A 57,671-nucleotide genomic window follows, 5' to 3' on the forward strand; every position below is an offset into this window, starting at 1 on the left:
ACGGGTCGTGTTGAGCGTGGTGTTATTAAAGTTGGAGAGGAAATCGAGATTATCGGTATTCGTCCAACGTCTAAGACGACGGTTACAGGCGTTGAAATGTTCCGCAAGCTTTTGGATCAAGGTCAAGCGGGTGATAATATAGGGGCTCTGCTACGTGGTGTTGATCGTGAAGGGATTGAGCGTGGTCAAGTATTGGCAAAGCCAGGATCCGTTACACCTCATACACGTTTTAAAGCAGAAGCTTACATTTTGACAAAAGATGAAGGTGGGCGTCATACACCATTTTTCACGAATTATCGCCCTCAGTTTTACTTCCGTACGACGGATGTTACAGGTATTGTTACGCTTCCAGAAGGAACGGAAATGGTTATGCCAGGTGACAATGTTGCGATGGATGTTTCGTTGATCGTTCCGATAGCGATGGAAGAGAAACTTCGTTTTGCTATTCGTGAAGGTGGTCGTACTGTTGGTGCCGGTATCGTCTCTAAGATCATTGAATAAATAATGCTTGTTGAGTGCTTTGATTATTGAAGGCACTTTGTATAACAGGGAAATAAAGAGCATGAACAGTCAGAATATTCGCATTCGCTTGAAAGCGTTTGATCATAGAATTCTTGATACGTCGACGCGTGAGATCGTATCGACTGCTAAACGTACCGGTGCAAATGTCCGTGGTCCCATTCCGCTTCCGACGCGGATTGAGAAGTTTACGGTCAATCGTGGACCGCATATCGATAAGAAAAGTCGTGAGCAGTTTGAGATGCGAACACATAAGCGTCTTCTTGACATTGTTGATCCAACGCCGCAAACAGTGGATGCGCTTATGAAGCTCGATCTTTCTGCTGGTGTGGATGTAGAAATTAAGCTCTGAGGTTTGAGGACAGAAGGAACAGACCCGATGCGTTCAGGTGTAATAGCACAGAAGCTGGGCATGACCCGTATTTATAATGATGCTGGTGAGCATGTGCCGGTGACGGTACTTCGTTTGGAGAATTGTCAAGTCGTTGCTCAGCGTACAGTTGAAAAGAATGGTTATACTGCTGTTCAATTAGGTGTAGGCTTTGCTAAGGTTAAGAATACTTCACAAGCTCTTCGTGGACATTTTGCTAAGGCTTCTGTTGAGCCTAAAGCCAAAATAGCAGAGTTTCGTGTGAGTCCCGACAATCTTCTTGATGTTGGTACTGAGATTACAGTGGAACATTTTGTTCCAGGACAAAGAGTTGATGTGACTGGTACCAGTATTGGTAAGGGGTTTGCTGGTGTTATGAAACGACATAACTTTGGTGGACATCGTGCTTCTCATGGTAATTCGATTACACATCGTGCTCATGGTTCTACAGGGCAGTGCCAAGATCCTGGTAAAGTTTTTAAAGGTAAAAAAATGGCTGGCCATATGGGGCAAGTGCGTGTAACAACACAGAATATTGAAGTTATTTCCACTGATAGTGAGCGTGGTTTAATTTTAGTGCGTGGTGCTGTTTCTGGTTCTAAAGGTTCTTGGATTTTGATACGGGATGCTGTGAAGAAGCGTCTTCCTGATAATGCTCCAAAGCCTGCTGGTATTCGCCGTCTTGTGAAGGAGAAAGCGGAAATGGTTACTCCGGTGACGGAAACCTCTGAGGTTGAGGGAGCCTAATAATGGATCTTGTAATTAAAACTCTTGATGGTAATGAAGCTGGCAAATTAAAGGTTTCTGAAGCTATTTTTGATCTTGTTCCGCGTGAGGATATTTTGCAACGTGTTGTTCGTTGGCAGCTTGCACGTCGTCAGCAGGGAAGTCATCAATCCCAAGGTCGTTCTGATGTGTCGCGAACAGGGGCAAAAATGTTTAAACAGAAAGGAACTGGGCGTGCTCGACATTCATCTGCACGTGCACCGCAGTTTAGGGGTGGGGGTAAGGCACATGGACCGGTGGTTCGTAGCCATGCGCATGATCTTCCTAAAAAGATTCGTGCTCTTGGGTTACGTCTTGCTTTATCTGCAAAATTAAAAGCAAAAGATTTAATTATTGTGGATGAGTTGACTGTTAAGGATGCTAAAACGAAAATGCTTGTTTCTCATTTTTCTAAGCTTGGATTTAATAACGCTCTCTTGATTGATGGTAAAGAGATTGATATTAACTTTTTTCGTGCAGCCTCTAATATCCCTAATATTGACATTTTGCCTATTCAGGGAATTAATGTTTATGATATTTTGCGTCGCAGCAAACTTGTTTTATCAAAAGCAGCTGTTGAGGCTCTTGAGGAGCGTTTTAAATGACAGATCTTCGCCATTATGATATAATTATTAGTCCAGTTATTACTGAAAAGGCGACAATGATTTCTGAATATAATCAAGTTGCTTTTAATGTCGCGCCGAAAGCGACGAAGCCTGAAATTAAGGCTGCTATTGAAGCGCTTTTTAGCGTAAAAGTTAAAGCAGTTAACACGATAGTCCGTAAGGGTAAAGTGAAGCGTTTCAAAGGTATAGTTGGTCGGCAGAGTGATGTCAAAAAAGCGATCGTGACTCTGGCCAGTGGTCAGACTATCGACGTTTCGACAGGTCTTTAAGAGGCTCGGAGATAGGAATAATGGCACTTAAGCAATTTAATCCAACGACACCTGGGCAACGTCAGCTTGTTATTGTGGAACGTTCTTGTCTTTATAAGGGAAAACCTGTAAAGATGTTAACTGAAGGTTTATCTTCAAAGGGTGGACGTAATAATCGCGGTCGTGTTACTGCTCGTTTTCAGGGTGGTGGACATAAACGTAGTTATCGGTTTGTCGACTTTAAGCGTCTTAAACGTGATGTTTCAGCAAAGGTTGAGCGTTTAGAATACGATCCTAATCGTACCGCTTTTATTGCTTTAATCCGCTATGAGGATGGGCAATTGAGTTATATTCTTGCACCACAGCGTCTTGGTGTTGGTGATTCTGTTATGGCTGGTTTAAATGTGGATGTTAAACCAGGTAATGCTATGCCTCTTGCTAATATGCCTGTAGGTACAATTATTCATAATGTTGAGATGAAGCCAGGGAAAGGCGGACAGATTGCACGTTCAGCAGGTGCTTATGCGCAGTTGGTTGGACGAGATCATGGTATGGCTATTCTTCGTTTAAATTCTGGTGAGCAGCGTTTGGTTCCGAGTAGCTGTTTTGCAACTGTTGGCGCTGTTTCAAATCCTGATCATGGGAATATTAATGATGGTAAGGCGGGGCGGTCACGTTGGCGTGGTAAACGTCCACATGTTCGTGGTGTTGCTATGAACCCCGTTGATCATCCACACGGTGGTGGTGAAGGTCGTACATCGGGGGGGCGCCATCCAGTTTCTCCCTGGGGTAAACCTACGAAAGGTAAGCGTACGCGCTCCAATAAAGCCACTGATAAATTTATTATGCGTACGCGTCATCAACGCAAGAAATGAGAAAGGTAGTCTGAGGTGGTTCGTTCAGTGTGGAAAGGTCCGTTTGTTGACGGCTATCTTCTTGGTAAAGCAGAGAAGGTACGTGCAAGTGGGCGCAACGAAGTTATAAAAATATGGAGTCGTCGCTCTACTATTTTACCGCAATTTGTTGGTTTAACTTTTGGTGTTTACAACGGTAATAAGCATATTCCTGTTTCTGTTTCTGAAGAGATGGTTGGGCATAAGTTTGGTGAGTTCGCTCCTACCCGGACTTATTATGGTCATGGTGCCGATAAAAAAGCGAAGAGGAAGTAGGAATGGGAAAAGCTAAAGTTTCGCGCCAGCTTAAAGATAATGAAGCAAGAGCTGTCACACGGACAATTCGTGTTAGTCCGCAGAAGCTTAATTTAGTTGCTGCAATGATTCGTGGTAAAAGAGTTAATGTCGCTCTGGCTGATTTGATGTTTTCACGCAAGCGTATTGCTGGTACTGTGAAAAAAACGCTTGAATCAGCAATTGCAAATGCAGAAAATAACCACGATCTTGATATTGATTCGCTTGTTGTGGCGGAAGCTTATGTTGGTAAGTCGATAGTGATGAAGCGCTTTCATGTTCGTGGTCGAGGGCGTGCGAGTAGAATTGAACGTCCGTTTTCGCATCTTACTGTTATTGTTCGTGAAATTACCGAAAAAGTGGAGGCCGCGTAATGGGTCAGAAGATCAATCCAATAGGACTTCGTCTTGGTGTTAATCGGACTTGGGATTCTCGTTGGTATGCTGATAGTGGTGAATATGGGCGCCTTCTTCATGAAGACTTGAAAATTCGTTCATATGTGCTTGAGGAGCTTAAGCAGGCGGCTATTTCTAAGGTCGTTATTGAGCGTCCTCATAAAAAGTGTCGTATTACGATTCATTCTGCACGTCCTGGTTTGATTATTGGTAAAAAAGGTGCTGATATCGAAAAGCTTCGTCGTAAACTCTCAGAAATGACGGATGCTGAAACTTCATTGAATATTGTGGAGATTCGTAAACCGGAGATTGATGCGACAATTATTGCGCAATCAATTGCTCAACAGTTAGAGCGTCGTGTTGCTTTTCGTCGTGCAATGAAGCGTGCTGTTCAGTCTGCTATGCGTCTTGGTGCGGAAGGTATTCGTATCAATTGTTCTGGCCGTCTTGGTGGTGCTGAAATTGCTCGTATGGAATGGTATCGTGAAGGTCGTGTTCCACTTCATACCTTGCGTTCTGATGTTGATTACGGTACAGCAGAAGCTAAGACCGCTTATGGTATTTGTGGTATTAAAGTTTGGGTCTTTAAGGGTGAGATTCTTGAGCATGATCCGATGGCTTCAGAACGTCGTGCTACGGAAGCTGATCAATCTGGTTCTTCATCGAATCGTCGCCGCGAAAATGCTTAGTTTTGAGATTGAACTAAAATTTGGAGTAGAGAACAATGTTGCAGCCAAAGCGCACAAAGTTCCGTAAACAGTTCAAAGGCCGTATTCACGGTTTTTCGAAGGGTGGTACGGATTTGAATTTCGGTGCCTACGGTTTGAAGGCTGTTGAGCCGGAGCGGGTTACGGCTCGTCAAATTGAAGCGGCGCGTCGTGCGATTACACGTTATATGAAGCGTTCTGGTCGTGTGTGGATTCGCATTTTTCCAGATCTTCCGGTTACATCTAAACCGACTGAAGTTCGCATGGGTAAAGGTAAGGGAAGTGTTGATTATTGGGCTGCGCGTGTTGCTCCTGGGCGCGTCATGTTTGAGCTTGATGGAGTTCCGGAGGATGTTGCACGTGAAGCACTAAGATTGGGTGCTGCAAAGTTGCCTATAAAAACGCGTTTCATCCAGCGTATTGCTGAATAATGAGGTTAAGCGATGAGAGCCACAGAATTACGGGCGCAAACGCTCGACCAAATGAAAGATGAATTGGCTAAGTTAAAGAAAGAGCAATTTAATTTGCGTTTTCAAAAAGCAACAGGTCAATTAGAAAAGACTGCGCGCGTTAGACAAGTTCGTCGTGATATTGCGCGTATTAAAACTTTTCTTCGTCAAAAGATAAGTGAAAGTAAGGTTTAAGGAAATAAGAGATGCCTAAACGCGTTTTGCAGGGTGTTGTTATTAGCGACAAAAGTGATAAGACTGTTGTTGTCAAAGTTGAACGCCGTTATTCTCATCCGCTTCTTAAGAAGACTGTTCGGCAGTCTAAAAATTACAAAGCGCATGACGAAAACAACCAATTCAAGATTGGGGATCAAGTTTCTATTCAAGAATCTAGACCAATTTCGAAAGATAAATGTTGGATTGTTGTAAAAGACAATGTAGCGTAATGAGTTGAGTTTATTGTTTTAGAATTTAACAGTGTTTTTATCATTGATAAATTTGAAAGCGATGACTTTATCGTTATTTGGCAGGCAAATCCGAGTGTGTAAAAGGTACAGTCGGATATATGTGTTAAGAGAAGGTGGCCAGTCATGATTCAGATGCAAACAAACCTCGATGTTGCTGATAATTCTGGAGCGCGTCGTGTCATGTGCATCAAAGTGTTAGGCGGTTCAAAGCGAAAATATGCTTCGGTCGGTGACATTATTGTTGTTTCGGTTAAGGATGCAATTCCTCGTGGCCGTGTTAAAAAAGGTGATGTTATGAAAGCTGTTGTGGTTCGTACTGCTAAGGATATTCGTCGCGCAGATGGTAGTGTCATTCGTTTTGATGGTAATGCTGCGGTTTTAGTGGATAATAAAAAAGAGCCGATCGGCACTCGTATCTTTGGACCTGTTCCTCGCGAATTGCGTGGTAGGAATCATATGAAGATCATCTCGCTTGCTCCTGAAGTTCTGTAAGGAGTGAATGTTATGCAGAAGATTCGAAAAGGTGATAAAGTTGTCGTTTTGTCCGGTAAGGATAAAGGATGTAGTGGTGAAGTAATTAGGGTTAGTCCAAAAGAGAACAAGGCTTTTGTTCGTGGGGTTAATATGATTAAACGTCATCAACGTCAAACGCAGAAGCAAGAAGCTGGAATTATTTCTAAAGAAGCTCCGATTCATCTGTCTAATTTGGCGATTGCTGATCCTAAAGATGGTAAGCCTACACGTGTAGGCTTTCGTATGAATGCAGATGGTAATAAGGTGCGTTTTGCCAAGCGTTCGGGAGAGTTGATTAATGGCTGAGGAAAGACAAATACCGCGTATGAAAGCGCATTATTTTGAAGTAATTCGTAAAGTGCTTCAAGAGAAGTTTAATTACAGAAATGCGATGCAAATTCCGAGGATTGATAAAGTTGTAATAAATATGGGGATAGGTGAAGCAACTGCTGATTCGAAGAAGCCTTCCCTTGCTGCTGAGGATTTGGGGCTAATAACGGGTCAGAAGGCTGTTGTTACGCGTGCACGTAATTCTATTGCAACCTTTAAGGTTCGTGAAGGAATGCCTCTTGGAGCTAAAGTTACATTGCGTAAAGATCGTATGTTTGAGTTTTTAGATCGTCTTGTTACGATTGCTCTTCCGCGGGTTCGTGACTTTCGTGGTTTAAATCCAAAGAGTTTTGATGGTCGTGGCAATTTTGCTATGGGTATTAAAGAACACATTGTGTTTCCAGAAATCAACTATGATAAAGTTGATCAAATTTGGGGCATGGATATTATTGTTTGTACGACAGCAAAAACGGATGATGAAGCTCGTGAGTTATTGCGTGCTTTTAATTTTCCTTTTCGTTCGTAACGGCAAACGTAGTGAGGTGAAATTATGGCCAAAGTAAGTGCCGTTGAAAAAAATAAGCGTCGTGAGGTGATGGTAAAACGTTATGCTGCCCGTCGTGCACGTTTGAAAGCAATAGTTATGGATCAGAAGGTTTCTCTTGAAGAACGTTTTAAAGCTTCTGTTCAGTTGGCAGAGTTGCCGCGTAATTCTTCGAAAGTTCGTATTCGTAATCGCTGTGAGGTTTCAGGTCGTCCGCGAGCTTATTATCGCAAATTAAAAATGTCGCGAATTGCGTTGCGTGAGCTTGGCTCTATTGGCCATATTCCTGGTATTGTAAAGTCTAGTTGGTAAGAGGAGATTATTTAATGTCTATGTCAGATCCTCTTGGTGATATGTTAACACGTATTCGTAATGCACTTGGTCGTAAAAAAGGTAAAGTAGTTACTCCAGCTTCGAAGCTTCGTGCGCACGTTCTTGATGTTCTTCAGTCGGAAGGTTATATTCGCGGATATAATCAAATTGATTTAGGTGATGGAAAAGCGGAGATTGAAATCGAATTGAAGTATTTTGAAGGGCTGGCTGCTATTCGTGAGATTTCACGTGTATCAAAGCCAGGGCGTCGTGTGTATGTTTCTGCTAAGTCACTTCCTCAGGTGGCAAATGGCCTTGGTATTTCGATTTTATCGACTCCTAAAGGCGTTATGGCAGATCATGAGGCGCGTGAACAGAATGTTGGTGGAGAACTCCTTTGTCGTGTTTTCTAAGTTATGTCAAGAAAACGGAAGAAAAAGTAGGTTAGAACAATGTCTCGTATTGGAAAGAAACCCATTTCAATTCCTTCTGGAGTTACTGCTACTGTTGAAGGTCAGCTGGTTAAGGCAAAAGGTCCAAAAGGTGAGCTGAGTTACGTCGTCAATGATGAAGTCTTAGTCAAACTTGAGGAAAATATCATATCAGTTATGCCGCGGGATCAGTCAAAAGATGCGCGTTCTAAATGGGGTATGTCGCGCTCAATGATTGAGAACATTTTTTGTGGTGTGAAAGATGGCTTTGAAAAGAGGTTGGAGATTAATGGGGTTGGTTATCGTGCTGCTTTGCAGGGTAAGGATGTTCAACTATCTCTAGGCTTTTCGCATGATGTGGTTTATAAAGTTCCTTCGGGTGTTACTGTGACTGTTCCTAAGCCAACGGAAATTGTTGTTTCTGGAATTGATAAACAGCAAGTTGGACAGGTTGCAGCGGAAATTCGTGAGTATCGTAGGCCTGAGCCTTATAAAGGTAAAGGTGTTAAGCATGCAGATGAGCGTATCTTCCGTAAAGAAGGTAAAAAGAAATAAGGATTTTGTATTATGGTTTCATCTAAGGACATTATCCAACGTCGTGCAAGGCGTGTTCGTCGTAGAATTAAAATGGTTTCTCATGATCGTCCTCGGCTTAGTGTTTATCGTTCAAATCAGAACATTTATGCTCAAGTTATTGATGATTCGCGGGGATGTACACTTGTTTCAGCCTCTACTCTTGAAAGTGATTTAAAAAAGTCGTTAAAGAGTGGTGCGGATAAAAAAGCTGCTTTTGCTGTTGGTAAGTTAATTGCTGAGCGTGCGAAGAAAGCGGGTGTTAATGAGGTGGTTTTTGATCGTGGAGCGTATGTGTACCATGGTCGAGTCAAAGCTTTAGCTGAAGCTGCTCGTGAAGGTGGTTTGAATTTCTAAAATTTCTTATTTATGAATGAGTAAGGAGTGTTTAGAGTATTTCGTTTGAGTTCTTTCAGTTTGATGAGGGACTTTGTTATCGTGCTTCCGGAAAAGAAAAAGGAATGAGGAATGGCACAAAAAGAACGTGGTGATAGAGAAGAACGCGATAGTGAATTTGTCGATAGGCTCGTGCATATCAATCGTGTTGCTAAAGTTGTAAAGGGTGGTCGGCGTTTTGGTTTTGCTGCTCTTGTTGTCGTTGGAGATCAAAAAGGGCGTGTGGGTTTTGGACATGGTAAAGCCCGCGAAGTTCCAGAAGCCGTTCGTAAAGCAACGGAATCTGCAAAACGTGGGATGATTTATGTTCCGCTTCGGTCTGGGCGTACATTGCATCATGATCTTGAGGGTCGTCACGGAGCTGGGCGTGTTTTGCTACGTTCGGCTTCTGCTGGTACTGGTATTATTGCTGGGGGACCGATGCGTGCTATTTTTGAAGCTCTTGGTATGCAGGATGTCGTTGCAAAATCGCTAGGATCGTCGAATCCTTATAACATGGTTCGTGCAACATTTGATGCATTGAAACATCAAATGCATCCTAGAGATATTGCTGCTCAACGTGGTATAAAATATTCGACTTTGCAGGCGCGTCGTCGCCATTTAGTCGACCTAGAAGGGTAGTTTCTGAGATTATCAGAAAAGGAATTAGAAAATGGTTCAGAAAAAATCTCAGAGTGGTAAAACTGTGACGGTGGAGCAAATTGGAAGCCCTATTCGAAACTCACAGATTCAGCGTGCAACCTTAAAGGGGCTTGGACTAAATAAAATGCGTCGTCGGCGCGTTTTAGATGATACACTTTGTGTGCGGGGTATGATTGCTCGGGTTCGGCATCTTGTTCGCGTTATAGATGAAGGTTAAGGGTTGCGGGAGTATTAGATATGAAACTCAATGAACTGCGTGACTGCGAAGGCGCAATAAAAAATCGTAAGCGTGTTGGGCGTGGTATTGGTTCCGGTACGGGTAAGACTGGTGGTCGTGGTGTAAAAGGGCAAAAATCACGTTCTGGTGTTTCCCTTAATGGTTTTGAGGGTGGGCAGATGCCTATCTATCGTCGTTTGCCAAAACGTGGGTTTAGAAATTTCTTTGCCAAAATCTACAATGAAGTTTCACTAGGACGTATTCAGTTGGCAGTTGATGCAGGTAAGTTGAATATTGAAAAGCCTGTTGATATGATTGCTTTGAAAGAGGCTGGTATTATTCGTCGTGAAAAAGATGGGGTTCGTCTTCTTTCTGATGGTGATTTGACGGCTAAGATTACCTTTCATGTTTCTGGTGCTTCACAAGCTGCTCGTGTTAAGATTGAAAAAGTGGGTGGTCAAGTTATTCTTCCTGATATTGCTCGATAATTTTTTAATATGAATCGAGACCTAAAGAAGAATTACATCTGCTTTGTGGAATCTTTTGTGGAGAATTGTTTAATTTCTGCATTTATTTGTGTATGCATATATGAATTTTAGGATTATACTTCTGTGATTTAAAGAACTGGAGTGTGAAGTGGAGACGTTTTATGGCATCAGCAGCAGAGCAATTTGCTTCCAATATAAACTTCGGTACCTTTTCGCGTGCAACTGAATTAAAAAAACGCATCTGGTTTACTCTGGCGGCACTTCTTGTATATCGTTTTGGCACTTATATCTCTCTTCCAGGTATTAATATTGATGCTTTACGGCAAACATTTGAGCATCATGCATCGGGTGTATTAGGACTCTTTAATATGTTTGCTGGGGGTGCTGTTGGGCGTATGGCAATTTTTGCTCTAGGCATAATGCCTTATATTTCAGCGTCTATTATTGTACAATTATTAACATCTATTATTCCTTCTTTGGAAACTCTTAAAAAAGAAGGGGATTTAGGTCGTAAGATTATTAATCAATATACGCGTTATGTAACAGTCGTATTGGCAATTCTACAAGCTTTTGGTATCGCGGTTGCGCTTGAAAGTGGTATAGGGACAGGGCTTCAAATTGTTTTAGAACCAGGTCTTATGTTTCGTGTCTCTTCTGTTATTACACTTGTTGGTGGGACAATGTTTCTCATGTGGCTTGGCGAGCAAATTACGTCACGCGGTGTTGGTAATGGAGTTTCTCTTATCATTTTTACAGGGATTGTAGCTAACTTTCCTTCTACTTTTGCTCAGCTTTTGACAGCTCATAGCCAGGCTGATTTATCAACTTTTCTTTTAATAGCAATCGTTCTTATTGCGGTTTTGGTTATTGGGCTTATTGTTTTTATAGAGCGCGCCCAACGGCGAATTCTTATCCAGTATCCGAAACGTCAGGTCGGTAATCAAATGTTTCAAGGAGATATGTCGCATCTTCCTTTAAAGTTGAATACTGCTGGTGTTATTCCACCTATTTTTGCTTCATCTTTATTATTATTACCTGCCACTATTAATAATTTTTCTGATAAAATGCCACAATGGGTTCAGGCAATTTCTTATTCTCTTGGTCATGGACAGCCACTTTATATGATTATTTATGCATCTTTAATGGCGTTTTTTTGCTTTTTTTATACAGCTATTGTGTTTAATCCAAGTGATACTGCAGATCAGTTGAAAAAGCATTCTGGCTTTATTCCAGGGATTCGTCCAGGTGAGCGTACAGCCGAATATATTGATTATGTTTTGACGCGTATTACTGTTGTGGGCGCTGTTTATATTATCTTGGTTTGTTTGTTACCTGAATTTATGATATCTGCATTACAGGTTCCTTTTTATCTTGGGGGAACATCCTTGTTGATTGTTGTTACTGTTACACTTGATACGGTTTCTCAAATTCAGGGGCATCTTGTTGCTCACCAATATGAAGGGTTGATAAAAAAATCAAAACTTCGTGGAGGTAGAAGGAATCGATGAGAGTTATTCTTTTAGGTCCTCCTGGAGCGGGAAAAGGTACGCAAGCAAAAATGTTGACTGAGGAATATAACATTCCTCATTTATCAACAGGAGATATGTTGCGTGAGGTGATTGCCAAAGAAACGGAGATTGGTAAAAAAGCTAAAGCTATTATAAGTTCTGGTGCTTTGGTTCCTGATAGTATTGTTAACCAAATCGTATCAGATCGGATTGATGAAGCTGATTGTGTCAATGGTTTTGTTTTGGATGGGTATCCGCGAACTGTGGGGCAGGCGGAAGCGTTGCAACAGATACTAGATTCAAAAAATATGCGGCTTGATGCTGTTATTGAGTTGTGTGTTGATGAAGACATGTTGATTGAACGTATGAAGAAGCGTGTTGAGGAAACAATAGCGGCTGGTGAACAGGCTCGTTTAGATGACAATCCTGTTGCTTTTGCAAAAAGATTAGTAGAATATCGTGAAAAAACAGCTCCCTTATCAAAATTTTATTCAGAGAGGGGAATGTTGAAGGTTATTGATGGAATGATTGGTATTGCTGAAGTGACACGTATGATTAGAGGTTTTCTTTCATGAGATTTTTTTTAGAAATAAATGAAAAGAGTTGACTTTTGAGATGAAATCTATCAGAAGTAAATTTAATTTATTTTAGTGAAATAAGAGGATTCGGAAGAATTTTTTCTGAGTCTATTTTTTTTCTGTAAGGTATATCAGGTATTTTATAACAATTTTTCAAAATAACTAAGGAGAGTAGGCGTGGCTCGTATTGCTGGCGTCAATATCCCGACAAATAAGCGTGTAATTATTGCGCTTCAATATATCCACGGGATTGGACCAAAATTTGCTCAAGAAATTATTGAAAGAGTTGGTATTCCTTTGGGGCGTCGTGTGCATGAGCTTTCAGATGCTGAGGTGCTGCAGATTCGTGAGGCGATAGATCAAGGTTATCAAGTTGAAGGTGATCTTCGTCGTGACGTTGCTATGAATGTTAAGCGTTTGATGGACCTTGGTTGTTATCGGGGATTGCGTCATCGTCGGTCTTTGCCTGTTCGAGGGCAGCGTACGCATACGAATGCTCGTACGCGTAAAGGTCCGGCTAAGGCAATTGCTGGTAAGAAGAAATAAGGGCCTTTGTGGAAGGTTTTTATATATTCTTTTTCTTGTTTGATTTGTTTGACAAGGAAAAAAGGTGGAGCTGCTGATGTTACGGCAGTGATGAGATCGTTGAAAGGGAAATTATGGCCAAGGAAGCCACACGTGTTCGTCGTCGCGAACGTAAAAATATTTCATCGGGTGTTGTGCATATTAATTCAACATTTAATAACACAATGATTACGATTACTGATGCTCAGGGTAATGCAATTGCTTGGTCATCTGCGGGGGCTCAGGGGTTTAAAGGTGCACGTAAATCGACACCTTTTGCCGCTCAAGTTGCTGCGGAGGATTGTGCAAGAAAAGCGCAAGAGCATGGTATGCGTTCTTTGGAAGTTGAAGTTTGTGGACCTGGATCAGGGCGTGAATCTGCTCTACGTGCATTGCAATCTGTTGGTTTTGTCATTACTTCTATTCGCGATGTAACACCAATTCCTCATAATGGATGTCGTCCGCGGAAAAGGCGGCGTGTTTAATTGGGTGTTGTTTTTTGTTGTCGGAGATTTCTCTGATGTTCACATTGGTCGTTACGATTGAATGGTAACGGAACTAAAGAACGGGAATAAAAATATGATCCAGAAAAACTGGCAGGAACTTATTAAACCCAATAAGGTTGAATCATGTGCGCATGATAATCCAAATATTATAAGTGTGATTGCTGAACCTCTTGAGCGTGGTTTTGGTTTAACGTTAGGAAATGCGCTTCGTCGCGTGTTGTTATCTTCGCTTCGTGGTGCTGCTATTACTGCTGTGCAGATTGACGGTGTCTTACATGAATTTTCATCGATTCCAGGTGTGCGTGAGGATGTTACGGATATTATTCTGAATATAAAAGAAATTGCGCTTCGTATGGAAGAAGAAGGGCCTAAGCGTGTCGTCGTTTATAAAGAGGGGCCTGGTGTCGTGAAAGCGGGAGATATCAGTACAGTTGGGGATATGGAAATTCTAAATCCAGATCATGTTATTTGTACTCTTGATGAAGAAGCTGAAATTCGCATGGAATTTATTGTCAACACAGGAAAGGGGTATGTTCCATCTGATCGTAATTGTGTTGATGATGCACGTATAGGGCTTATTCCAATTGATAGTCTTTATTCACCAATCCGTAAGGTATCTTATAAAGTAGAAAATACACGCGAAGGTCAAGTTCTCGATTATGATAAATTAACGCTCACGATTGAAACAAACGGTGCTGTTAATGGTGAGGATGCTGTTGCTTTTGCAGCGCGCATTCTTCAAGATCAATTATCGTTATTTATTAACTTTGAAGAGCCACAGAAGGAGCCTGTTGAAGAGGCTGACTCTGAGCTTTCTTTTAATCCTGCACTTCTCAAAAAAGTGGATGAATTAGAACTTTCAGTTCGTTCGGCAAATTGTCTTAAGAATGATAATATTGTCTATATTGGTGATCTGATTCAAAAAACAGAAGCTGAAATGCTTCGGACACCGAACTTTGGTCGCAAATCGTTGAATGAGATTAAAGAAGTTTTGGCGTGTATGGGTTTACATCTTGGGATGGAAATTCCGGCGTGGCCGCCTGAAAACATTGATGATCTTGCAAAACGTTATGAAGATCAATATTAGAATTAGAATTTAAGGAGAGGGCTTATGCGCCATAGTAAGTCAGGACGTAAGTTAAATCGTACTGCCAGTCACCGTAAAGCGATGTTTGCAAATATGGCAACTTCGTTGATCGAGCATGAGCAGATTGTGACAACGCTTCCAAAGGCTAAAGAAATTCGTCCTATTGTTGAAAAACTCGTTACTCTTGGTAAGCGTGGTGGTTTGCATGCGCGTCGGCAAGCGATTGCAGCACTTCGTGATGCAGGAAAGGTTGCAAAATTATTTGATACGCTTGCGCCACGTTATGCGTCACGCAACGGTGGGTATTTGCGTATTATGAAAGCGGGGTTTCGTACCGGAGATAATGCACCAATGGCTGTTATAGAATTTGTTGATCGTGATGTTGAAGCGAAGGGTGCTGGGGATCGTGCTCGTATAGAAACTTCTGAGAATGAAAAGGGGACATCTTCATAAAGTTTTTTTATCTGTTGGATTTTTAAAGGCCGCCTTGTCTTGGGCGGTTTTTTTGTGAGCATTTTTAAGTTTGTTTTAGTTGAGAAATAGGTGGAGAGAGAAAATTATAGAATATTGAATTATCTTATTTTTATAATATTTATTGTTCAAATAGGTTGTTTTTATTCTCTATTATGAAATATTAATAGAAGTCCTTAGTTTGCGGGGATGCGTTTTTTATTCTATTAATCTTCAACAGAATGTGCTGATTTTATAAGGAGTGGATTATGAGGTATTCTTTTTGGGTGCGGATTTTTTTTGCAATTATGATGCAGATATCATTTGATCATGTATATGCTCATGTTCCTCAAACACAAACAGAAATCACTCTTTCATTTGCTCCTTTAGTTAAAAAGACAGTTCCATCTGTTGTAAATATTTATGCAGCTCGACAAATTAGAGCACGATCACCTTTTGAAGGTGATCCATTTTTTGAGCAATTTTTTGGTCGTTTTCAAAATAATTTTCCTGTCCGTAAGCAATCGTCATTAGGATCAGGGGTGATTGTTGATGCACGTGGTTTGATTGTTACAAATTACCACGTCATTAAAGATGCAAGCGAAATTAAAGTGGCTTTTTCTGATGGGCGAGAGTTTGAGAGTAAGGTCGTGCTCAAAGATGAAGCGACTGATATTGCAATTCTTGAAGTTAAGGAAAAAGATGCTCAATTTCCCGTTTTGCCTTTGGGAAACTCTGATACTGTTGAAGTTGGTGATCTTGTTCTTGCTATTGGTAATCCTTTTGGTGTTGGTCAAACAGTTACAAGTGGTATTGTTTCAGCGCAAGCGCGTACACGTGTTGGGATTTCTGATTTTGACTTTTTTATTCAAACAGATGCTGCCATTAATCCAGGGAATTCGGGTGGCGCTTTGATTGATATGAAAGGTGAGTTAATCGGGATTAATACGGCTATTTATTCGCGTTCCGGTGGTTCTGTAGGGATTGGTTTTGCTATTCCGGTTAATCTTGTAAAAGTGATGCTTGATACTGTTAAACGCGGTGGAAAATATTTTGTACCGCCTTATATTGGGGCTTCTTTTCAAAATGTTACAGCTGATATTGCTGGTGGTTTAGGTTTAGAACGTCCCTATGGTGCTTTGATTATTGAGGTTATCAAAGATAGTCCTGCTGAAAAAGCTGGATTGAAAGTAGGTGATGTTATTTTAAGTGTGCAGGGGGTACGCGTTGACAGTCCAGATAGTCTTGGGTATCGTTTGATGACAGCTGACGTTGATCATAGTCTTGCTTTGGAATATTTACGGAGTGGAAAAACTTTAAAAACACAAATAACAGTTTCATCGATATCAGAAACTGCATTTTTAAAATCTGAAAAAATTACGGGTGACAGTCCTCTTGCTGGTGCTGAAGTGTTAGATTTAACACCGCAAAATAGTCAACGTTTTCATCTTCCTATATCGGCAAAAGGGGTTGTGATTACCAATCTTGATGAAATGAGCAATGCTGCTGGAATTTTTCAGTCAGGAGACATCCTACGTGTTGTAAATGGCCATAAAATTCAAACAGTTCATCAGTTGAAAAAGATTCTTATGCAAGCGCGTTCGCGTACTTGGCAATTGGAATATGAACGTGATGGGATGTATATTCGCCAATTTATTCGTTGAGGTTTTTTTTGAAGAAAGATTTTTTTACTTCGTCGTTTGATCTTCAAGTTAATAAAAGTCAGCCACTTGCAGAAAGAATGCGCCCTTGTTCTCTCAATGATGTTGTAGGACAAAAGCATTTGATTGGAGAGGATGGTTTGCTTTCACGTATGGTGGCTGCTGGCTCAATTGGATCGATGATTTTTTGGGGACCTCCAGGGACGGGAAAAACAACCGTTGCACGTTTGTTGGCCCTTGAAACAAATTTCGCGTTTGAACAAGTTTCTGCTATTTTTACAGGAGTTTCTGAACTTAAAAAGATTTTTGAAGTTGCGCAAAGACGTTTTATGTCTGGGGATAAAACACTTCTTTTTGTTGATGAAATTCATCGGTTTAATCGTGCACAGCAGGATAGTTTTCTTCCTGTTATGGAAGATGGTACTGTGGTCCTTATAGGTGCAACAACCGAAAATCCTTCTTTTGAACTTAATGCTGCCCTTCTTTCGCGTGCACGTGTTTTAACATTTCTTTCTCATGATCATGAAAGTTTGGATATGCTTTTGAGGCGTGTTGAAGAAGTGGAGGGAAAATTTCTTCCCTTGGATAATGATGCCAGAGACGTTTTGATAGAGATGTCTGATGGTGATGCACGGGTAGCGTTGACATTGGCAGAGGAAGTTTGGTCTATTGCGCCATTAGGAGAGATTCTTGATGTTGTTGCTTTGCAAAAGGTTATTCAGCGTCGTGCACCCATTTATGATAAAGGACGAGAAGGGCATTATAATCTCATTTCAGCTTTGCATAAATCTGTTCGTGGATCTGATCCTGATGCGGCGCTTTATTATTTGGCACGTATGTTGGATGCTGGTGAAGATCCTCTCTATATTGGGCGAAGATTGGTTCGTATGGCTGTTGAAGATGTTGGTTTGGCAGATCCTCAAGCTCTTGTCATCTGTAATGCGGCAAAGGATGCCTATGATTATTTAGGGTCTCCTGAGGGAGAATTGGCGTTGGCACAAGCTTGTCTTTATGTTGCAACTGCGCCAAAGTCAAATGCAACATATCTCGCGTATAAAGCTGCATTGCGTTGTGCACGCAAAAGTGGTTCTTTGCCGCCACCTAAGCATATCCTTAACGCACCTACGAAATTTATGAAGGAAGAAGGGTATGGAAGTGGTTATTGTTATGACCATGATGAACCAGACGCTTTTTCAGGACAAGAATATTTTCCCGAAAAACTTGGACGTCAGAGTTATTATAAACCAGTTGAGCGTGGTTTTGAGCGTGAAATTGTGAAACGTCTTGAGTGGTGGCAACAGTTGCGCAAAAAACGTAAAGATCAAAATAAAATTTGAGTTGAAATACGTTTTTTCTTGATCTTGGATTTATTGTTTTATCTCTTATATTATTGTATGAGAAATTTAGCTTATATTTTAAACATTTATTGCATTGCTTGTAGAGGTTTTTTTTGATATCTTCGAAAGTACATATTTTTTCAAATTTAAATATATCATTCAACTTTTAAGCTGCTTTATTTTTTTGGTTTTTATTAAATAATATATTGATTTATAATGATAATTTACTGTTTCGTAAGTTGAATGAAAGTCTCAAATACCGTAAATTTCTCTCATTCCAAGCCTGTTATTTGTTGAATCAATCAAATCATTCGCTTGCAGGTTACAAGCAGGATTAGCGTGTAATAAAAACTGTACAAGAAAGGACTAAAAAATCCCTCTTATGAATTGTCTCAAGTGCCGAGAGCTGTCGCAATATTGGGGGATGATAAATAGTGTGATGGTTCCAGCTTTCTCCTTCTATAGTGTAAAGATGGTGGCGCCCAAAGGGTTTTACAGTATACCACATTCATAGGTATTGTCACAAAATGAGCTTGGAAGTGTTGAGAGATGTTTCTTAAATCAAGTGCATGAATATGCAACACAATAGCGTTTTGTTCTTCGATGCAATAGGGCATGAGGTTGATTGATGATGCGTTTTTGTGTGATCAATAGCAGGAGAATTCTTAGTCTCTCAAGTATTTAATAAAAGGGATAAGCAGGAGGGCTATAGAACATTGTGTTGAAATTTAAATTGTTCCTTTTCTAGAGAGATATAAATATGTTAACTTGCTCTCCTATGGAAGTATTGTTTTATTGGAATTTATTTTGTGTCATAAGATAAGCAATGCCAATTCTTTATTGTGATGGTTATGAATGTTTATGGACATAATGTGAAGATAAGAATGAAAATAGTCTGTGAAAATCTAAACTCAAGCCTTTAGTTAAATTAAAAGTACAGTGTACACTAAAGTTTTAGGTTATTATGAATCGGTCAAGGATATAATCGTGGATAAAACAAAAGCTCTCGATGCTGCTCTCTCACAAATTGAACGTTCTTTTGGTAAAGGCTCGATTATGCGTCTTGGGCAAAAAGAGCAGGTTGTTGAAATCGAAACAGTTCCAACAGGGTCGTTATCCTTGGATATTGCTTTAGGGATTGGTGGATTACCGAAGGGGCGTATTGTTGAGATTTATGGACCAGAAAGTTCTGGGAAAACAACATTGGCTCTCCATGCTATTGCTGAGGCACAGAAAGGTGGTGGGATTTGTGCTTTTATTGATGCAGAGCATGCGCTTGATCCTATTTATGCGCGTAAGCTTGGTGTTGATTTAGAAAACTTGTTCATTTCTCAGCCAGATACCGGTGAACAGGCATTGGAAATTACAGAAACGTTGGTTCGTTCTGGTGCAGTTGATGTGCTTGTTGTGGATTCTGTCGCAGCTTTAACACCGCGAGCAGAAATTGACGGTGAAATGGGTGATGCTTTGCCCGGATTGCAAGCTCGGTTAATGAGTAAAGCGTTACGAAAATTAACCGCAGCAATTTTTCGCTCTAACTGTATGGTTGTTTTTATTAATCAAATTCGCATGAAAATTGGTGTGATGTTTGGTTCTCCTGAAACGACAACGGGTGGAAACGCTTTAAAGTTTTATGCTTCTGTTCGTTTAGATATTCGTCGCATTGGATCCATTAAAGATAGGGATTCAATCGTTGGTAATCAGACGCGCGTTAAAGTGGTGAAAAATAAATTGGCACCTCCATTCAAACAGGTTGAGTTTGATATTATTTATGGTGAAGGTATTTCCAAAGTAGGTGAATTGATTGATTTGGGTGTCAAGGTTGGCATTGTGGAAAAATCTGGTGCATGGTTTTCTTATAATTCTCAGCGTTTAGGACAGGGACGTGAAAATGCAAAGCAGTTTTTACGTGAACATGCGGAAGTCGCAGCAGAAATTGAAGCGGCTTTGCGCCAAAATGCTGGTTTGATTGCCATTGAACTGCTAGAAAATGCAGGGTCAGAAAATACAGAAAGTGATGAAGCTATTTGATGGGGCGTTTTTTTCGTCTATATTTTTTTTCCTTTAAGATTTTTCTGTTTTTTGTTTGAGTTTTTAAATACGCAGTCATTTTATTCTCAATTTTTTAAAACAAATATTCCATTTTTGATTAAATTGACTCCATGCGTGGCGAAGAGGATTTAATGAGGGGGGATTTTTCTTTTATGGTTTTGTGCTGTATTGAGCAGGTGTCAACATGAATAGTGTTAATAATATTCGGTCAACATTTTTGGATTATTTTCATCGTAATGGGCATAAAGTTCTTTCTTCTAGCCCTCTCGTTCCACGTAATGATCCTACACTTATGTTTACAAATGCAGGGATGGTGCAGTTTAAAAATGTTTTTACTGGGCTTGAACAGCCCCCTTATACGCAGGCAACAACGGCACAAAAATGTGTTCGTGCGGGTGGAAAGCATAATGATCTTGATAATGTTGGTTATACGGCGCGCCATCATACATTTTTTGAAATGCTGGGTAATTTTTCTTTCGGTGATTATTTTAAAGAAGAAGCCATTTTTTTATCATGGAATCTTTTAACAAAGGAATTTCGCCTGCCAAAAGATAAATTATTGGTGACAGTTTATCAGAGTGATGATGTTGCTGCCGAACTGTGGCGTAAAATTTCTGGTCTTCCAGATGAAAAAATTGTTCGTATTGCGACGGCTGATAATTTTTGGTCGATGGGAGAAACAGGACCTTGTGGGCCTTGTTCGGAGATCTTTTATGATCATGGTGATGAAATCTGGGGCGGTCCTCCTGGAAGTGCTACTGAAGATGGGGATCGCTTTATTGAGATTTGGAATCTTGTTTTTATGCAGTATGAGCAAGTTTCCAAGGAAGAACGTGTTAACTTACCTCATCCTTCTATTGATACAGGCATGGGATTAGAGCGTATTGCTGCTGTTTTACAGGGTGTTCATGATAATTATGACATTGATCTTTTTCGTGCATTAATTGCTGCGTCAGAAGAAATTACAGGGATTGAGGCAAAGGGTGATTTTATTGCCAGCCATCGTGTTATTGCTGATCATCTTCGCTCATCTGCATTTTTGATTGCTGATGGTGTGCTTCCTTCTAATGAAGGAAGAGGATATGTTTTACGTCGTATTATGCGTCGTGCTATGCGTCATGCCCATCTTTTTGGTGCTAAAGAGCCCTTAATGTGGCGACTTTTGCCTGCTTTAATTCGCGAAATGGGACAAGCTTATCCTGAATTGGTGCGTGCAGAATCTTTGATTTCAGAAATTTTGAAGTTAGAAGAAATACAGTTTCGTAAAACGCTTGAACGAGGACTTGGTTTGTTGAACGAAGCAAGTACTAATCTTAAAGAAGGGGACTATTTGAATGGTGAAGTTGCTTTCAAGCTTTATGATACCTATGGTTTTCCGCTTGATTTGACGCAAGATGTTTTGCGGCGTCGAGGAATCTCTGTTGACGTTGGTGCTTTTGATAAAGCGATGGAACGCCAAAAAGAGGAAGCGCGTGCCAATTGGTCTGGTTCTGGGGAAGCTGTAACAGAAAAGATCTGGTTTTCTGTTCGTGATCAAGTGGGGGCTACAGAATTTTTGGGTTATGAAACAGAAAAAGCTGAAGGAATTCTTACAGCTCTTGTGTGTGATGGTAAAATTGTTGATCATATTTCTTCAGGTCAGAAAGCTATGCTTGTTGTTAATCAGACGCCTTTTTATGGTGAATCTGGTGGGCAAATTGGTGATAGCGGTATTATTTCTGGTGAAAATTTTATTTTTGAGGTGCATGATACCCAAAGAAAGGGTGATGGTGTTTTTATCCATATTGGGGAGGTGAAATCTGGTCAGGCATCGAGGTCTGATTGTGTCGAATTAACGGTTGATATTGTTCGTCGTAAGAAAATTCGTGCGAATCACTCTGCTACTCATTTGTTACACGAAGCTTTACGCCAAATATTGGGGGATCATGTTACTCAAAAGGGCTCTCTTGTATCGCCAGATCGGTTGCGTTTTGATTTTTCTCATCCAAAATCCGTTTCACCAGAAGAGTTGAAAAAAATAGAAGATTTAGCCAATGAGATTGTTTTGCAAAATAGTAAGGTCGTAACGCGTCTCATGGCTGTAGATGATGCAATTTCTGAAGGAGCCATGGCATTGTTTGGGGAAAAATATGGTGATGAAGTTCGCGTTGTTTCTATGGGGGAGCTCCTTGAACTGGGAGGATTAAAAAAGCGTTGGTCAATTGAGCTTTGTGGAGGGACTCATGTGGAGCAAACAGGTGATATTGGTTTAATTCATATTGTTTCTGAAAGTTCTGTTTCAGCTGGAGTGCGGCGTATTGAAGCTTTAACAGGCAAAGAAGCACGTCTTTATCTTAGCCGCCAAGATGAGCGTATTCATGAAATTGCTGATCTTTTAAAAACTTCTTCTGCTGGTGTGGAAGAACGGGTGCGAATTTTACTTGATGATCGTCGTAAACTTGAAAAAGAGTTGAATGATGTACGCAAGAAAATGGTGTTGAGCGGTGGAGTAACAGAAAGAAGCCAAGGTGATATTACCATCATCAATGGGCTTTCTTTTACTGGACGCGTTGTTAAAAATATTTTACCACGGGATCTTAAGGCACTCGTCGATTCTGAGAAAAAACAAATTGGATCTGGAGTGGTTGCTTTTATTAGTGTCACGGAGGATGGAAAAGGGAGTGCTGTTGTCGGCGTTACAGATGATTTAACGGATAAGTTAAATGCTGTAGATCTCGTTCGTATTCTTTCAGCGATTCTTGGTGGTAAAGGTGGAGGTGGCCGTTCTGATATGGCACAGGCTGGTGGTCCTGAGGGGAACAAAGCTGATGAGGCATTTGCGGCATTAAAAGATTTTCTTGAAAAAAATTAAATTAAATCATTCTGCATAGGTGTTTTTCACATTGTTATATTGGGTTGGCATCTATGTATCATGAATATCTGTCTGGTGTATTTCTGAAATGCAGATACAGCGTAATTGGGGAAAATACAATTGTAAAGATAAAGACAGTGTTTGTCTTTATCACCACTGTATCATTTGGCTTTATAGCTTCCAAGCGTTTCAGGAGTCACTTTTTTAAGATAAGATAGATTATGCAGCACTTCATGCTTTGCTGTGTATTCTTTTACTGGGGAGAATAGTTATTATGTTGCTCTTATAGATTTTTTGAAGAAATATCTCTTTTTATGAAAGGAATAGTACAAGATTTATTGCATACGATTATCCTTATAAAGTTATAAGCTGTCATTATTCTATTAGTTTTCAAATGAATAAAATCTCTTTCCTTGAAAAGGCTTATAAAAGAGTTGTTGTATCTTAGAGCTATTGTGTTGTTTTTATTTTGCTTGTTATGTACAAGAAAACAGTTTTTTGGTTTATTATTAAAAGGTTTTGAAAAGAATATTCTCCTATCTTTATAAATCTTTATTTCAAGTTATAAAGTAATGAATTATCAATATAAATCAAATGAATACCACATAAATCTAAAGATTTAGATTAATATCTAATTTATTTATGATAAAATTGCTTTAATACATTGAGTTATAATGATAATTTATCGTTTTATCTTTTGAATAAGAGCTACGAATATTCGTAGGATTTTATTATTTCAAATTCTGTGTATGTTAAATTAATCAAAACCACTCACGAATGTCGTTGTGAAATGGGCTTAAGAGCATTGAGAAATGTTTCTTAAAAAAATCATATGAATGTGCAAAATAATGATGTTCTGTTCTTTATGCGAGGACTATAAAGAACGTGATAAACAAAAGTGCAAAGCAATACATAATATTCATTATTTAAAAGATATTTCTTTAGTTCGTTTTGAAATTCGTAAAGTTGAGTAAAAAGAAGACGGTAAAACTGGAAATTGTTTTTACCTTTACATTTTCCCTAAATGAGAATGTATACTCGTCAATATATACAGATATAGGGAAATATTTTTGTCCCAATCTAGTAAAATTGCAATAGCAGAGAAAATACTAAACTGTTTTAATATTTGTCTTAAATACCTAAAATGGATTGTGGCATTTTTAGAAATCTTTTTACTTGTATCATATAAGCACTCTTATTGTATTGAAGAGACAGTTTTTGCATAAGATCTATGAAGAGTATCGTTTTTATGAAGCTATGGCTTCATGTAAGGGAATAACATTTTCTCCTTCTCTTTCTAGTGGTTTGATTGTTAAACCACTTGCCTTTAAAAAATTAGAGAAACGTCCCCCTTTATCGATTAATTCTTGAAAGTTTCCTTTTTCCATTAAGTGACCATGATCCAGAAAGAGTATCACATCAGCATTGCGTACTGTTGAGAGGCGATGTGCTATAATAAAAGTAGTACGGTTATGGCTTATGCAATCGAGAGCATCTTTGACACGTGCCTCTGTTTCAACATCAAGAGCGCTTGTTGCTTCATCTAGAATGAGAATAGGGGCATTTTTTAAAACAGCGCGTGCAATTGCTAGTCGTTGTTTTTCTCCACCTGATAATTGAGATCCTCGTTCGCCCACCATTGTATTATAACAGTCAGCTTTTTTTAGAATAAAATCGTGAGCTTCTGCTATTTTTGCGGCTTCATAAAGTTCTTCATTCGTTGCGCTCGCTTTTCCTATTGAGATATTGTCATGAATAGTACGGTTGAAAAGACCCGAGTCTTGAAATACTGTTGCTAAAGATTTGCGTAAAGATTCGCGATTGATCGAGCATATATTTATTCCATCAATGGAGATATGCCCAAGGGTAGGGTCGTATACGCGCTGCAACAGATTGATCAATGTTGTTTTTCCAGCCCCTGTTGGTCCTACAATCGCAACAGTTTGTCCTGCTTTAACCTCAAAGGAAATATCAAAAACACCTTGAGAAGAATTTGGGAATTGATAGGTCACGTGATGAAATTGTATGGCGCCTTTAACATTTTGGAGGGAAGGAAGATTTTGCGGTTCGTTAATATGAAAGGTTGAGTCTTCCATTTCAAAAAATTCTTGCAGTTTTGCTTGTGAGGATATTGCACAATTAATAAAATTGCTCATTTGGTCTAGGCGGCTAATCATGAGTTGTGCAAATCCAACAAAAGCAACGACTTCACCTACCCGTAATTGATCTTTTGCAACAAAAAAAGCTCCAAGGAGAAGAACACAAACGATTGAAATTGTTGAAGCCATTCGATTTAAGCCACTGGCGAGCGCCCACCAATTGAGAACAGGATTTTGTGCTTTAAGAAGAGCATTTGTATGTTGATGCAGTATAGAAGTTTCTTCTTTTATTCGGTTATAACTTTGTACAATGGAAACATTAGAGATTGAATCACTGACATGTTTAAAAAGGTTGTGGTGGTAGCATTCTACAGCGGCTTGTCCGTCTTTTGTTTTTCGCATCACTAAACGTGCAATTAATACATAAATGATGGCAAGCCCAACCAAGACTATTGAAAGACGCCAATTCATATTAAAGGCTATGGGGATGAGAACCAATAAGGCGACAAGTGTTGAGAGATGTTGGCGCATAAAATCAAGCCATATGGTTGACATGGAATCTATAGCGCGCAAAAGTGTATGGAGTGCGTTGGAAGTCCCACGTTGTTGATGCCAAATTAAAGGCATGGCAATGATACGTTCGAAAGATTCCGTTAAAACCGTTAAGCGACGTCTATGGGCTAAGCGGTCTGCACCGCGAGCAACAAGGACATAAGCGATAATATGTGAAAGTCCAAAACCAACCCAAATGGCAAGAGTAGGGAGGATAGCTAATTTTTCTGTAATAGAATCAATAACGCGTCCAAATAAAATAGGTTCTGCAATGGTGATAATCGCTAACATAACATTAGCAGTACAGATTAAAAGGGATGCATTTTTTTCTCTGTTTAGGTAAGTGAGAACACGTGCATAGGTTTTGAATAAGGACACTGTTAATTATCTCCATTCGCTGTTAAGCGTAAAGGCTGTTGATTTTTATAACGCTTAATTTTTAGCTAATAAAATTTGAACGTTAAGAAAAGGCAATTTTGGATACTAACTGTAATATGGTGTGATAAAGCCAACTAAAATATGAATTTTTGTGTTTATAAAGGCGCAAAAATAGACATCAGGCAAGGGAACTTTTATGGCAGGCGTAGAAATAAAAAAAGTTGAGGCAGATGAAAATGGAATGCGCTTAGATCGCTGGTTTAAAGTGCATTATCCAGGACTTGGGTTTGGAATTTTGCAAAAATTGTTGCGTTCTGGTCAGATACGGGTTGATGGTGGACGTGTTAAAGCCGATACGCGTCTTTGTATAGGGCAGTCTGTTCGTATTCCACCTCTCCCTATTGATGACAAAGAAAGTCTTCCAATAACGGATAAAACCCTCCGTGGGCAGGATGATGGAACCGTTTTGAAAAAAATGCTGCTTTATGAAGACCCAAAGGTATTTGTTTTTAATAAACCAGCTGGGTTGGCTGTACAAGGAGGCTCTGGTTTAACACGTCATATGGATAGTATGCTTGAGGTATGGCGCAATAAAAAAGGTGAAAAGCCACGTTTGGTTCATCGTCTTGATCGTGAGACGTCGGGGGTGCTTATTGTTGCGCGATCAAGGGGAGCTGCTCAGTCCTTAACAGCTGCTTTTAGAGCGCGAGAAACAAAAAAGACTTATTGGGCGTTGGTTCGGGGTGTGCCTAAAAAAAAGCAGGACAAAATTTCAACGTGGATGGTTAAGGAAATGACTGCACAAGGTGACAAAATGCGTGTTTGTGAACATGGGGAGCCAGATTCACATCATGCGGTTTCCTACTATCGCGTTTTAGATACGCGAGGGCGGACTCTTTCGTGGCTTGAAATGGAACCCTATACTGGGAGAACACATCAGCTTCGTGTGCATGCTGCCCATATGGATCATCCTATCATTGGCGATACAAAGTATTTTTTTTCTGATAGTAATTGGACATTACCAGGAGGAATTCAAAATCGTCTTCATCTTCATGCACGTCGTATTCGTATTCCTCATCCTTCAGGAGGAATATTGGACATTGTTGCACCTTTACCACCTCATATGGTTCAAAGTTTTAATCTTTTGTCTTTTAATGAGAGTGATGCTGAAACCGACTAAACAAACTTCATTTGTTCTTTTTGATTGATACAAATTTTGTCTATAAATTTGATAAGATGAATAGGGCATCATTTGAAGAAAGTTTTTGATAAGTCAATCGCTATGAGAAAATTATGTTTTTGAGTGATGAAATTTTCGAATATCATGGCTTTCTTTCTACAGCTCTTTATCCATATTGATTGTATTGTTATTTTTTGGATATGGTGTATCGTTTAATAATCTGAGTTTATGAAGCTGCTCCTTTGAATTATCTATAGAGGTCATATTGGGAAGGCGTGTCTGTTGAGGGAGATGAGTTAGATAAAATCTGAAAGATATTTACTAAAATAGAGAAAGCGATTTTAGTTTTTTTATGGGGAATAATGGAGGCGTTTTATAGTAATGCTGAGGAAAAGTAACCTCTCAAAAAATTCCTGTTGTCAAGGAAGTTTGTTTTATTATCAATGTGGTTTGATATGCTTATAGTATAGATTTATGCTTTGTATCTTTGCTTACACAATGAAGCCTTCTTAGCAAAGTTCTCCTTTCAATGACCAATTATTTTTCTACTTACTTAGTTTATCCAAAAGACTATCTTTCATAAAAGAAGAAATAAGTTTTTAGTATCTTAATGCTTCATTGAAGTGAACTCATCACATTGAAAAAATATCTAGACAAAAAATTGGAGATAAAACGTCAGGCGCGTTTTATTGCTCTAGGGAGGGCTTGAACACTTTTGTTTTTTCTAGTGAACAAAACAGATATTTATTATGGGAACATTCAAAAGGGGGATAAATTGAAATTAGGAGTGACTGATGGGATCATTATTGATTGACGTTAATAACGTCTCAAAAATATATCGCAACATTGACAGAGGAATTGGTTTTAAAAACAAGGTGTTTTCTCTCTTCAAGCCGGTTTATACAAATCATCATGTGTTAAAAGATATGAGTTTCACCCTCTTTTCAGGGCAATCGTTAGCAATTCTTGGCCCTAACGGAGCGGGTAAATCGACACTGATTAAAATACTTTCTGGTATACAATACGCTGATGAGGGATGTGTTAAAGTCCTTGGTGTTGATCCTTATAAAGCGAAGAAAAATCTGTTCAAGTCTTTGGGTGTGGTCTTTGGTCACAAGAATTGTTTATGGTGGGATTTGCCCTTACGCTACAGTCTGGATATGGTTCAACCATTATATGGTCTTGAACGCTCCTCTTTTACCCGTGATCTTAAAGAGATCGCTGAGTTGCTGGGTCTTGAGCATATTATGGATAAGCCAGTGCGGATGCTTAGTCTGGGTGAGAGAGTGAAAAGTGAATTGGCATTTAATCTCTCCTTTAGACCTAAACTGTTGTTTCTCGATGAGCCAAGTATTGGTCTTGATATTACATCTAAGCATGAAATCAGGGAGCTTCTTAAAAAACTGAAAAAGGAGCGTGGCACTGGGTATATCATTACAAGTCATGATATGGGAGATATTGATGGATACGTCGATGATATTATTCTTTTGCATAAAGGAAAGAAACAGTTTCATGGTAATCTTCATGCGCTTAAAAATGTCATTCCTTCTTTGGTGAGAATGACACTTTTTTGTGAACACATGGCTGCACCTTCAGCTGTTGTAGAAAAAATTGATGAGATTGCGTTGAAATTATCTACTCCTTTAAAAGATAAGCACTTTAACGCTGAAGAATGCTCGCTGGAGGTTTCGCTGCCCCGTGAGGATTTTGCGCGTTTTGTACGCGAAATTACAACCGAATTGAACTGTACGTTCTCTGTATCCACTCCCTCGCTTGAAGAGATGCTCCGTGTTAAATTTAAAGAATTTATCTAACCACTGCTTTGGTATGTTTCTTTTTGCCAAGAATGGATTACTCACTGTTCTAAGTGATAGAGCAATGTTTTTTACCGATATTATCATTGGGACACTTTCGCCATTTGTTATTCAACTTCTATTATGGAATGCACTTTTCTCTGATACGGGCAACACCATCAATGGCTTTAGCTTTTATGATATGATGTATTATTATGCTTTTGCTTTAGTCCTAGGTCGCTTAAATAATGGTTATAATGTGATTAAGTTTTTCTCTCATCATGTTAAAGAAGGTCAATTAGAAGTATATCTTACAAAGCCCTTTAGTTATATGACACAAATGCTTTTTACTTTTTTAGGGGAGAGTGTATTATATAGCATCCCGTTATTGGCTCTTTTTGTTGTTAAGCTTGTTTTATCCTATGAAAATATTCTGGAATTGGTCATCGCTTTTCTGTTCTTTTTTCTGGTTGTTATTCTATCACAATTGCTTTGTTTTTTACTCTCTTTTGGAATTGCCTTATTAAGCTTTTGGGTGATTGAGTACAATATATTACTCTCTTTCAGTATTCTCAGTTCAGCGCTTCTTGGGGGTGTTCTTTTACCACCATCTTTTTGGCCGGTGTGGCTTATTCCGCTTATGCAATTTAATCCTTATCGTTTCATGATATCCGCTCCTGCCGAGTTTTTCGCGACGCAAAATTTAGCGTTGTTTCAGCAGTTTATTTTCGGAAGTTTTACTTATATTTTGTGTTTTTTATGCTTAATTCATATTGCTTGGAATAAAGGGATGAAAGCATATAATGGAGCGGGTGGTTGAGATGAAAATAATCCTTCATTTTATCAGTTTGAATATCCGCCGACAGATTGTTTATGGTAAGAATTTGGCTGGGGAGTTTATTCTTTCTCTATGCTATTATTTTATTCAATTCATATTTATTGATAGAATATCTTCTTTTTCAGGAAAGATCGGTAACTATAGCAGAGATGAAATCCATTTTATCTTTGTTGTCTTTGTTTTACTTGGAATATTTTTGAATATTTTTACTAATTCTATTGAAACGTTTTTTGAAAAAGTAGCGGATGGTAAAATTGAACCATACTTGATAAAGCCCGTTTCAATCTGGTTGTTGATGTTATTTGGTTGGTGTAAACCTCTTAATCTGATCAAGCTCTTTGTTCTTTATGTTAGTGCCTATTTATTTGTATCATTACCGAATATATCCGATCTTAAGCTAAGATGGATCTCTTTTATTGTTGCAATATTTTGTGTTTTTATTGTCAATATTTGTTTTTTCATGATGTTTAATTTTGTAACATTTATTATTAGCCGTAAGATGCCTGTCGAATATTTTCATGAAATGATTTACGAGCTTTCATTTGTACCAATAGGAATTTATCCTTTAAGCATCGTAAAATGGCTTTTGTTTATGCTTCCTATGGCTTTTTCTGCTTCCTTGCCTGTGTCATTGTTGCTTGGTAAAGGCGAATGGAATATTGGATATCTTCTGTTGAGCGCTTTTCTTTCCATGGTCATGACTTTCATAAGTTATAAGAAAACAATGCGTAAATTTAATGGATTAGGGGGATGAGATGAAAGTCAGCATGATTATAAAAATAAAAAAAATTGAGTGAATAATTCTATTGTACCATAAATTATCGTTATTTATTCTGGCGATATAAGGCATGTAGAATTTTCACATGAGGATTTTTTTATTGTTAGATAAGATTGAACAATAATATAGGCCGCATTCCCACGGTTACTGGCAAGGAGCGTGAAACAGAAATTAGAGGTTTAAACTGTTCGATTTTAGATGGCAGCTTGATGACAAAAGCCAATGGTAAGATGGCATACAATTTAATATCATTCATAATACGAGCCAGATGTGTTCTTTTTCGGTTATAGTGCTAAAAAATTGTCAAAAGTGGATAATTTTTATATGTGTAGAATGTGGTTATTCGTGCGGATTTTGTTGGTGCATTCAATATATTATTACGTGGATGAGTTTTTGCTTAAACAATAAGAAAATTGATAGAATAAAGCTTTTAAGTTGCTCAATAGAAAGCTAAGAGCTGTGCGAAACAACATGATAGTAATTATTAAGATAACGATCACATAGAGATTTTCAGCATGCTGAGTAGGCAAAATTCCATCAATAATTGCTTGAAAAATAAAAGGATTCACCAAGTCAAGTAGCTGTAAAACGATAGCAAAAAGATTAATTTCAATAACGTAATAAATATATTTTTTTGTTGTGCGAGTAAATCAAGAGAAGGCTCTTAATTTTTCTTATGAAAACTCATTTTAATTTATGATTTTGTTAAGAGAAAGAAAAATTAATGTGTTATATTTTAATAGTATTTGCGAATATTATTTTTTTGTACGGTGTTTTTATTTTATTTTAATTTAAAATTAGGTTTGACAATTGTCTAAAACGCGTAATAATCAAATTTAATTGTATCGATATGATGCGTTTTTCTATAAAAGAAAAAGGAGAGTTCAAGCTCATCACGTGCTTCAGGTAATTCATGCCGTCCTTCGGGTTATTATTGGGATACAATAAAATCTACAGGACAAACAGGAGTAATGATAGTGGCGCTTGTTGGGACAGTTGGGGGTGCTGTGCTTGGAGAAATCGTAAGTATAGCGGGTGCAGTTGCAATAGAAAATAGATGGTATAGTTCCTGTTAATCGTAGCTGCTGCTGCGGAGGGGGCTACACTAAGAGAAGGCAGTAGGCAGCACTATAAATGGTGCCCTAGTAGGGGGGCCTTTAGAGTTGTGCATCATTTTTATAATTGTGTACGGTAATTTATAGAATATCTGCAATGTATCTCTAAAATCATAACAATTTTGTAGATATGTTAATAAAAGTAGATATGTTAATGAAAAATGTGTCTAAGAATATTATTAGAATATCTTTTAATGGTATATTATTTATAATTCTATATATTTTATTTCATAAATTTTAAGTTTTATGGATAATAAATTTATTTAAATTATATTATGCTTCTAAAGCGCATATTAAAACTGATGTTATAAAAAACATCAATAATAGTCATTTTATTTTTTATAGCATTCTTTATTTAAGTATCTTTTTATAAAGATTATGAGATATGTTATTAATAAAATTATGTTTTTAAATTTGGCTAAAAAATAAAGAGAAATCCAGACAGCTTCTTTTTCAATAAACCAAAATAATGCTTTAATTTGATGTTGTAAAATAACTTATAAAGATCATATATTTATGATTATCAGTGATGAAAATAATGTGATTTTTGATATCGAGATTGAAAAGATTGAAAACTTTTTTGCATTTAACAATGCATTAACAACATGTGTGGTCCATTCTAAAGTTTTGTTTAAAATTACGTAAGTAAGTTTTATTTTGATTTGTTATTGCATCGCTTGTATTGATGTATAACAAAAAGCGTTTTGAGACAATATAAGATCACAAGAATAAATTTCTGATTGGGTATATGAACTACTGACTGTTTACAGATAAAAAAATCTATGCATATCAAAGTTACGTAAGTTTTTCTCTTCAAAATGCGTATTTGAGTTAATTTATTGAGATTCATTAGATACTTATGAATTTTACATATCCACTTAAAAATATAGAATAATATAATTTTACGATTATTGTGGAGTTCATTTTGACAAACTGAAAAACATAATGCTGAGCATTACAAATATTTGCAAAAAATGCTTTTATTAGGTGTTATTTTGTTTCTTTATGGTTTGCATTTTTTATCTTTTTAACCTTGGTTAGAGAGAGAATGTGTATTCATTATCTATTTCTCTATTTTATTTTGAAAGCGTGAAGCATATCAAAAAGTCATGATCGTGGAAGATAAAGAGCTTAAACTGAGGTTATTCCGTGATTCTGTAGAAACGAATTGTTGTAAAATCGTTGAAATTTTTAATGGCTTTATGGATTAAAGTTGGTCTTTTCATCAATATTATCTCTTATCTTATCTCCTTTAGCTTTTCTAATCAAAGAGTTACATTTTTACTCGGTTAGCTATTTCCTCTCAACATACAATAAGAAAAAAATCGCTTACTGTATGCTAACAACATAAAATCCATTATGTGTAAAAACAATTTAGTAATATTTTTTATGTTGTGATTTAAAAATGTTGTGATTAAAAAAATCAATCTTTTTGAAGAAAAATACAATTTAAACAATATTATAATCGTATTATTGTAAATACAATCTTATCACCTAATCAGTCAGTTTTAAAAAAACAAAAACAGAATAATTGACAAAATAAATTAAATATGAAAAAGACAAAACAATAATACAAAATGACAATTATTTTTGTATTATATTTATCCATTCTCTTCTCATAGGAAAATATGAAACATCGATAATGATGTAATGTGTTCTGTTTAGAGAGTAAGGTTTTATTAAATATTGTAATAGGTTATTATAATGAAAATATTTAAACATTGTATATCGTGTGTTGTTGCAGTAGCTATTTTCTTTTCACAGGTTTTAGGAGTCAATGCCAATTCTTTAAATGGTAGATCTCAAAACGCTGATTTTATTTCTGTAATGGAACAAAAGGATAGAGTTATTAAAACTGTTAAGGCGATTATTAGTCAATTTTCGGAACAAAGCAGAGAAAAAGATGTCCAAAAGGTGGCTGGTTTGATAGGAATGGAGCCAGCGATTTTTGGTTTAATCGCATTTCTTGTATATTTCTTTACTAGACAGCCACCGGATCCTAGAAAAAGCGCAGGTGAAAAAGCATTCGATGCTTTTGCTCGAAGTGCATGGGCTCTTACTTAAAAAATGTTGATTGGATAAACTTTAAATTATTTTGTTTTTGAATCTTTCACAATTAATAAACCGTGATTTCAAATCACGGTTTAGCTATTTTTATATTTATTAATATGCCCATTAAGCTTTAATTTTGTAGCTTGGACTCTTTTTTAATATTATTACAGAAATACTTTATTGGGCATAATATAGTCTTTTTGAGGTTTGCACTTTTTATCATTCTCTTATTTTGGTTAGAGAGAATGTGTATTCATTATCTATTTCTCTATTTTATTTTGAAAGCGTGAAGCACTATTAATAATATCAAAAAGTCATGATCGTGGAAGATAAAGAGCTTAAACTGAGGTTATTCCGTGATTCTGTAGAAACGAATTGTTGTAAAATCGTTGAAATTTTTAATGGCTTTATGGATTAAAGTTGGCTTTTTCATCAATATTATCTCTTATCTTATCTCCTTTAGCTTTTCTAACCAAAGAGCTACATTTTTACTAGGTTAGCTATTTCCTCTCAATATACAATAAGGAAAAATTATTTTATATAAATTATTTATTTTACTATATTATAAAAAAATAAAAACATTACATGCAACTAAAAACAACATATTTATATATTATAAAATCATAATAATAGTTATGATAATAAAGCTAAATTTATAATAAAAATAATAAAATAATTTCATCTTAATATATTTTTACCATTAACTTACACAATATAAAATACAAATAAAACAATTGACAATACTAAAATAAACACGTAACGTATATATTTTATATATAATATAATACAAAATAATAATTAAAAATTTTTTGTTATATTATTATTCTTAGAAGATAAAAACACATTATCGATAGATGATGTGATGTTTTTTTAGAATATACAGTAAAAAAATTATTTTATTAAATATTGTAATAGGTGTTATATAATGGAAATATTTAAAAATTGTATGTTATGTGTTGTTGCAGTAGTTATTTTCTTTTCACAGGTTTTAAGAGTCAATGCTGATTCTTTAAATGATAGATTTCAAAATGCTGGTTTTATTTCTATAATGTCACAGGAAAATAGAGTTATTAAAGCTGTTGATATGATTATTAACCAATTTGGAAGACCAAGTACTGAAAAAAATGTCCACAAAGTTGCGGCTTTAATGGGGCTGGAGGGGGCGATTTTTGGTTTCATCGCATATCTTGTATATTTCTTTACTAGACAGCCACCGGATCCTGGCAAAAGCGTAGGTGAAAGAACATTCACTGCTTTTGTTCGAAGTGTATGGGCTTTGTAGTAAAAGATATTTCCTTGATAAATTTTGAATTGTTCTGTTATTGAATGTTGTATATTAAATAAACCGTGAGGTTTAATCACGGTTTATTTATTTTTACTTTTAATAATATTGGTAAATTTATCCTTTAATATCATTAAGATATCGTTGGGGGGATGGCAGCATAGGGGGTATTAAATTTAAATAATCAGCTGCTTTTTAAAGTTAATTAAATTTTTTCTCTTCAAAATATGCATTTGAGCTGAGTTTGTATTTGATATTTTTTCTATGATGAAAATGTATATGCTTTAATTGAGATATTCATAAACGGTGCTTATTCACTGAAAAAATATAGGGCAATACAATACTTATGGTTATTGTGGATTTTGTGCTGATGAACTGAAAAAGTATAGCGATGCGTTTTATAAATATTTGCAAAAAATGCTTTTATTGGAAGCTTTTAATCTCTTTGTGGTTTACAATTTTTTTTATCATTTTATCTTAAGCAAATAGAATGTAGATTCATTTCTATTTTGTCTAAGAAGGGTGGAAGTTATACTAATGTCAAAAAAAGTCATGATCGTGGAAGATAATGAGCTTAATATGAAGTTATTCCGTGATCTTGTAGAAGCGAGTGGTTATGAAACTGTTGAAACGCGTAATGGTCTTATGGCATTAGATTTAGCGCGTTCATCAATGCCATCTCTTATCCTTGTGGATATCCAGTTGCCAGAGGTCTCTGGAATAGATGTTATTAAACAATTAAAAGAAGATGAAGAACTTCGATCAATCCCCGTTGTTGCTGTAACAGCTTTTGCTATGAAAGGCGATGAGGAGAGAATTCGTGCCAGTGGATGTGAAGAATATATGTCAAAGCCTATTTCTGTTCCGCATTTTATCACAATGGTAAAGCACTTCTTGGATTAAAGCTTTGTTAAGTGATGATAGAAAAAAACATTGAAAAATTTATAAGATTGCTAAAGTTATCGTGCAAATATTTTTGTGCTTTAGCAGGTGGATATGCCTATTAGCAAAATAAATTTAAAAAATTGAAACTGAGGTTTTGAATTTTTTGATCTACTTTTTAGTCCTTGTCTAAGGAGATGGGTTGTTTTGCATTCTTGTTTTCTTCTAACAGATGTAAATTTGTCTCTACGAAACGTTTGTTTTAGCAGTTTAAAAAAGCCCCGTTTTTGTTCGAGGCTTTATGCATTGTACAAAAATTGAAATTAACGCTTTGAGAATTGGAAAGAACGACGGGCTTTTGCTTTACCGTATTTTTTACGTTCAACAACACGGCTATCGCGGGTAAGAAACCCACCTTTTTTCAAGATTGAGCGAAGTTCTGGTTCGTAATAGGTTAAAGCTTTGGAAATGCCATGGCGCACTGCACCGGCTTGTCCGGAAAGACCACCGCCTGCAACGGTTGCAATAATATCAAACTGGGTATCCCTATTTGTTGCAACAATTGGTTGACGAAGAATCATTCTAAGAACAGGACGAGCAAAATATTTGTCGAATTCCTTATTGTTGATCGTGATTTTTCCAGAACCTGGTTTAATCCATACACGTGCAACAGCGTCTTTACGCTTTCCTGTTGCGTAAGCACGTCCTTGTGAATCAAGCTTTTGCACATGAACAGGAACAACATTTTCATGTGTTTCTGTAATACTTGTTACTATGCTAAGCTCAGAAAGAGAATTAATTTCAGCCATAATCAAGCAATCCTTTTGTTTTTGCGGTTTAAAGCACCAACGTCAAGAGATTCAGGCTGTTGTGCTTCATGTGGATGTTGGCTTCCAGCGTAAACACGTAGATTCTTCAATTGACGGCGACCAAGAGGCCCACGAGGAATCATACGTTCTACCGCTTTTTCAATAACGCGTTCAGGAAAACGCCCCTCAAGAAGTTGACGTGCTGTACGTTGTTTGATTCCACCGATATAGCCGGTATGCCAATAATATTTTTTATCCGTATATTTTTTGCCAGTGAGAGCTATTTTATCTGCATTAATGACAATAACGTTGTCACCATCATCAACATGTGGAGTAAATGTAGCTTTATGTTTGCCACGTAAGCGGTTCGCAACAAATGTGGCAAGACGACCTAAAACAAGGTTTTCTGCGTCAATAATAACCCATTTTTTCACCACTTCAGTTGGCTTTTGTGAAAAAGTTGCCATAGAAGTATCCTTTATTAGAACCCTTTATATAAGGGAATTTTTACTGTTTTGCGTTGAAAATTGTTACCATAGCGAAATATTTAACGCATACTACTTGCTCTGATATAATGTCTTTTGATTGACGTCAAGAGAAAATAAAAACTTTATAAAACAGCATGTTATGAGAGGGGTATTATAATACCATATGAAAAGAAGTTTGTGGACCATTTAAACTTAAAATGAATGTTGCAAAAGACTATTTTATCTTTAACACATGATTGTATTTTATCGTTCTTCATTATAAAATAAACAATAATGCAGTGGCCTCGTTATTTTCTCAATGTTGAATCTTCTGCTTGTGGTCAAGCTTGGTTAGATGCCCTTGATGTTCAAGGGATAAATAATGCGCGCGCTATTTCTCAAAAATTTGGCTTTCCAGATCAGTTAGCTCGAGTACTTTCAGCAAGAGATGTGGATGAATCGGAGGCTGTTGATTTTATTAATCCAACATTGCGTACGCTTATGCCTGATCCAGAAAGTTTTAGAGATATGCAATGCGCAGCAGAGCGCATTGTTAAGGCTCTTCTCGATCAAGAGCAGGTTGCTGTGTTTGGTGATTATGATGTTGATGGTGCTTGTTCATCGGCACTGATAGCGCGTTTTTTTCGTTATTTTGGTATTGAAGTCAAAATTTATATTCCTGATCGTATTGTTGAAGGCTATGGTCCGAATGAACAAGCAATGAGGATGCTTGTGCAAGAAGGCGCCCAGTTAATTATCACTGTTGATTGTGGCGCAAACAGTCCAGATGCCGTAAAAGCAGCGAGGCTTGCTGGTGCTGATGTGGTGATTTTAGATCATCATCAAATGTCAGAGATTCATCAAGAAGCTGTTGCTCTGGTCAATCCTAATCGCCCTGATGATTTTTCTAAACAGGGGCATTTATGTGCAGCGGGTGTTGTTTTTGTTACGTTAGCTTGGGTTCATCATTTGCTGCGGAAAAAACAATTCCAAGGGCAGCTGCCTGATCTTTTAAGTATGCTTGATCTTGTTGCATTGGCAACCATATGTGATGTCGTTCCATTACAGGGGGTTAACCGTGCTTTTGTGATAAAAGGGCTTCAAGTTGCTCGTTCTATGCATAATCTAGGAATAACAGCTTTAACAAAGGTTGCACGAATAGGGGAGCCGCTTAATAGTTTTCATTTAGGTTTTTTGTTAGGTCCTAGAATTAATGCAGGAGGGCGCATTGGTGATCAAGCTTTGGGAGCACGTTTGCTTAGCTGTGAGAATAAAGATGAAGCGGACAGAATAGCAGAACAGTTAGATCGGCTTAATCAAGAACGCCAAGAAATGGAGAACATTCAATTAGCACAAGCGGAATCTTACATTACTTCTCTTTATCAAGATCAAGAAATACCATTATCGCTTGTCATTTCACATAAAGAATGGCATCCGGGAATTATTGGTATTCTTGCTTCCCGTCTCAAAGAGCGTTTTTTTTGCCCTGTTTTTGCTATTGCTTTGAAAGAAGATGGAAATGGCGTAGGGTCGGGACGCTCAATTAATGGTATAGATTTAGGAGCACTCGTTCGTGAAGCTGTTACACTCAATTTATTAGAAAAAGGAGGGGGACATAGTATGGCAGCAGGAATTACAATTCAATCAACAAAAATTGAAATTTTTCGAAAATGGCTAGAAGAAAAAGTTTCTTTAATGGTTTCTGAGTTGCGTGCAAAAAAATCTCTTAGTATAGATGGTTCTCTTTCTGCTTCTGGTGTTAATGAAGCGCTGTTTGAATTGCTTGAAAAAGCAGGGCCATTTGGGGCAGGGAATGCAACACCTGTTTTTGTTCTTCCCTCTCATCGACTGGTGAATCTATCTGAAGTTGGTAAAGGGCATCTTCGCCTCGTTGTCTCTAATGTTGAAGGAAAAAAACTGCAAGGAATAGCTTTTCGTGCTGTAGGGACATCACTTGGTGATTTTCTTTTTGAAAATATTGGTGAAATGATTCATTTAGCTGGTCATCTTAGTTTGAATTATTGGAATGGAATGATCAATCCGCAACTGCGCGTGATTGACGCAGCCGCAGTGGTTTGAAAGGGATATTTTTTACATTAGATGTCAAGATTAGAAGCAAAAGTAGAATTTTCTTGTATGAAACGAAATCGTGCTTCTGGTTTTGTTCCCATGAGACTTTCTACAGTCTTTTTCGTTTCTTGCATTTCCACGGCATCAATAGAAACACGAAGCAATGTACGTTTTTGAGGATGCATAGTCGTTTCTTTAAGTTGTTCTGCGCGCATTTCACCTAGCCCTTTAAAACGCCCGATTTCGATTTTAGCTTTTCCAGTAAATTCAGTTTTGAGCAATTCATCCTTATGAATGTCGTCACGAGCATAAGCAACTTTTCCTCCTTGCGATATTCTATAAAGGGGAGGGACGGCAAGATATAAATGTCCCTGATGAATAAGGTCAGGCATTTCTTGAAAGAAGAAGGTAATGAGCAGTGACGCAATATGAGCACCATCAACATCAGCATCTGTCATGATGATAATACGTTCATATCTGAGATCTTTTTCACGATACTTGGAGCGTGTTCCACATCCAAGAGCAAGGATAAGATCGCTAATTGTTTGGCTTGAGTTCATTTTTTCATGTGCAGCACTGGCGACATTTAAGATTTTACCACGAAGAGGTAAAATTGCTTGGTTTGCTCTATTTCTTGCTTGTTTAGCAGATCCTCCTGCAGAATCCCCTTCAACAATGAATAGTTCAGCACCCAAAGCATGGTTCTGGCTACAATCTGCAAGTTTACCGGGCAGACGTAATTTACGGACAGCAGTTTTTCGACTTATTTCTCTATCTTGGCGTCGTCTAACACGTTCTTCAGCACGGTCGATAACCCAATCGAGAAGTTTAGTTGCTTCTTGTGGGGAATTTGCTAACCAATGATCAAAAGGATCGCGGATTGCATTCTCAACGATACGCTGTGCTTCAATGGTTGCTAATCGATCTTTTGTTTGTCCAACAAATTCAGGGTTACTGATAAAGACTGAAAGTATTGCGGCTGTTGAAATCATAATATCGTCAGACGTAATAATCGCTGCGCGCTTGTTTCCTATTAACTCAGCGTAGGATTTCAATCCACGCAAAAGAGCTTGACGTAATCCTATTTCATGTGTTCCGCCTTCTCCTGTAGGAATCGTATTGCAGTAAGATTGCACACAAGAATCACCACCATGCCAAGCGATAGCCCACTCAACGGAGCCATGGCCATTATTGTGTTGTGTTTTGCCAGAAAAAATTTCTGACGTTACTCGATATTCATCTTTTAGTGACGCAAGTAAATAGTCTTTAAGCCCATCGGGAAAATGAAAAACAGCTTTTTCAGGAATATTTTTTGCGCCTTCAAGTATGACGGGATCACAAGACCAGCGAATTTTTACGCCACCAAAAAGATAGGCTTTGGAGCATGTCATCTTATAGATTTTTTCTGGGTCAAAAGCTGCTTTTTCACCAAAAATTTCATGATCAGGATGAAAACGAACGCGCGTACCACGACGATTATAAACATCTCCCAGATCTTCCAATCCAGATTGAGGAATACCGCGTGAGAAACGTTGGCGGTACAGTTTTCGTTCTCGGGCAACTTCAACTTCCATATCATCAGAAAGAGCATTGACGACAGAAATTCCTACTCCATGAAGTCCACCAGCAGTTTGATAAGCTTTTCCATCAAATTTCCCCCCTGAGTGGAGTTGTGTCATAATAACTTCAAGAGTCGATTTCTCAGGCATTTGAGGATGATTTTCAACAGGAATACCGCGTCCATTATCTGTAACGGTTATATAACCGTTCCTATCTAATGAGACCTCAATAGAATCTGCATAACCCGCAACAGCTTCATCCATCGCGTTATCAATAATTTCGGCAAATAAATGATGAAGTGCTTTACTGTCTGTTCCACCAATATACATTCCAGGGCGTAAACGTACCGGCTCTAAACCCTCAAGAACTCGAATAGAGAGGGCATTATAGTCATCTTCTTGCGTATCTTTTGCACTTTTTCTTGAAATCATCGCGTTTGATTTCATTGGAGATTGCAGAGTGTTTTCTTTTGTATTTACCCGAGATTGGGCTTTATTTAAAACACTAAAAAGATCCTTTTTGTTATCGCTCATAGCGTTTAACTATCCACCTCATAAAATCAAATATTTATTAAAATAATTTTATGCCTGTTTTTTATTTAAAAATCAATGCACTTAGGAAACATCGATTGTTGGACCAAAAATTTTTTCAAAAGCGTGTTTGAGAGCAATATCAATATCATGCATTGTTACAGGGCAACCTAGATCAAGAAAGCTTGTTACACCGTGGTTTGTAATTCCACAAGGAACAATTCCTGAATAATGGGCTAAATTAGGATTAACATTGATAGAAACTCCATGAAAACTTATCCATTTGCGCACTCGAATGCCAATAGCTGCAATTTTATCTTCGGAAGAAAGATCATTTTGTTTTGATGGGCAATGAGACTGTTTAACCCAGACACCAACGCGATCTTCTCTGCGTTCGCCTTTAATATTAAAGTTGGCAAGCATCTGTATGATCCATTCTTCTAATGCACTAATGAAAGCACGAATGTCTTGTTTCCGGCGTTTAAGATCAAGCATGATATAAGCAATACGCTGTCCTGGACCGTGATATGTAAATTCACCTCCACGTCCTGCTTCATAAACAGGGAATAAATTAGGCGCCAAAAGATCTTTTTTATTGGCACTCGTCCCCGCTGTATAAAGGGAAGGGTGTTCAAGAAGCCAAACTTGTTCATGTGCGGTTTTTGCAAGAATTTTTTCTACACGTTCTTGCATATAACGCAGAGCTTCAGGATATTCAACTAGATGATCACTTATCTTCCATTCAACGGGTGGATTGCCTAGAATTGCATTAAAATGATGTGATAAGTGATTACGATCTGTATGTTTCAATTCAAATGTCATTGGTAATATTTATCTTGATGTTTGAGTTTATTTTGTAATCAATACAAAGTGATTACAGAGTAAGGTATAGAATTGTTGAATAAAAGAGAATACGTTCATAAATTTTATCTTAAGAAGATTTGCTACGCTTAAAAATCCATGTTCCTTTTACCATCTTCCTGTTGCACCACCACCACCAGATGATCCACCACCACCCCTAAATCCCCCTCCACCTCGAGGACCACCGAACCTTCCACCAGGATATCTGCCACCGGCACTTAAGTTAAGAAACCAAAGTGTGAAGATGATCCCCAGCCAGAGATACTTTTGTGGACCCACTTTTTTACCAAAAATCATTGCAAGAATGGGCAAACCAACGACTATAAAGAGAATGAGAAACATGATTGTATTTATAATCATTTCTTCTTTTTCAGCTTGTTTACGTTGTTCTTCAACGATTTTAGCTTTTTCTTTGATGCGAAAAGTAAAATCAGAATCACTTTCTGTAATAACTTTGATAATTGCATCAACTGCTTCAGCAATTCCTTTTTGATAATTTCCTTCGCGAAAATTAGGAATCATGAAGCTATTAATAATGACAGAGGAAAGAGCATCTGTTAGCTCTCCTTCCAAACCATATCCAACTTCGATACGTGCTGTGCGTTCATTCGGTGCAATGACCAGTAATACACCATTATTGATCTTCTTTTGGCCTAATCCCCATGTACGAAAAAGAGAATTGCTGTATGTTTCTATATCGTTGCCCGAAAGAGTAGGGAGTGTCACAAGAACAATTTGATCTCCCGTTTTCTCTTCGAGTGCTGCCAGTTTTTTTGTCAAGTCTTCCTTGGTTGCATTATCGAGCAAATGAGCCACATCATTAACATAACCTGTTAAATGAGGAAATTTTATTTGCGAACAAGCGATACTTCCCAATGCAGCAACTAAATACAGAGAGCAGATAAAAGCCCATAATTGTGAAAATACAATACGTTGCAAAGAGTATCGAAATGATTTCATTAATTAAAATTAACCTTTGGTGTTTGTTGGCTATCAGTATCGATGGTAAAAGTTGGCATAGGTTTAGCATCACGAAACCATAATTTTGCCCAAATCATCGTCGGTATTGTTTTGAGTGCAGTATTGTAGGCACGTACTGTTTCAATATAATCGCGGCGCGCAACGGAAATACGGTTTTCTGTTCCTTCTAATTGTGATTGAAGAGCAAGAAAGTTTTGGTTTGCTTTAAGATCCGGATAGTTTTCAACAACAGCCATAAGTCGCGAAAGTGCACTTGATAAATTTGCTTGATTTTTGAGATATTGCTGCATAACTTCTGGATTATTCAGCATATCTGCATTAATGTTGACTTGTGTTGCTTTAGCACGTGCTTCAATTACATTTGTGAAAACACTTTGTTCATGAGCTGCGTAAGCTTTAACTGTTTCTACAAGATTGGGGATGAGATCTGTACGACGTTGATATTGATTGAGCACTTCACTCCATGCTGCATGTGCTTTTTCTTCATTTGTTGGTATCGTATTAAATCCGCACCCACTTAAAAATGGCACTAACCAAGCCAAAAAAATCACGATTGGAAATTTTTTTAATATTTTAAACATTGAAGAAGTTTGTACATTTAACATAAAGATGTCTCCACAGATATTTTATGTATTATATAGGGTATATTTTCTTGGTGGAAAGTATTTTGAAATTTATAAACAGGCGTATTTATCAATAAACTGATATCTCTATGCGTTTTAGGTACGCTTAAGTGACTTGTTGATATTAAAATAATAATAGTAATATAGATGTCATCTTATAAAAGATCAATAATATTTATATCAATTATTATTACAGAAAATTATATTATTTTCGTAGGAGTTTTGGGTTTCAAAACGTGCAGATAACAATTGGAAAAGAGAAAAATGTAAGTATCAATCTTATGGAAAGATAGAAGGTCAGGGCAGTTCTTATTTTCCTCCTTTAGAAGTTATGTTTAATACATTGGATAAAAAAGGCTTTTTAATTATGTATGGTAGTAATTGAGAAGGAGGGTGAAAGTCCTATGATAGAAAGTGTTCAGCGGCAAAGTGAAAAGTTTGATGGATTGGCTAATGATTATGATCGTTATCGTCCTCGCTATCCCCTTACTTTATTTAAAACCATGCTCCATCCTTTTAAGAACAAAAAGCATTTGTCCATTGTGGATGTGGGTGCTGGGACAGGCATCGCATTAGAGGGAATTGTTAAATTTTTAGGAAATGAGCACCAATATCATGCTATCGATGTATCGGCAGATATGATTAAGCAGGGGCGAAAAAAATTTCCTACAGTGCAGTGGTATCATGGCCGTGCCGAAGAGCTTTTGCCTCAAATTGGCGAGGTTGATCTTGTCATTGCAGCGCAAGCGTTTCAGTGGATGGAGCGTCCTAAGTTGCTTTGTTCTGTTTCAGATCAACTTCGAGCCAATGGTGTCATGGCAGTTATTCAAAATAATCGCGATTTCAAGCATAGCGAATTTCTAGAGGCTTATGAGACCTTGTTAGAAAAAATGAGTCCGAACTATTCCCGTTATTATCGTAATTTTGATTTTTTACAGGAAATGAGTGATGGCTTTGGGGTAGATCCGGAAAAGATTTTTTTTCATACGCATAATTGGACGATGATGATCCCATCTGAAGCTTTTATTGGAATGAGCCGCTCTTCAACGCAAGCGCAACGCGCTATTGCTTGCTATGGGGAAGAATATTTGCGGCAATTGGTCGCATTGATAAAGAAATATGAAGTGCAAGGCAATTTGGAGCTTTTGTATCGAAGTGAGCTCTATATGTATGCAGGATAATCCCATATCGATGATTGCTTTTGCTCTTTTAGCACATCAGAGTGGGCGGTATTCAGGAAATTAACGCCTTATTAAGGCAGGTTTTGAGGGGGACGTTTTTTTCTTCAGCATTCACGTTGACATCTTATTACGTCTGATTTTCATTGTTTACTTGATATGAGAGAATTTAAATAGAAAATTTATGCACTGCATTATAGTATCGAAGCGCTTTCTTTACTGCAGTTTAACAACAGATTATTTTATAAAATAAGAAGAGGTAGATTGAATAGAAATATTTGATAATTCTTTGTTTTTATGATTGTTTTTTATTATTAAATGAGAGTGTTTTTAATAAACTTTGACAAAAACAACTGAAAAAGTACAAAAAATTATCATAATCAGAAATTTGTAGTAAAAAAGGTAATGGCTTGGAAGCACCTTTAAAAAACAACTCATTTTGAAATTATCTCTAAATTCAGATTCAATATAACAAAAAAGTAAAATATAAATATGTTATATGGAGCATTTCTCTTTTTTAAAGATATAATATAAAAACAATATGTTAATTAAATTTTTTGATATAAGAAAACTTCTTTTATTTTTATTTTAAATAACGGGTTAGGGCGAGTCTTGTGTGGTTTTATTGAAGATGTGCTTTTTAGGTTTAAATCTGGCGCTTTAAATACAATTTTAGAAGTAGCAAAAAAGCTCAATTTCTTCTCTGTTGTGATGTGTTGAATAAGTTTTTTAATTTTCTATAGAGTTTAATTTTTGCAATCATGATAGATTGTGACAGCTATCTATTTAAGGTTTTTATAAGTTTAGTAGGAATAGCTTGATGATAAATCCATTGAGCTCTCCATCTTTACGCTTCATAAAAGAATAAGCCTGCACCATCACACACTTTGTCATTTCCCAATGTTGCGACAGTCCTTGACATGGTTTATAAAAGAGGTTTTTAGTCCTTTTTTGTACAGTTTTATCCATACGACAATCTCGCTTATGACGTGCAAGCGGATGGTTTTGATTGATTCAACATACACAGATTTGGAATGAGAGAGTCTTAAGATATTCCGCTCTCTCATTTAATATTAATAATGCTAGATTATGATTATAAATTAATGCGTTATCTATTTTTGAAATCCATGACCTTGGTTGTGTTTGTCAATATTTCATTTTCATTTATCGTCAACTATTCTACTTTTGGATAATGACTTCATTGTAAGGAATACCTTTAAGAAAGCATTCTCGCTTTAAAGAGTCGTTATAGTTTTTTTTGTTTTATAGAAGGATCAATAATGCTAAACATTATACTTTGATAAAAAAAGAAAGTAAATTATGACTATTATACTGAAACCGAGCGAGGTGACGCTTAGTGAGCTTGCAGCTATTTATTTTAATGGTGAAGTGAGTAAACTTCATAATGACACGCATTTAGCTATCGAGAAAGGGGCTCAGCGCATTGCTGAAATTGCTGCTGGAAGTGAGCCTGTGTACGGTATTAATACTGGTTTTGGGAAGTTGGCTTCCATTAAAATTGATGCGGACGATGTCGCTGTTTTACAGAGAAACCTTATTTTGTCCCATTGTTGTGGGGTAGGAGAGCCTTTAGCTGAAAATATTGTGCGTTTGATAATGAGCTTAAAGCTTATCTCTTTAGGAAGAGGAGCTTCAGGAGTTCGTCTAGAATTGGTAAATTTGCTGGAAAATATGCTTGAAAAGGGCGTCATTCCTGTCATCCCTGAAAAAGGGTCTGTTGGTGCTTCAGGTGATCTAGCTCCACTTGCTCACATGGCGGCTGTTATGATGGGAGAAGGGGAAGCATTTTTTCAAAATATTCGTATGAGTGGGGCGGTTGCATTAGAGAAAGCGGGATTGTCCCCTATTATTTTAGAGGCAAAGGAAGGTCTAGCTCTTATTAATGGGACTCAAACATCAACAGCCCTTGCACTTGCCGGTCTTTTTCGAGGTTATCGGGCATTGTGTGGTGGATTGTTGGCCGGGGCTTTGACGACAGATGCTATCATGGGATCAACGGCGCCATTTCATCCTGATATCCATATTTTACGAGGACATTATGGGCAGATTGCTGTATCGAAAACATTAGAAAAGCTTGTAGAGGATTCAGAAATTCGTGCAGCACATTTACGGGGTGATGAGCGTGTACAAGATCCTTATTGTATACGTTGCCAGCCACAGGTCATGGGGGCATGTTTTGATATTTTGCTGGCAGCAGCAAAAACACTGATTATTGAAGCAAATGCTGTTACAGATAATCCATTGATTTTAAGGAATGGTGAAGTTGTATCAGGTGGAAATTTTCATGCTGAACCTGTAGCGTTTGCTGCTGATCAGATTGCTCTTGCTTTATGTGAAATAGGATCTATTTCTCAACGGCGTATTGCTCTTATGGTTGATCCAGCAGTTTCTTATGGACTTCCAGCTTTTTTAGCGCATAATGCGGGTCTTCATTCAGGTTTTATGATTGCTGAAGTAACAGCGGCAGCTTTAATGTCTGAAAATAAGCAAATGGCCCATCCTGCTTCCGTTGATTCAACACCAACTTCAGCCAATCAAGAAGATCATGTTTCAATGGCTTGCCATGGAGCTCGTCGGTTATTGGTAATGAGCGAAAATCTTTTTACACTTATTGGCATTGAAACGCTTGTTGCAGCACAAGGAATTGAATATCGTGCACCTTTAAAAACAAGTACTTTCTTGCAATCTGTTATGGGATGTTTACGCAAAAATGTTGCTTCTCTTAAAGAAGATCGCTATCTGGCTCCAGATCTTCATCAAGCTCATATACTTGTGCGCGAAGGGCACTTATTATCTGTTTTACCAGAAACAATTTTTCCTTCATTAAGTTTTCAATAATACTTGTTTTAAGGACAATGATGAAGGGCGGATATTGAATTTTGAAACTTCCTCATATGAAAATATAGAAGATCAATACTATATTTGAATTATTTAATAAATTATGTATATGTATGTTATTTATAGTCAACTAGATATTTTATTATTTTATAGGGATCTGATTTAGCATCATAATTTTATAGAAACTATAAATTTAAAGCACCTATACTTTCTGATTTCTATCAGAAATTTTAATATAGTTAAATAATATTCACAAATTGTATGTTGTAATATTATATTTTTATAAGTACAAATATATAATATATGTATTATATTAAGTAAAAATAAAAAAAATTATTGTATATTCTTCTTATTTGTTAATACTTTATGAATTTTATATTTCATTTTTGATATTTTAAATAAAAAAGGAGAAAGAAATGTTTAAAAGTGCTAGATTATGTGTATCAATAACAGTTATTTTTTTCTCTCAAATTCTTGAGATTCATGCAAATTGTAGGAGAGGAGGCTTTCCAGAGGAAGTTTTCATTACAATAGTGGCCCAAGAGAAGGAGTCTCTGATTTTAGCGAAAAACAAAGATTTTATTGCTATCTCAGGGCAAAATCCTGAAGATAAGGAGAATGCTATTATTGGGCCAACAGTCAAAGATTCTATTTTTAGCGCATATTTTTTTTCCATTGGAAAGTTTATCTTTAAGACAGTTGGAGTCCTTAAAAAATGGGTTGTAAATACAATTTCTCATACTTTTGAAGGCTTGCGAGATTCGTATTATCATTGATTGAGCTATTCAATTGGCGTAAAAAGTTTGCTTTGTGGTCTCAAAGAGAGTTTTCTTAAAGTAACAAAAAATTAATTGTACGCATAGTTAATGCGTTTGTTATGAATTTTTAGGCTTCTATTTCTGTGCACGGAAATAGAAGCCTAAAAGTTTAGATTACATTAAGATTAATTTTCTCTGTAAAAAACTAGAGAATACGAAATGAATTAAATGACAATTATAAAAAAATTCATTATCACTTTATTTGAATAAAATAATACAAAATTGCAGGCTATAAAAGCTGAATAATTCGCAATAAAAGTATTTTTTCATTGTTTAGAGCAAAGTGTTTGACGGGCTGGTCTTCGATGTTTTTTGAAATATATTTGTGAAAGAAACATGAGGCTTTATTTATCATAAAGCTGTTATCGTGGTGTGGAGTGTCAGCATTTCAAAAAGTAAGGAAAGAAATGGCAATAAATGAACTGAAAAGAGGGATGAGTAAGCGCCAAGTTATTTTTTTAGCTCTTGGCTCTGCTATTGGAACAGGTCTTTTTTATGGGTCTGCACAGGCAATTAAGCTTGCGGGTCCCAGTGTTTTGATTGCTTATTGTATTGCTGGTTTAGCTATTTTTATGGTTATGCGGGCTTTAGGAGAGATGATACTTCATAATCCATTACCTGGTTCTTTTGCTCGTTATGCGGCAAATTACATATCGCCATTAGCAGGTTTTTTAACGGGATGGACATATGTATTTGAAATGATTCTTGTGGGTTTGGCTGATATTACAGCTTTTGCAACTTATATGGGGTTTTGGTATCCTGATGTTGCTCCTTGGGTATGGGCACTGAGTATTACATTAATCATCACAGGTATTAATTTAGCTGCTGTAGAAGTCTATGGTGAACTAGAGTTTTGGCTATCTTCTATTAAAGTTATCGCTATCATTGCGATGATTATTTTAGGAATAGCAATTATTTTTTTTTGGGGGGGGGAAGGGGCAGATTTTTCTACCGTTACTGTTCATAATTTATGGAAAAATGGTGGACTTTTTCCCAATGGTTGGTTTGGTTTTTTAGCTTGCTTTAGTGTTGTTGTTTTTGCTTTTGGTGGCATAGAAATTATTGGCATGGCAGTTATGGAAGTTCAAAACCCTCATCAAACGATTTCAAAGGCAATTAATTCTACTCCAGTTCGTATTTTGCTTTTTTACGTCATGACGTTAGCTATTTTAATGTCTCTTTATCCTTGGAATGAGATTGGTCTTATGGATAGCCCTTTTGTATCTATTTTTGAAAATCTTGGGATTTCGTATGCAGCAAATATTTTAAATATTGTTGTTGTTACAGCGGCTATTTCAGCAATGAATAGTGGAATGTATGGTGCTTGTCGTATGATCCATGGTTTATCGCAGGAAGGTTATGCTTTAAAAAAGTTTCAATATTTATCAAAAAATGGTATACCAGTTTTTGTTATTTTAATGATCTTTGGTATCTTTCTTCTTGGTGCTGTCCTTAATTATTTTTACCATGAAAAGCTTTTTTTTCTTATTGCCGCAATGGCAACATTTGCGACAGTTTTTGTTTGGATGATGATTTTACTTTCACAATTTTTTATGCGAATTAAGATGCCTAAAGAAGCACAGAATGGTTTAAAATTTCCCATTCCATTTTGGCCAATAGGGTCGATTTTTTCTATTTTATTTATGGTTTTTATTTTTATTCTCTTATGGTATTTTGATGAGACACGACCGGTTTTAATTATAGGTGTTAGTTGGATTGCTTGGCTTGTTGTTTGTTTCTATGCACTTAAACTTTATAATTTTAAGAAAAAGAAACAGCAATAAAATGTGAATAGAGATAAAGCTCAAAACAAATAGCTGATGTCATCAGGAAAACAGATGTTTGATTGTTATTCTCTAAAGGTTAGAACAATCTAGATTGAAAAAATCTGCTCGTTATTATTTTGCTTTGGAAGTTTTTGTGAGCCATTGCTTACGGTAACGACAAAATCATATAAATATTAGGCGTTTTTTGATGGTGAGCTGTGCCATCAATATAAGTCTTTCAGGTTAAAATGCCTAACAGCGCAAATAGATTTTACCAGATACAAGATTATAGGCAGATATCTTTTTCTAAACGTATTAATGAAGTTCTGTTTCACAAGAGAAGTTATTGTAAGATTTGTTTTTTTTTAGCTCTTAAAAAAATTGGCTGTTTAAATTTTGTTGTTTAGGAAACTACTATCTCTTTTAGAAGCGAAGATAAAGTTCTTTATGTCTTTTCTTGAAAAGAAGGGTTGAAGTTTTTTATTTCTATTATTTTTTCTCAAAGAGAATTGGCGTTGGTAGAAAATAGTGGATAACAAAGTCATTAGAGGTATTGTATCATTGTGTTTGCAAAAACTTTAATAAAGAGCAGCAAGGTATTACAATAAAATCTCATAGGAAAAGTAAATTAAAGAGAACAATGAACGTGTGACAGTTTTACGTCTCTTGTTGTTATTGTGCTCACAAGAGTAAGGATCAAACTTATTTTTTATAATATTGATACGAGAGTAATTTTTATCACAAGTGGAGGTGGGAAAATGCACTCCGCAACTGTATTACGGGTGTAAAATTATTCAATATTGCCATAAAAGGTGCTCAAGAACACTACAACCAACAACAATCGTTGGCAAACAGTTTTTACACGAGAAATCTTTCAATAAATTTGAAGTGCATACCACAACCGTCTTATCCATTTGGGGGACAGCTGGCAACATTGTGTTGGACGTGCAAGGTCCATGTTTCCTTCAATAGCATCTTTACTTTTCTGTGAAGAAGCAGCTGTTTATGCAGTACAGCATGCTGACAATTTAAGGAAGAAAAAATGAAATGAACTTTAAACTTATTGAGTGTCTTAGCTCTATTCGTCATAATTGGTTGCCAGTTTAGGAAGTCTCTTGCAGGATACTTGACTGCATGGGAGAATCCAGATGAAGATTTTACTGAGATAGGAAAAGCACTGTTAGAGTGTGGAATGCCCCCCTTATGATGTCTTTCCAGAAAATAAAAAGTTTTAAGTATCAATGCAAAGGCTTCTATTGATGCTTGCATGTTTCAAGCAAAACTTCACTACAAATGGGGAGGATTATATTGGTGTTATATCTTATAAAGATGAAAATCTCTCCATTTGTTGTCTTGGTGCTGTTATCCCACAACGAAGTGTCAAGAAGCGTTTGAACAGCCCGTTTTGTAAAAAATATAAAACCGCACCTGAATGTCAGCCTTAATTTTTGCTGGTAATGATCTCGATCCCTATCTTCATGTTTCTCATGCTTGTGCGTGAGGGGACCTTAATTCAGCATGTCAATGCTATTTATTTATGGGTACCACAACTGTTGGCGCAATAATATAAAAATATCTATTTTGATTGTAATCAAAATATTGATAATAATTATAAGCATATCATTGTTAGACATATGATTTTAGTAATAATTTTACCGTATTTTTGATATAATAATTACGGCATAATCTTCGGAAAGATAAAATAATATAGGTTGATAATGTTCATCATTGTTTTGGAAGTGAAAAAGCAGCATGTACAGTAATTTATGGATTGTTTCATAATATCAAATTATTCAAGGACAGGAAAATGAAGCAGATTTTAAAATTATTCAGCGGGATGACCTTATTTGTTATGGCTGGATGTTACCCAGAGCAGCCTTCTCGAACAGCTGTAGATGCATGGGAAAAGTCTGGTGCTGATCAAATTGAGATCAAAAAAGCTCTGTTAGAATGTGGAATACAGCATCTTGATGGTCGTCTTGATACAGAAACAACTACTGATGAGAAATTCAATGCTGAGGAGTCTGTGAATGCATGCATGATACAAGCAGGTTTTCAAGATAAATTGGGAAGGGTGAAGTGGTGTGAAAAGTATGAAAATCTTCCAATTTGTCAGCCTGATGCTGTTATTCCTCAGCGAAGTGTAGAGAGGCGCTTGAATAGTCCTCATTGTGAAGAGCATAAAGAGCAACCAGAATGTCAACCTTAAATATTGATGCTGTTTGTAATCAATAATCTTTATATTCTTGTTCTCGCATGGGGGGAGGCGGGATTGTTTTTCAATGGACTAACCATCTTACATGCGAAAAAATATTAGCACAGGCTTATAAGCTTTTTTATCGTGAATATTGAGAGAAGGGGAAAAATAAAAAAAATTGAAATTATTGAGTGCTATAACTTTGTTAAACTTTGCGGGATGTGTTAGCAAATCTCCTCCATCGACGTTGGCATTATGGGGAAACGCCCAGTGTCAATAAATCTATGGTTCAACAAGCACTGTTAAAATGTGGCTAGAAACCATTCTATGTTTCTTCTGAAAATATGGATTCGCGTGCAAGTGAATTTGTAGCAATTTATGAGTGCATGACTAAAGCAGGTTGTGGGTACAAACTACAGGATTCAAAGGGAATTTATTTTTCATCAGCACTGCGAAGTGATTCATTTTTAGTCAATTTAATGGTAGCAGGGTATCAGCAGGTTATGGACAATGATACTTTTAGAGTAACCAATTCGACAAAATAAGAGCGAGATTTGATGTTACGTTTTGAAAATGATAACAAACGCCAGAAAATAAAAAAAATTGAAAAAGTGATCATTGACAGTAAAATATATTCAACTTTCAAGTAATAATTCAATGAAAATATTAATGGGGAGAGGGAGTAAAAATGCAGCTCTTTTATCCTCGATATAGTTATATTCATCAGAGACTAGCTTAGTGATGTGTTATTGTCAGATGATAATAATATTGGGGGATGGTGAGTTATTGTTTGGAGAAGGTTATTCAATATAAAAAATGGCAAAGAATAGCTTTGCTAAAATACCTTCTTTAACGATCATAAATAAATTGCTTTTATAGAAATGATTTTGATGTTTTTTACAGGAGAGTGAGTGTTTTATTGTATTTAGATTTTATCAGAGGATATGAAAGTGTTATGCAGGTAATTTTGATGTAAATAGCTTTTCGTTTTATGATCTATTTTGAGATGATATGTTCTAAAGTAGCTCATTGATTAATTCTAAATATTGATGATAGGGCATTAAGAGAGGTTTTGTTTATTTATTCAATTTTTTGTTAGATGGCTTACAGTTCCTTAGGTTTTTGTTGTGGTTTAGTTGTCTGGCGCTTATATTACAGTTCTCAGAACTTTTAGGGGGTAATTCTTTAAGAGATCGTAATCCTAAATGGTATCTTAAAACTGTTTGTTCTTTCTTTACATAAAATACAAAACATATTATAAGACCCTATCATTTATCATAAAAATAATAAAATCACTTTGTTTATTTTATTCTTATCGTATTTAATTTGTGATTTATTTTTGTACCAGCATTTTTTGTGTTTGTTGAGAAAAAGAAAGTTTTAAAAAACAATGATAAGCAAAGCATCTAAAAATCGCTTATATTCGTGTGTTTTTACAGCAGCTATTTTTTCTTTTTTGTTAAACATAAATATTGAGGCACATTCTCATTCATTTGTATCACTGTCATGTGATGAAAACAAATTACCTTACGGATGCAGTGATGGTTCAAAGCATACAATTAGTGATAAAGTATATAAATTCACGGCATTTGTTAAAGAAAAGAATGGCGATGGTCGTTCTCACATGTTGCCTTCTGCTATAGTCGTACAGGAGCCAAATACAGTTATTGAGGCAATGCGTGTAGAGGTTGAAGGGACTGCAGGTGTAGAAGATATTTATGGTGCTGTGGTATCACGAGGAGGAAAAGTTGTTTTGAGCGATTCAGCTTTTAAAAATGTATCAATAGGTCTTAAAGCTGATAGTGGAATGATTGAGGTTGATCGTGGAACAATTGAATCTTCTCAGATAGCTGCTTATGCAGAGAATCTAGGAGCATCTGTTACGTTAACGAATACAAAAATTAAAGTGGAAGGTCAGGGTATCGGTCGAGAGAGTGCTCTTTTCGTTAGTGCTAAGGCGGGTATTCAGATGAAAAGTGGATTTATTGATGTGAATGATGCTGCTGCGCTTTATGTGGGGAGAGCGGGGAGTGCGACTTTAGATGGTGTTACCATTGCTTCAAAATATCAAAAAACAGAAGACAAAGAAAATACAAATGGAAAAATTACACATACAGTTTTCAATGTAAAACATCAGGGTTCTGTTTATGTAAAAAATACGAATATTATTTCTACGGATGTTCATGTTTTAACAGTTGGACAAGATTCTAACACACCATCCAATAATGGCAGGGAAGGAAATATTTTAATTTCACGGGTTAATATTGAAGATTCAACAATTAAAGCAATCGGTAACAAACATGGTATGTATTTTGAGAGGGATGGGGAAAATGATGCATATGAACAGGGGCTTGTCTTTTTGAAAAGGACGATTTTTGAGGTTCCAGATGGGACAGCTGTTCATAGTCATAACAGTCGTATTTATATTGGAGTAACAGAAGGTACAAAAATTTTTGGTGACTTATTATTAACAGCTGAAAAGGGGGGAAGTGTAGCGATTTTGGCTAATTCTTCTTCATTGATAGGAGGGACTCGTGTTGCCGATGATTCTATTGCTGAGCTTTATTTAACAGGGGGATCAAAATGGTTTTTGACAAAAAGAAGAGCGATAGCTTCACAAGTTGCAAACCCTACAAGTTCGTCTATTTCATTTGTAAAACTTTCTGATAGTTTTATTGCTTTTGAGACACCAATGTTTCAGGAGTATCAGACGCTTTATATTGGGAAGGGAGAGAAAGAAGTTTATAGTGCGCAAGAGAGGGCAGATATTTATCTCAATACATACCGCAGTCGTGAAGGTTTGCTCGATAATAAAAAAACTGATCGGCTTTTGATACATGGTGATGTTTCTGGAAAAACGACAGTTTATGTGCAATTTGTTTCAGGAAATCAGGGTGAGATAGCAACCGGTGAAAATGCTCATAGTATTTCACTTATTCAGGTTTCTGGAAAAGCGGCAGAGGATTCTTTTCAGTTAGATCGTCCTTATATCGCATTAGAGGGTTTGCCTTACCAATATTATCTTCATGCTTATGGTCCAGCTTCTGCTCTTGGAAATGCACAAACTTCTCAAAGATTGGTTGAAGGAGATGGAGATTTTTGGGATTTCCGCCTTGAAAGTAAATATATTCAGCCTGCTTTAGAGGTGTCTGCTATTCCTCCTTCTGCATTAAAGGTCAGAGAGGTTGTTCCACAAGTTTCGACCTATCTTTTGTTACCAAATGTTTTATTTCATGTTGGACTTATGGATATTAGTCATCAACAAAAGCAGTTGCAAGCTACGCGGTCTATTCCTCGTAAATTATTAAAAAACGAAGAGAATTTTTCTTTATCTGTTCACGGTTATGGTGGGCATTATCGTTATATCTCAGATCTTTCTACACTTAAATATGGGTACGATGGACGTGTTGATTATAACGCTATAGAAACAAATCTTTTGTTTAAAACGGTAGAGAGTGCACATAATACGACATCTTTTGGGATTATGGGAACCTATGGAAAACTTTCCTTACAACCTCATAATGTGGAACAAAGTCAAAAGAGTACATTTAATAAATGGTCATTTACGGCATACGCTAGTGTGGAACACAACACTGATTTTTACGTAGACGGTCTTTTATCTTATGGCTTGTTTAAAGGGGATGTGCGTAGCCATGTTTGGGGTAAGACGGCGACATTAAAAGCAAAACCTCTCAACGTTTCTTTTTCTGCTGGTAAAGTGTCTATGATAGGACGTGAAGGTCTTATTTTTGATCCGCAATTTCAGCTTATTTATCAACATCTGCAATTTGATAAGTTTCGTGATATTGACGGATTTGATGTTGAGATGAAAAAAATAGATCAATGGTTTATGCGTGTTGGTGGGCGTTTAAGTAAAACATTTACAGCCTCTGAAAAGGATCGTATCACTTCTTTTTATGGCAATATTCATCTTGCTCATTGTTTTGGTAAAGAACAATTTGTGCATTTTAAAGATGTTTTTCAGTTGAGTTCTTTTGGTTCTTCCTTAGAAGTTGGCTTGGGTGTCAATTCACAGTTTTCTTCTAAAGTCACACTTTACAGTGATCTTAGCTATCAGCACACGTTAACCAAGGCAGGTTTTTCTGGAATTCGTTTTTCTGGTGGATTGCGCTATCATTTTTAAGCCATCTTTTTAAAAATAATAAATGTGATTTTCAAAGTCTTGTTCTATTATCGGAATTAAAACCATTGTTTGTGCAGAATTTTTTAATAATGGTACCATGTGCTTTAATAAATATGAAAATATCATGTTGATTTATTTTTATCTGCTATAGCATTTCTCAAATGCTTTAAAAAATTTGTCCATCTGATAAACAGATTTAAAATGAGAAAATCCTACAATATCGGGGTTCTTATTCAATATGAATAAAGATAAATTATCATTATAAATCAATATTTTGCCATATGATGCTTAAGGTGTCATCGAGCCATTTGTGGTAATTGCGTGCTTCTTCGTTTGAGGCATGAACAGAGAAAATAAAACCGGGATATCCACCAAATGCTGGTGGCGGTGGTGAAATATGATCCGTTTCAAAGAAAATGATAGTTCTGCTAGTTTGTGGATGTTGTACGACCTTATCGAGACCTAAAAATCCAGAGAAGCGTCCATACCCATGAAGAGGAATAATATAATTTGCCGCCACTTTTTCAGCTGGGAGTATATCGGGAAGGTCTGGGGTTTGTTCAGCTAAAGCGGCATTCATACAGAGTTTTGCAAATGAAATTCCTGTACCTTGCTCCACAATAAAATGGGAAACACCTGATCCACCTATACGAGCACCGATCTCAATGATATAGGGTAAGTTATTGGCATCTAAGCGTAGTTCTACATGGGCAGCCCCCATATTTATACCAAGAGCTTTAACTCCAGAGCATGCAGCCTCACATAAAGCAATAATTAAAGGATCATCTATATCACAGCGTTGACGATAAATTGTTTCTTCAAACCATGGTCCCTCAGGCTGTCCCTTGTCTCCAACGGACAGAACATGTACACCTGCTGTATCAACAAAGCATTCTACGACAAACTCTTTTCCTGGCAAATACTGTTCTACGATTAAACCTACAGGTTTACTTTTATCATTAAAACGTGCCATGTCTTTATGCTGAACATTCCATACGGCTTTAATGAGATCAGAAAGTTCAGCGGAATTTTTAGCTAACATGACGCCTGTACTTGCCCATCCAGAGACGGGTTTAATAACGAGCG

At 36.9% G+C, this 57,671-nt stretch carries 54 protein-coding genes and 2 pseudogenes (1 of these 56 running past the window's edge); 48 read left to right on the plus strand and 8 right to left on the minus strand.

All coding sequences use genetic code 11. The annotated features are described in order from the left end of the window. From ACFIJL_RS02390 to alaS, 32 genes are all read left to right on the plus strand, one after another. Positions 1-501, plus strand: a 501-nt coding sequence (locus tag ACFIJL_RS02390; protein ID WP_375622339.1) for an EF-Tu/IF-2/RF-3 family GTPase, incomplete at its 5' end; no start/stop codon positions are given. Positions 502-562: 61 nt separating this feature from the next. After that, positions 563-871, plus strand: a complete 309-nt coding sequence (rpsJ, locus tag ACFIJL_RS02395) for a 30S ribosomal protein S10 (protein ID WP_005773267.1) — start codon at positions 563-565, stop codon at positions 869-871. A 27-nt stretch (positions 872-898) separates the two neighbouring features. After that, entirely contained in the window at positions 899-1,636 is a 738-nt protein-coding gene (rplC, locus tag ACFIJL_RS02400; RefSeq protein WP_273791404.1) for a 50S ribosomal protein L3, read from the plus strand. A 2-nt stretch (positions 1,637-1,638) separates the two neighbouring features. Continuing rightward, entirely contained in the window at positions 1,639-2,259 is a 621-nt protein-coding gene (gene rplD, locus ACFIJL_RS02405; protein ID WP_375613145.1) for a 50S ribosomal protein L4, read from the plus strand. Continuing rightward, the gene (locus ACFIJL_RS02410) at positions 2,256-2,549 is read left to right on the plus strand and encodes a 50S ribosomal protein L23 (RefSeq protein WP_273723987.1); all 294 of its coding nucleotides are present in this window, start codon (positions 2,256-2,258) and stop codon (positions 2,547-2,549) included. The genes rplD and ACFIJL_RS02410 overlap by 4 nt, the downstream gene beginning before the upstream one ends. Positions 2,550-2,569: 20 nt before the next feature. Continuing rightward, positions 2,570-3,403, plus strand: a complete 834-nt coding sequence (gene rplB, locus ACFIJL_RS02415) for a 50S ribosomal protein L2 (protein WP_375611474.1) — start codon at positions 2,570-2,572, stop codon at positions 3,401-3,403. Positions 3,404-3,418: 15 nt separating this feature from the next. After that, positions 3,419-3,697: a 30S ribosomal protein S19 gene (rpsS, locus tag ACFIJL_RS02420; RefSeq protein WP_004855734.1), complete on the plus strand. Its 279-nt coding sequence runs from the start codon at positions 3,419-3,421 to the stop codon at positions 3,695-3,697. A 2-nt stretch (positions 3,698-3,699) separates the two neighbouring features. Further along, positions 3,700-4,089, plus strand: coding sequence for a 50S ribosomal protein L22 (gene rplV, locus ACFIJL_RS02425; protein WP_375622340.1), 390 nt, complete (start codon positions 3,700-3,702; stop codon positions 4,087-4,089). After that, on the plus strand, positions 4,089-4,799 hold the full coding sequence (rpsC, locus tag ACFIJL_RS02430; protein WP_273791408.1) for a 30S ribosomal protein S3: 711 nt from the start codon (positions 4,089-4,091) through the stop codon (positions 4,797-4,799). The genes rplV and rpsC overlap by 1 nt, the downstream gene beginning before the upstream one ends. 35 nt (positions 4,800-4,834) lie before the next feature. Beyond that, the gene (gene rplP / locus ACFIJL_RS02435; RefSeq protein WP_375606715.1) at positions 4,835-5,248 is read left to right on the plus strand and encodes a 50S ribosomal protein L16; all 414 of its coding nucleotides are present in this window, start codon (positions 4,835-4,837) and stop codon (positions 5,246-5,248) included. A 12-nt stretch (positions 5,249-5,260) separates the two neighbouring features. After that, positions 5,261-5,461 carry a 50S ribosomal protein L29 gene (gene rpmC, locus ACFIJL_RS02440; RefSeq protein WP_375606714.1) on the plus strand — a complete coding sequence of 67 codons (201 nt, stop codon included), beginning with the start codon at positions 5,261-5,263 and terminating at the stop codon, positions 5,459-5,461. Positions 5,462-5,472: 11 nt separating this feature from the next. Next, complete coding sequence (gene rpsQ / locus ACFIJL_RS02445; RefSeq protein WP_012231991.1) at positions 5,473-5,712, plus strand: 30S ribosomal protein S17; 240 nt, start codon at positions 5,473-5,475, stop codon at positions 5,710-5,712. A 144-nt stretch (positions 5,713-5,856) separates the two neighbouring features. Next, positions 5,857-6,225: a 50S ribosomal protein L14 gene (gene rplN / locus ACFIJL_RS02450; protein WP_004859184.1), complete on the plus strand. Its 369-nt coding sequence runs from the start codon at positions 5,857-5,859 to the stop codon at positions 6,223-6,225. 12 nt (positions 6,226-6,237) lie between these two features. Then, entirely contained in the window at positions 6,238-6,552 is a 315-nt protein-coding gene (gene rplX / locus ACFIJL_RS02455) for a 50S ribosomal protein L24 (RefSeq protein ID WP_375622341.1), read from the plus strand. Continuing rightward, entirely contained in the window at positions 6,545-7,102 is a 558-nt protein-coding gene (gene rplE, locus ACFIJL_RS02460; protein ID WP_375611477.1) for a 50S ribosomal protein L5, read from the plus strand. Before rplX ends, rplE begins: the two co-directional genes overlap by 8 nt. Positions 7,103-7,126: 24 nt before the next feature. After that, entirely contained in the window at positions 7,127-7,432 is a 306-nt protein-coding gene (gene rpsN, locus ACFIJL_RS02465; RefSeq protein WP_005773283.1) for a 30S ribosomal protein S14, read from the plus strand. A gap of 14 nt (positions 7,433-7,446) precedes the next feature. Continuing rightward, complete coding sequence (gene rpsH / locus ACFIJL_RS02470; protein WP_015856577.1) at positions 7,447-7,845, plus strand: 30S ribosomal protein S8; 399 nt, start codon at positions 7,447-7,449, stop codon at positions 7,843-7,845. Positions 7,846-7,884: 39 nt separating this feature from the next. After that, entirely contained in the window at positions 7,885-8,418 is a 534-nt protein-coding gene (gene rplF, locus ACFIJL_RS02475; RefSeq protein WP_273791413.1) for a 50S ribosomal protein L6, read from the plus strand. Positions 8,419-8,430: 12 nt separating this feature from the next. Then, on the plus strand, positions 8,431-8,793 hold the full coding sequence (gene rplR / locus ACFIJL_RS02480) for a 50S ribosomal protein L18 (RefSeq protein ID WP_375622342.1): 363 nt from the start codon (positions 8,431-8,433) through the stop codon (positions 8,791-8,793). Positions 8,794-8,904: 111 nt separating this feature from the next. Then, positions 8,905-9,453, plus strand: a complete 549-nt coding sequence (gene rpsE / locus ACFIJL_RS02485; RefSeq protein WP_375622343.1) for a 30S ribosomal protein S5 — start codon at positions 8,905-8,907, stop codon at positions 9,451-9,453. A 31-nt stretch (positions 9,454-9,484) separates the two neighbouring features. Continuing rightward, positions 9,485-9,691 carry a 50S ribosomal protein L30 gene (gene rpmD / locus ACFIJL_RS02490; RefSeq protein WP_375611481.1) on the plus strand — a complete coding sequence of 69 codons (207 nt, stop codon included), beginning with the start codon at positions 9,485-9,487 and terminating at the stop codon, positions 9,689-9,691. 20 nt (positions 9,692-9,711) lie between these two features. Then, positions 9,712-10,179, plus strand: a complete 468-nt coding sequence (gene rplO / locus ACFIJL_RS02495) for a 50S ribosomal protein L15 (RefSeq protein WP_375622344.1) — start codon at positions 9,712-9,714, stop codon at positions 10,177-10,179. A gap of 161 nt (positions 10,180-10,340) precedes the next feature. After that, complete coding sequence (secY, locus tag ACFIJL_RS02500; protein WP_375622345.1) at positions 10,341-11,687, plus strand: preprotein translocase subunit SecY; 1,347 nt, start codon at positions 10,341-10,343, stop codon at positions 11,685-11,687. Beyond that, positions 11,684-12,262: an adenylate kinase gene (locus tag ACFIJL_RS02505; protein ID WP_375622346.1), complete on the plus strand. Its 579-nt coding sequence runs from the start codon at positions 11,684-11,686 to the stop codon at positions 12,260-12,262. The genes secY and ACFIJL_RS02505 overlap by 4 nt, the downstream gene beginning before the upstream one ends. A gap of 180 nt (positions 12,263-12,442) precedes the next feature. Further along, on the plus strand, positions 12,443-12,811 hold the full coding sequence (rpsM, locus tag ACFIJL_RS02510) for a 30S ribosomal protein S13 (protein WP_375622347.1): 369 nt from the start codon (positions 12,443-12,445) through the stop codon (positions 12,809-12,811). A gap of 113 nt (positions 12,812-12,924) precedes the next feature. Further along, positions 12,925-13,314: a 30S ribosomal protein S11 gene (rpsK, locus tag ACFIJL_RS02515; RefSeq protein WP_007347762.1), complete on the plus strand. Its 390-nt coding sequence runs from the start codon at positions 12,925-12,927 to the stop codon at positions 13,312-13,314. Positions 13,315-13,408: 94 nt separating this feature from the next. Then, positions 13,409-14,422: a DNA-directed RNA polymerase subunit alpha gene (locus tag ACFIJL_RS02520; RefSeq protein WP_375622348.1), complete on the plus strand. Its 1,014-nt coding sequence runs from the start codon at positions 13,409-13,411 to the stop codon at positions 14,420-14,422. A gap of 24 nt (positions 14,423-14,446) precedes the next feature. Then, positions 14,447-14,875 carry a 50S ribosomal protein L17 gene (gene rplQ / locus ACFIJL_RS02525; RefSeq protein WP_375622349.1) on the plus strand — a complete coding sequence of 143 codons (429 nt, stop codon included), beginning with the start codon at positions 14,447-14,449 and terminating at the stop codon, positions 14,873-14,875. Between the two features lie 266 nt (positions 14,876-15,141). Then, positions 15,142-16,536 (plus strand): DegQ family serine endoprotease, encoded by a 1,395-nt coding sequence (locus ACFIJL_RS02530; RefSeq protein ID WP_375622350.1) that lies wholly within the window; start codon positions 15,142-15,144, stop codon positions 16,534-16,536. 8 nt (positions 16,537-16,544) lie between these two features. Next, positions 16,545-17,870 carry a replication-associated recombination protein A gene (locus ACFIJL_RS02535; RefSeq protein ID WP_375622351.1) on the plus strand — a complete coding sequence of 442 codons (1,326 nt, stop codon included), beginning with the start codon at positions 16,545-16,547 and terminating at the stop codon, positions 17,868-17,870. A gap of 987 nt (positions 17,871-18,857) precedes the next feature. Then, positions 18,858-19,901: a recombinase RecA gene (gene recA / locus ACFIJL_RS02540; RefSeq protein WP_375622352.1), complete on the plus strand. Its 1,044-nt coding sequence runs from the start codon at positions 18,858-18,860 to the stop codon at positions 19,899-19,901. Between the two features lie 205 nt (positions 19,902-20,106). Further along, on the plus strand, positions 20,107-22,773 hold the full coding sequence (gene alaS, locus ACFIJL_RS02545) for an alanine--tRNA ligase (protein ID WP_375622353.1): 2,667 nt from the start codon (positions 20,107-20,109) through the stop codon (positions 22,771-22,773). Between the two features lie 1,247 nt (positions 22,774-24,020). Here the strand turns inward: alaS and ACFIJL_RS02550 are convergent. Beyond that, positions 24,021-25,802 (minus strand): glucan ABC transporter ATP-binding protein/ permease, encoded by a 1,782-nt coding sequence (locus ACFIJL_RS02550; RefSeq protein WP_375622354.1) that lies wholly within the window; start codon positions 25,800-25,802, stop codon positions 24,021-24,023. 196 nt (positions 25,803-25,998) lie between these two features. Between ACFIJL_RS02550 and ACFIJL_RS02555 the strand changes: the two genes are divergently transcribed. From ACFIJL_RS02555 to ACFIJL_RS02585, 7 genes are all read left to right on the plus strand, one after another. Beyond that, on the plus strand, positions 25,999-26,982 hold the full coding sequence (locus ACFIJL_RS02555; RefSeq protein ID WP_375622355.1) for an RluA family pseudouridine synthase: 984 nt from the start codon (positions 25,999-26,001) through the stop codon (positions 26,980-26,982). A 794-nt stretch (positions 26,983-27,776) separates the two neighbouring features. Next, positions 27,777-28,796 (plus strand): ATP-binding cassette domain-containing protein, encoded by a 1,020-nt coding sequence (locus ACFIJL_RS02560; RefSeq protein WP_375622356.1) that lies wholly within the window; start codon positions 27,777-27,779, stop codon positions 28,794-28,796. Further along, entirely contained in the window at positions 28,771-29,595 is an 825-nt protein-coding gene (locus ACFIJL_RS02565; protein ID WP_375622357.1) for an ABC-2 family transporter protein, read from the plus strand. Before ACFIJL_RS02560 ends, ACFIJL_RS02565 begins: the two co-directional genes overlap by 26 nt. Then, positions 29,579-30,367 (plus strand): ABC-2 family transporter protein, encoded by a 789-nt coding sequence (locus tag ACFIJL_RS02570; RefSeq protein ID WP_273791430.1) that lies wholly within the window; start codon positions 29,579-29,581, stop codon positions 30,365-30,367. Before ACFIJL_RS02565 ends, ACFIJL_RS02570 begins: the two co-directional genes overlap by 17 nt. A 2,843-nt stretch (positions 30,368-33,210) precedes the next feature. Beyond that, positions 33,211-33,570 carry a hypothetical protein gene (locus ACFIJL_RS02575; RefSeq protein WP_375622358.1) on the plus strand — a complete coding sequence of 120 codons (360 nt, stop codon included), beginning with the start codon at positions 33,211-33,213 and terminating at the stop codon, positions 33,568-33,570. Positions 33,571-34,483: 913 nt separating this feature from the next. After that, positions 34,484-34,840, plus strand: coding sequence for a hypothetical protein (locus ACFIJL_RS02580; protein WP_375622359.1), 357 nt, complete (start codon positions 34,484-34,486; stop codon positions 34,838-34,840). A 537-nt stretch (positions 34,841-35,377) separates the two neighbouring features. Beyond that, positions 35,378-35,743, plus strand: a complete 366-nt coding sequence (locus ACFIJL_RS02585; RefSeq protein WP_273724078.1) for a response regulator — start codon at positions 35,378-35,380, stop codon at positions 35,741-35,743. 302 nt (positions 35,744-36,045) lie between these two features. Here ACFIJL_RS02585 and rpsI read toward each other — a convergent pair whose 3' ends face one another. Beyond that, a complete protein-coding gene (rpsI, locus tag ACFIJL_RS02590; RefSeq protein WP_015856545.1) occupies positions 36,046-36,531 on the minus strand; it encodes a 30S ribosomal protein S9 in 486 nt (161 codons plus the stop codon). Between the two features lie 2 nt (positions 36,532-36,533). Continuing rightward, positions 36,534-36,998, minus strand: coding sequence for a 50S ribosomal protein L13 (gene rplM / locus ACFIJL_RS02595; RefSeq protein WP_015856544.1), 465 nt, complete (start codon positions 36,996-36,998; stop codon positions 36,534-36,536). Positions 36,999-37,292: 294 nt separating this feature from the next. Here rplM and recJ point away from each other — a divergent pair, with 294 nt between their 5' ends. Continuing rightward, on the plus strand, positions 37,293-39,077 hold the full coding sequence (recJ, locus tag ACFIJL_RS02600; protein WP_375622360.1) for a single-stranded-DNA-specific exonuclease RecJ: 1,785 nt from the start codon (positions 37,293-37,295) through the stop codon (positions 39,075-39,077). 17 nt (positions 39,078-39,094) lie between these two features. Here the strand turns inward: recJ and parE are convergent, their stop codons facing one another. The 4 genes from parE to ACFIJL_RS02620 all read right to left on the minus strand — a co-directional run bounded on the left by parE (position 39,095) and on the right by ACFIJL_RS02620 (position 43,605). Beyond that, the gene (gene parE / locus ACFIJL_RS02605) at positions 39,095-41,161 is read right to left on the minus strand and encodes a DNA topoisomerase IV subunit B (protein ID WP_375622361.1); all 2,067 of its coding nucleotides are present in this window, start codon (positions 41,159-41,161) and stop codon (positions 39,095-39,097) included. Between the two features lie 81 nt (positions 41,162-41,242). After that, positions 41,243-41,980, minus strand: a complete 738-nt coding sequence (lipB, locus tag ACFIJL_RS02610) for a lipoyl(octanoyl) transferase LipB (protein ID WP_375622362.1) — start codon at positions 41,978-41,980, stop codon at positions 41,243-41,245. Positions 41,981-42,127: 147 nt separating this feature from the next. After that, entirely contained in the window at positions 42,128-42,979 is an 852-nt protein-coding gene (locus ACFIJL_RS02615; protein ID WP_375622363.1) for a TPM domain-containing protein, read from the minus strand. Further along, positions 42,979-43,605, minus strand: a complete 627-nt coding sequence (locus ACFIJL_RS02620; protein WP_375622364.1) for a LemA family protein — start codon at positions 43,603-43,605, stop codon at positions 42,979-42,981. The genes ACFIJL_RS02615 and ACFIJL_RS02620 overlap by 1 nt, the downstream gene beginning before the upstream one ends. A 422-nt stretch (positions 43,606-44,027) precedes the next feature. Between ACFIJL_RS02620 and ACFIJL_RS02625 the strand changes: the two genes are divergently transcribed. The 8 genes and pseudogenes from ACFIJL_RS02625 to ACFIJL_RS02660 all read left to right on the plus strand — a co-directional run bounded on the left by ACFIJL_RS02625 (position 44,028) and on the right by ACFIJL_RS02660 (position 56,585). After that, positions 44,028-44,804 carry a class I SAM-dependent methyltransferase gene (locus tag ACFIJL_RS02625; protein ID WP_375622365.1) on the plus strand — a complete coding sequence of 259 codons (777 nt, stop codon included), beginning with the start codon at positions 44,028-44,030 and terminating at the stop codon, positions 44,802-44,804. 1,317 nt (positions 44,805-46,121) lie between these two features. Beyond that, positions 46,122-47,660: a histidine ammonia-lyase gene (gene hutH / locus ACFIJL_RS02630; protein WP_375622366.1), complete on the plus strand. Its 1,539-nt coding sequence runs from the start codon at positions 46,122-46,124 to the stop codon at positions 47,658-47,660. Between the two features lie 416 nt (positions 47,661-48,076). Further along, entirely contained in the window at positions 48,077-48,436 is a 360-nt protein-coding gene (locus ACFIJL_RS02635) for a hypothetical protein (RefSeq protein WP_375622367.1), read from the plus strand. A 449-nt stretch (positions 48,437-48,885) separates the two neighbouring features. Further along, positions 48,886-50,262, plus strand: coding sequence for an amino acid permease (locus ACFIJL_RS02640; protein ID WP_375622368.1), 1,377 nt, complete (start codon positions 48,886-48,888; stop codon positions 50,260-50,262). A 1,045-nt stretch (positions 50,263-51,307) separates the two neighbouring features. Continuing rightward, positions 51,308-51,689 (plus strand): annotated as a pseudogene (locus ACFIJL_RS02645) (hypothetical protein). Positions 51,690-52,051: 362 nt separating this feature from the next. Further along, positions 52,052-52,453: a hypothetical protein gene (locus ACFIJL_RS02650; protein WP_375622369.1), complete on the plus strand. Its 402-nt coding sequence runs from the start codon at positions 52,052-52,054 to the stop codon at positions 52,451-52,453. A 166-nt stretch (positions 52,454-52,619) separates the two neighbouring features. Next, a pseudogene (locus tag ACFIJL_RS02655) lies at positions 52,620-53,091 on the plus strand (hypothetical protein). A gap of 740 nt (positions 53,092-53,831) precedes the next feature. Beyond that, positions 53,832-56,585, plus strand: coding sequence for an autotransporter outer membrane beta-barrel domain-containing protein (locus tag ACFIJL_RS02660; protein ID WP_375622370.1), 2,754 nt, complete (start codon positions 53,832-53,834; stop codon positions 56,583-56,585). A gap of 259 nt (positions 56,586-56,844) precedes the next feature. Here the strand turns inward: ACFIJL_RS02660 and ACFIJL_RS02665 are convergent, their stop codons facing one another. Then, positions 56,845-57,671, minus strand: the 3' portion of a protein-coding gene (locus ACFIJL_RS02665) for an acetyl-CoA carboxylase biotin carboxylase subunit family protein (protein ID WP_375622371.1). It continues 436 nt past the right edge of the window; the window shows 827 of its 1,263 coding nt (coding positions 437-1,263); its start codon lies off the right edge, out of view; it ends in the stop codon at positions 56,845-56,847.

The organism is Bartonella sp. TT119HLJHH (assembly GCF_042193385.1).
Taxonomy (GTDB): Bacteria; Pseudomonadota; Alphaproteobacteria; order Rhizobiales; family Rhizobiaceae; genus Bartonella.

Excerpts from the sequence above, each read along its gene's own strand:
- rpsJ (WP_005773267.1), top strand. The coding sequence starts at position 563 with ATGAACAGTCAGAATATTCGCATTCGCTTGAAAGCGTTTGATCATAGA.
- rplC (WP_273791404.1), top strand. The coding sequence starts at position 899 with ATGCGTTCAGGTGTAATAGCACAGAAGCTGGGCATGACCCGTATTTAT.
- rplD (WP_375613145.1), top strand. The coding sequence starts at position 1,639 with ATGGATCTTGTAATTAAAACTCTTGATGGTAATGAAGCTGGCAAATTA.
- ACFIJL_RS02410 (WP_273723987.1), top strand. The coding sequence starts at position 2,256 with ATGACAGATCTTCGCCATTATGATATAATTATTAGTCCAGTTATTACT.
- rplB (WP_375611474.1), top strand. The coding sequence starts at position 2,570 with ATGGCACTTAAGCAATTTAATCCAACGACACCTGGGCAACGTCAGCTT.
- rplV (WP_375622340.1), top strand. The coding sequence starts at position 3,700 with ATGGGAAAAGCTAAAGTTTCGCGCCAGCTTAAAGATAATGAAGCAAGA.
- rpsC (WP_273791408.1), top strand. The coding sequence starts at position 4,089 with ATGGGTCAGAAGATCAATCCAATAGGACTTCGTCTTGGTGTTAATCGG.
- rplP (WP_375606715.1), top strand. The coding sequence starts at position 4,835 with ATGTTGCAGCCAAAGCGCACAAAGTTCCGTAAACAGTTCAAAGGCCGT.
- rpmC (WP_375606714.1), top strand. The coding sequence starts at position 5,261 with ATGAGAGCCACAGAATTACGGGCGCAAACGCTCGACCAAATGAAAGAT.
- rpsQ (WP_012231991.1), top strand. The coding sequence starts at position 5,473 with ATGCCTAAACGCGTTTTGCAGGGTGTTGTTATTAGCGACAAAAGTGAT.
- rplN (WP_004859184.1), top strand. The coding sequence starts at position 5,857 with ATGATTCAGATGCAAACAAACCTCGATGTTGCTGATAATTCTGGAGCG.
- rplX (WP_375622341.1), top strand. The coding sequence starts at position 6,238 with ATGCAGAAGATTCGAAAAGGTGATAAAGTTGTCGTTTTGTCCGGTAAG.
- rplE (WP_375611477.1), top strand. The coding sequence starts at position 6,545 with ATGGCTGAGGAAAGACAAATACCGCGTATGAAAGCGCATTATTTTGAA.
- rpsN (WP_005773283.1), top strand. The coding sequence starts at position 7,127 with ATGGCCAAAGTAAGTGCCGTTGAAAAAAATAAGCGTCGTGAGGTGATG.
- rpsH (WP_015856577.1), top strand. The coding sequence starts at position 7,447 with ATGTCTATGTCAGATCCTCTTGGTGATATGTTAACACGTATTCGTAAT.
- rplF (WP_273791413.1), top strand. The coding sequence starts at position 7,885 with ATGTCTCGTATTGGAAAGAAACCCATTTCAATTCCTTCTGGAGTTACT.
- rplR (WP_375622342.1), top strand. The coding sequence starts at position 8,431 with ATGGTTTCATCTAAGGACATTATCCAACGTCGTGCAAGGCGTGTTCGT.
- rpsE (WP_375622343.1), top strand. The coding sequence starts at position 8,905 with ATGGCACAAAAAGAACGTGGTGATAGAGAAGAACGCGATAGTGAATTT.
- rpmD (WP_375611481.1), top strand. The coding sequence starts at position 9,485 with ATGGTTCAGAAAAAATCTCAGAGTGGTAAAACTGTGACGGTGGAGCAA.
- rplO (WP_375622344.1), top strand. The coding sequence starts at position 9,712 with ATGAAACTCAATGAACTGCGTGACTGCGAAGGCGCAATAAAAAATCGT.
- secY (WP_375622345.1), top strand. The coding sequence starts at position 10,341 with ATGGCATCAGCAGCAGAGCAATTTGCTTCCAATATAAACTTCGGTACC.
- ACFIJL_RS02505 (WP_375622346.1), top strand. The coding sequence starts at position 11,684 with ATGAGAGTTATTCTTTTAGGTCCTCCTGGAGCGGGAAAAGGTACGCAA.
- rpsK (WP_007347762.1), top strand. The coding sequence starts at position 12,925 with ATGGCCAAGGAAGCCACACGTGTTCGTCGTCGCGAACGTAAAAATATT.
- ACFIJL_RS02520 (WP_375622348.1), top strand. The coding sequence starts at position 13,409 with ATGATCCAGAAAAACTGGCAGGAACTTATTAAACCCAATAAGGTTGAA.
- rplQ (WP_375622349.1), top strand. The coding sequence starts at position 14,447 with ATGCGCCATAGTAAGTCAGGACGTAAGTTAAATCGTACTGCCAGTCAC.
- ACFIJL_RS02530 (WP_375622350.1), top strand. The coding sequence starts at position 15,142 with ATGAGGTATTCTTTTTGGGTGCGGATTTTTTTTGCAATTATGATGCAG.
- alaS (WP_375622353.1), top strand. The coding sequence starts at position 20,107 with ATGAATAGTGTTAATAATATTCGGTCAACATTTTTGGATTATTTTCAT.
- ACFIJL_RS02555 (WP_375622355.1), top strand. The coding sequence starts at position 25,999 with ATGGCAGGCGTAGAAATAAAAAAAGTTGAGGCAGATGAAAATGGAATG.
- ACFIJL_RS02560 (WP_375622356.1), top strand. The coding sequence starts at position 27,777 with ATGGGATCATTATTGATTGACGTTAATAACGTCTCAAAAATATATCGC.
- ACFIJL_RS02570 (WP_273791430.1), top strand. The coding sequence starts at position 29,579 with ATGGAGCGGGTGGTTGAGATGAAAATAATCCTTCATTTTATCAGTTTG.
- ACFIJL_RS02575 (WP_375622358.1), top strand. The coding sequence starts at position 33,211 with ATGAAAATATTTAAACATTGTATATCGTGTGTTGTTGCAGTAGCTATT.
- ACFIJL_RS02580 (WP_375622359.1), top strand. The coding sequence starts at position 34,484 with ATGGAAATATTTAAAAATTGTATGTTATGTGTTGTTGCAGTAGTTATT.
- ACFIJL_RS02585 (WP_273724078.1), top strand. The coding sequence starts at position 35,378 with ATGTCAAAAAAAGTCATGATCGTGGAAGATAATGAGCTTAATATGAAG.
- rpsI (WP_015856545.1), bottom strand. The coding sequence starts at position 36,531 with ATGGCTGAAATTAATTCTCTTTCTGAGCTTAGCATAGTAACAAGTATT.
- rplM (WP_015856544.1), bottom strand. The coding sequence starts at position 36,998 with ATGGCAACTTTTTCACAAAAGCCAACTGAAGTGGTGAAAAAATGGGTT.
- recJ (WP_375622360.1), top strand. The coding sequence starts at position 37,293 with ATGCAGTGGCCTCGTTATTTTCTCAATGTTGAATCTTCTGCTTGTGGT.
- parE (WP_375622361.1), bottom strand. The coding sequence starts at position 41,161 with ATGAGCGATAACAAAAAGGATCTTTTTAGTGTTTTAAATAAAGCCCAA.
- lipB (WP_375622362.1), bottom strand. The coding sequence starts at position 41,980 with ATGACATTTGAATTGAAACATACAGATCGTAATCACTTATCACATCAT.
- ACFIJL_RS02615 (WP_375622363.1), bottom strand. The coding sequence starts at position 42,979 with ATGAAATCATTTCGATACTCTTTGCAACGTATTGTATTTTCACAATTA.
- ACFIJL_RS02620 (WP_375622364.1), bottom strand. The coding sequence starts at position 43,605 with ATGTTAAATGTACAAACTTCTTCAATGTTTAAAATATTAAAAAAATTT.
- ACFIJL_RS02625 (WP_375622365.1), top strand. The coding sequence starts at position 44,028 with ATGATAGAAAGTGTTCAGCGGCAAAGTGAAAAGTTTGATGGATTGGCT.
- hutH (WP_375622366.1), top strand. The coding sequence starts at position 46,122 with ATGACTATTATACTGAAACCGAGCGAGGTGACGCTTAGTGAGCTTGCA.
- ACFIJL_RS02635 (WP_375622367.1), top strand. The coding sequence starts at position 48,077 with ATGTTTAAAAGTGCTAGATTATGTGTATCAATAACAGTTATTTTTTTC.
- ACFIJL_RS02640 (WP_375622368.1), top strand. The coding sequence starts at position 48,886 with ATGGCAATAAATGAACTGAAAAGAGGGATGAGTAAGCGCCAAGTTATT.
- ACFIJL_RS02650 (WP_375622369.1), top strand. The coding sequence starts at position 52,052 with ATGAAGCAGATTTTAAAATTATTCAGCGGGATGACCTTATTTGTTATG.
- ACFIJL_RS02660 (WP_375622370.1), top strand. The coding sequence starts at position 53,832 with ATGATAAGCAAAGCATCTAAAAATCGCTTATATTCGTGTGTTTTTACA.